Origin of the sequence: Haladaptatus sp. SPP-AMP-3, from assembly GCF_049568665.1 — an archaeon.
GTDB classification, from domain to species: Archaea; Halobacteriota; Halobacteria; order Halobacteriales; family Haladaptataceae; genus Haladaptatus; species Haladaptatus paucihalophilus.
Window position 1 is genome coordinate 115,344 of record NZ_CP145902.1, and the last position, 57,671, is coordinate 173,014.

49 protein-coding genes and 1 pseudogene (1 of these 50 only partly in view) are annotated in these 57,671 nt (G+C 59.7%); 25 read left to right on the forward strand and 25 right to left on the reverse strand.

Annotated elements, in window-relative coordinates; genetic code table 11:
* The 8 genes from V5735_RS23430 to V5735_RS23465 all read left to right on the forward strand — a co-directional run.
* Positions 1-1,263, forward strand: partial view of a glycoside hydrolase family 28 protein gene (locus V5735_RS23430; RefSeq protein ID WP_423747500.1) — the 3' portion only. The gene continues 294 nt to the left of window position 1, outside the view; the window shows 1,263 of its 1,557 coding nt (coding positions 295-1,557); its start codon lies beyond the left edge, outside the window; its stop codon occupies positions 1,261-1,263.
* Positions 1,264-1,448: 185 nt separating this feature from the next.
* A complete protein-coding gene (locus tag V5735_RS23435) occupies positions 1,449-2,498 on the forward strand; it encodes a Gfo/Idh/MocA family protein (RefSeq protein ID WP_423747501.1) in 1,050 nt (349 codons plus the stop codon).
* A gap of 96 nt (positions 2,499-2,594) precedes the next feature.
* Entirely contained in the window at positions 2,595-4,445 is a 1,851-nt protein-coding gene (locus V5735_RS23440) for an ABC transporter substrate-binding protein (RefSeq protein WP_423747502.1), read from the forward strand.
* A 123-nt stretch (positions 4,446-4,568) separates the two neighbouring features.
* Positions 4,569-4,766 (forward strand): hypothetical protein, encoded by a 198-nt coding sequence (locus V5735_RS23445; RefSeq protein WP_423747503.1) that lies wholly within the window; start codon positions 4,569-4,571, stop codon positions 4,764-4,766.
* 129 nt (positions 4,767-4,895) lie between these two features.
* Positions 4,896-5,900, forward strand: a complete 1,005-nt coding sequence (locus tag V5735_RS23450) for an ABC transporter permease (protein ID WP_423747504.1) — start codon at positions 4,896-4,898, stop codon at positions 5,898-5,900.
* Between the two features lie 72 nt (positions 5,901-5,972).
* On the forward strand, positions 5,973-7,064 hold the full coding sequence (locus V5735_RS23455) for an ABC transporter permease (protein ID WP_423747505.1): 1,092 nt from the start codon (positions 5,973-5,975) through the stop codon (positions 7,062-7,064).
* A gap of 3 nt (positions 7,065-7,067) precedes the next feature.
* Positions 7,068-9,248: an ABC transporter ATP-binding protein gene (locus tag V5735_RS23460; RefSeq protein WP_423747506.1), complete on the forward strand. Its 2,181-nt coding sequence runs from the start codon at positions 7,068-7,070 to the stop codon at positions 9,246-9,248.
* 281 nt (positions 9,249-9,529) lie between these two features.
* Entirely contained in the window at positions 9,530-9,961 is a 432-nt protein-coding gene (locus tag V5735_RS23465; RefSeq protein WP_423747507.1) for a PPC domain-containing DNA-binding protein, read from the forward strand.
* A gap of 120 nt (positions 9,962-10,081) precedes the next feature.
* Here V5735_RS23465 and V5735_RS23470 read toward each other — a convergent pair whose 3' ends face one another.
* Positions 10,082-10,318, reverse strand: a complete 237-nt coding sequence (locus tag V5735_RS23470; RefSeq protein ID WP_423747508.1) for a hypothetical protein — start codon at positions 10,316-10,318, stop codon at positions 10,082-10,084.
* Between the two features lie 140 nt (positions 10,319-10,458).
* Between V5735_RS23470 and V5735_RS23475 the strand changes: the two genes are divergently transcribed.
* Positions 10,459-11,910, forward strand: coding sequence for an aldehyde dehydrogenase family protein (locus V5735_RS23475; RefSeq protein ID WP_423747509.1), 1,452 nt, complete (start codon positions 10,459-10,461; stop codon positions 11,908-11,910).
* 34 nt (positions 11,911-11,944) lie between these two features.
* On the opposite strand, the gene V5735_RS23480 is transcribed toward V5735_RS23475, so the two are convergent.
* The 4 genes from V5735_RS23480 to V5735_RS23495 form a co-directional block, all read right to left on the reverse strand.
* On the reverse strand, positions 11,945-12,784 hold the full coding sequence (locus V5735_RS23480) for an NAD-dependent epimerase/dehydratase family protein (protein ID WP_423747510.1): 840 nt from the start codon (positions 12,782-12,784) through the stop codon (positions 11,945-11,947).
* Between the two features lie 89 nt (positions 12,785-12,873).
* Complete coding sequence (locus tag V5735_RS23485) at positions 12,874-13,338, reverse strand: universal stress protein (protein WP_423747511.1); 465 nt, start codon at positions 13,336-13,338, stop codon at positions 12,874-12,876.
* Positions 13,339-13,396: 58 nt separating this feature from the next.
* Entirely contained in the window at positions 13,397-14,530 is a 1,134-nt protein-coding gene (locus tag V5735_RS23490) for a mandelate racemase/muconate lactonizing enzyme family protein (RefSeq protein ID WP_423747512.1), read from the reverse strand.
* A 90-nt stretch (positions 14,531-14,620) separates the two neighbouring features.
* Complete coding sequence (locus tag V5735_RS23495; protein WP_423747513.1) at positions 14,621-15,865, reverse strand: mandelate racemase/muconate lactonizing enzyme family protein; 1,245 nt, start codon at positions 15,863-15,865, stop codon at positions 14,621-14,623.
* 164 nt (positions 15,866-16,029) lie between these two features.
* Between V5735_RS23495 and V5735_RS23500 the strand changes: the two genes are divergently transcribed.
* Entirely contained in the window at positions 16,030-16,971 is a 942-nt protein-coding gene (locus V5735_RS23500) for a dihydrodipicolinate synthase family protein (RefSeq protein WP_423747514.1), read from the forward strand.
* A 188-nt stretch (positions 16,972-17,159) separates the two neighbouring features.
* Here V5735_RS23500 and V5735_RS23505 read toward each other — a convergent pair whose 3' ends face one another.
* The gene (locus V5735_RS23505; RefSeq protein WP_423747515.1) at positions 17,160-17,933 is read right to left on the reverse strand and encodes an IclR family transcriptional regulator; all 774 of its coding nucleotides are present in this window, start codon (positions 17,931-17,933) and stop codon (positions 17,160-17,162) included.
* Positions 17,934-18,485: 552 nt separating this feature from the next.
* Here V5735_RS23505 and V5735_RS23510 point away from each other — a divergent pair.
* The 5 genes from V5735_RS23510 (at position 18,486) to V5735_RS23530 (ending at position 24,703) form a co-directional block, all read left to right on the forward strand.
* The gene (locus tag V5735_RS23510) at positions 18,486-19,211 is read left to right on the forward strand and encodes a ThuA domain-containing protein (RefSeq protein ID WP_423747516.1); all 726 of its coding nucleotides are present in this window, start codon (positions 18,486-18,488) and stop codon (positions 19,209-19,211) included.
* An 82-nt stretch (positions 19,212-19,293) separates the two neighbouring features.
* Positions 19,294-21,195 (forward strand): hypothetical protein, encoded by a 1,902-nt coding sequence (locus V5735_RS23515; protein ID WP_423747517.1) that lies wholly within the window; start codon positions 19,294-19,296, stop codon positions 21,193-21,195.
* Between the two features lie 64 nt (positions 21,196-21,259).
* Positions 21,260-22,300 carry a Gfo/Idh/MocA family protein gene (locus V5735_RS23520; protein WP_423747518.1) on the forward strand — a complete coding sequence of 347 codons (1,041 nt, stop codon included), beginning with the start codon at positions 21,260-21,262 and terminating at the stop codon, positions 22,298-22,300.
* Between the two features lie 151 nt (positions 22,301-22,451).
* Positions 22,452-23,480, forward strand: a complete 1,029-nt coding sequence (locus V5735_RS23525; protein WP_423747519.1) for an SGNH/GDSL hydrolase family protein — start codon at positions 22,452-22,454, stop codon at positions 23,478-23,480.
* Positions 23,481-23,638: 158 nt separating this feature from the next.
* A complete protein-coding gene (locus tag V5735_RS23530; protein ID WP_423747520.1) occupies positions 23,639-24,703 on the forward strand; it encodes a mannonate dehydratase in 1,065 nt (354 codons plus the stop codon).
* Between the two features lie 135 nt (positions 24,704-24,838).
* Here V5735_RS23530 and V5735_RS23535 read toward each other — a convergent pair whose 3' ends face one another.
* Entirely contained in the window at positions 24,839-25,681 is an 843-nt protein-coding gene (locus V5735_RS23535) for a fumarylacetoacetate hydrolase family protein (protein ID WP_423747521.1), read from the reverse strand.
* A gap of 129 nt (positions 25,682-25,810) precedes the next feature.
* Here V5735_RS23535 and V5735_RS23540 point away from each other — a divergent pair, with 129 nt between their 5' ends.
* Positions 25,811-27,187, forward strand: coding sequence for a DUF362 domain-containing protein (locus V5735_RS23540; protein ID WP_423747522.1), 1,377 nt, complete (start codon positions 25,811-25,813; stop codon positions 27,185-27,187).
* 81 nt (positions 27,188-27,268) lie between these two features.
* Here the strand turns inward: V5735_RS23540 and V5735_RS23545 are convergent, their stop codons facing one another.
* A complete protein-coding gene (locus V5735_RS23545) occupies positions 27,269-28,417 on the reverse strand; it encodes a Gfo/Idh/MocA family protein (RefSeq protein WP_423747523.1) in 1,149 nt (382 codons plus the stop codon).
* Between the two features lie 189 nt (positions 28,418-28,606).
* Between V5735_RS23545 and V5735_RS23550 the strand changes: the two genes are divergently transcribed.
* From V5735_RS23550 to V5735_RS23565, 4 genes are all read left to right on the forward strand, one after another.
* A complete protein-coding gene (locus V5735_RS23550) occupies positions 28,607-29,713 on the forward strand; it encodes a Gfo/Idh/MocA family protein (protein WP_423747524.1) in 1,107 nt (368 codons plus the stop codon).
* Positions 29,714-29,765: 52 nt separating this feature from the next.
* Complete coding sequence (locus V5735_RS23555; RefSeq protein WP_423747525.1) at positions 29,766-30,038, forward strand: hypothetical protein; 273 nt, start codon at positions 29,766-29,768, stop codon at positions 30,036-30,038.
* Between the two features lie 183 nt (positions 30,039-30,221).
* Entirely contained in the window at positions 30,222-30,572 is a 351-nt protein-coding gene (locus tag V5735_RS23560) for an MOFRL family protein (protein ID WP_423747580.1), read from the forward strand.
* Entirely contained in the window at positions 30,527-30,679 is a 153-nt protein-coding gene (locus tag V5735_RS23565) for a multicopper oxidase domain-containing protein (RefSeq protein ID WP_423747526.1), read from the forward strand. Before V5735_RS23560 ends, V5735_RS23565 begins: the two co-directional genes overlap by 46 nt.
* 730 nt (positions 30,680-31,409) lie before the next feature.
* Here the strand turns inward: V5735_RS23565 and gfo6 are convergent.
* The 5 genes from gfo6 to V5735_RS23590 all read right to left on the reverse strand — a co-directional run bounded on the left by gfo6 (position 31,410) and on the right by V5735_RS23590 (position 37,426).
* Positions 31,410-32,480, reverse strand: a complete 1,071-nt coding sequence (gene gfo6, locus V5735_RS23570) for a D-xylose 1-dehydrogenase Gfo6 (RefSeq protein WP_423747527.1) — start codon at positions 32,478-32,480, stop codon at positions 31,410-31,412.
* A gap of 691 nt (positions 32,481-33,171) precedes the next feature.
* Complete coding sequence (locus V5735_RS23575) at positions 33,172-34,266, reverse strand: ABC transporter ATP-binding protein (RefSeq protein ID WP_423747528.1); 1,095 nt, start codon at positions 34,264-34,266, stop codon at positions 33,172-33,174.
* A gap of 35 nt (positions 34,267-34,301) precedes the next feature.
* Positions 34,302-35,132: a carbohydrate ABC transporter permease gene (locus V5735_RS23580; protein WP_423747529.1), complete on the reverse strand. Its 831-nt coding sequence runs from the start codon at positions 35,130-35,132 to the stop codon at positions 34,302-34,304.
* Position 35,133: 1 nt separating this feature from the next.
* Entirely contained in the window at positions 35,134-36,054 is a 921-nt protein-coding gene (locus tag V5735_RS23585) for a carbohydrate ABC transporter permease (protein ID WP_423747530.1), read from the reverse strand.
* Between the two features lie 10 nt (positions 36,055-36,064).
* Complete coding sequence (locus V5735_RS23590) at positions 36,065-37,426, reverse strand: ABC transporter substrate-binding protein (RefSeq protein WP_423747531.1); 1,362 nt, start codon at positions 37,424-37,426, stop codon at positions 36,065-36,067.
* Positions 37,427-37,722: 296 nt separating this feature from the next.
* On the opposite strand from V5735_RS23590, the gene V5735_RS23595 reads away from it, so the two are divergent.
* Complete coding sequence (locus V5735_RS23595) at positions 37,723-38,493, forward strand: HpcH/HpaI aldolase family protein (RefSeq protein ID WP_423747532.1); 771 nt, start codon at positions 37,723-37,725, stop codon at positions 38,491-38,493.
* A 121-nt stretch (positions 38,494-38,614) separates the two neighbouring features.
* Here the strand turns inward: V5735_RS23595 and dgoD are convergent, their stop codons facing one another.
* Positions 38,615-39,793, reverse strand: a complete 1,179-nt coding sequence (dgoD, locus tag V5735_RS23600; protein ID WP_423747533.1) for a galactonate dehydratase — start codon at positions 39,791-39,793, stop codon at positions 38,615-38,617.
* Positions 39,794-39,943: 150 nt separating this feature from the next.
* On the opposite strand from dgoD, the gene V5735_RS23605 reads away from it, so the two are divergent.
* Entirely contained in the window at positions 39,944-40,708 is a 765-nt protein-coding gene (locus V5735_RS23605; protein ID WP_423747534.1) for an IclR family transcriptional regulator, read from the forward strand.
* Positions 40,709-40,722: 14 nt separating this feature from the next.
* Here the strand turns inward: V5735_RS23605 and V5735_RS23610 are convergent, their stop codons facing one another.
* The 7 genes from V5735_RS23610 to V5735_RS23640 form a co-directional block, all read right to left on the reverse strand.
* Positions 40,723-42,444, reverse strand: coding sequence for a glycoside hydrolase family 2 protein (locus V5735_RS23610; protein ID WP_423747535.1), 1,722 nt, complete (start codon positions 42,442-42,444; stop codon positions 40,723-40,725).
* A 25-nt stretch (positions 42,445-42,469) separates the two neighbouring features.
* Positions 42,470-43,141, reverse strand: coding sequence for a hypothetical protein (locus V5735_RS23615; protein ID WP_423747536.1), 672 nt, complete (start codon positions 43,139-43,141; stop codon positions 42,470-42,472).
* Entirely contained in the window at positions 43,138-43,998 is an 861-nt protein-coding gene (locus V5735_RS23620; protein ID WP_423747537.1) for a carbohydrate ABC transporter permease, read from the reverse strand. The genes V5735_RS23615 and V5735_RS23620 overlap by 4 nt, the downstream gene beginning before the upstream one ends.
* Positions 43,995-44,918: a carbohydrate ABC transporter permease gene (locus V5735_RS23625; RefSeq protein WP_423747538.1), complete on the reverse strand. Its 924-nt coding sequence runs from the start codon at positions 44,916-44,918 to the stop codon at positions 43,995-43,997. Before V5735_RS23625 ends, V5735_RS23620 begins: the two co-directional genes overlap by 4 nt.
* A complete protein-coding gene (locus V5735_RS23630) occupies positions 44,908-46,236 on the reverse strand; it encodes an extracellular solute-binding protein (RefSeq protein ID WP_423747539.1) in 1,329 nt (442 codons plus the stop codon). Before V5735_RS23630 ends, V5735_RS23625 begins: the two co-directional genes overlap by 11 nt.
* Positions 46,237-46,372: 136 nt before the next feature.
* Positions 46,373-47,512 carry an ABC transporter ATP-binding protein gene (locus tag V5735_RS23635; RefSeq protein ID WP_423747540.1) on the reverse strand — a complete coding sequence of 380 codons (1,140 nt, stop codon included), beginning with the start codon at positions 47,510-47,512 and terminating at the stop codon, positions 46,373-46,375.
* A 145-nt stretch (positions 47,513-47,657) separates the two neighbouring features.
* The gene (locus V5735_RS23640; RefSeq protein WP_423747541.1) at positions 47,658-49,151 is read right to left on the reverse strand and encodes an alpha-N-arabinofuranosidase; all 1,494 of its coding nucleotides are present in this window, start codon (positions 49,149-49,151) and stop codon (positions 47,658-47,660) included.
* Between the two features lie 523 nt (positions 49,152-49,674).
* Here V5735_RS23640 and V5735_RS23645 point away from each other — a divergent pair.
* The gene (locus tag V5735_RS23645; RefSeq protein WP_423747542.1) at positions 49,675-50,556 is read left to right on the forward strand and encodes a fumarylacetoacetate hydrolase family protein; all 882 of its coding nucleotides are present in this window, start codon (positions 49,675-49,677) and stop codon (positions 50,554-50,556) included.
* 1,029 nt (positions 50,557-51,585) lie between these two features.
* Here the strand turns inward: V5735_RS23645 and V5735_RS23650 are convergent.
* Positions 51,586-52,089 carry an SRPBCC domain-containing protein gene (locus tag V5735_RS23650; protein ID WP_423747543.1) on the reverse strand — a complete coding sequence of 168 codons (504 nt, stop codon included), beginning with the start codon at positions 52,087-52,089 and terminating at the stop codon, positions 51,586-51,588.
* Positions 52,086-52,424, reverse strand: a complete 339-nt coding sequence (locus tag V5735_RS23655) for an ArsR/SmtB family transcription factor (protein ID WP_423747544.1) — start codon at positions 52,422-52,424, stop codon at positions 52,086-52,088. Before V5735_RS23655 ends, V5735_RS23650 begins: the two co-directional genes overlap by 4 nt.
* A 562-nt stretch (positions 52,425-52,986) precedes the next feature.
* Here V5735_RS23655 and V5735_RS23660 point away from each other — a divergent pair.
* A pseudogene (locus V5735_RS23660) lies at positions 52,987-53,268 on the forward strand (IS5/IS1182 family transposase); the annotation flags it as partial.
* 25 nt (positions 53,269-53,293) lie between these two features.
* On the opposite strand, the gene V5735_RS23665 reads toward V5735_RS23660, so the two are convergent.
* Positions 53,294-54,685 carry a phenylacetate--CoA ligase family protein gene (locus V5735_RS23665; RefSeq protein WP_423747546.1) on the reverse strand — a complete coding sequence of 464 codons (1,392 nt, stop codon included), beginning with the start codon at positions 54,683-54,685 and terminating at the stop codon, positions 53,294-53,296.
* Between the two features lie 360 nt (positions 54,686-55,045).
* The gene (locus tag V5735_RS23670; protein WP_423747547.1) at positions 55,046-55,213 is read right to left on the reverse strand and encodes a hypothetical protein; all 168 of its coding nucleotides are present in this window, start codon (positions 55,211-55,213) and stop codon (positions 55,046-55,048) included.
* 631 nt (positions 55,214-55,844) lie between these two features.
* Between V5735_RS23670 and V5735_RS23675 the strand changes: the two genes are divergently transcribed.
* Complete coding sequence (locus tag V5735_RS23675; protein WP_423747548.1) at positions 55,845-56,066, forward strand: hypothetical protein; 222 nt, start codon at positions 55,845-55,847, stop codon at positions 56,064-56,066.
* Positions 56,067-57,671 lie beyond the last annotated feature (1,605 nt).

Here is a 57,671-nt window from a genome sequence, read left to right on the forward strand (position 1 = left end):
CTCGTCCGGGACGCGAGGAACGTAGAAATCACGGGAAGAGGAACCATCGACGGGCAGGGTGACTATTGGTGGTCGTTCTACGACACCCCGGAATCGGAGTATCCGGAGGGTCTACGGACGCGACTCGACGAATTCGACGAGCGGAACGACAAGAAAGACGACGTCAGCAGTTTCACTTTACGTCCGCCGCTGTTCCAAGTCTCCGAATCCGAGAACGTCTCCGTCTCCGGAGTTACCCTTCGGAATTCGCCGTTCTGGAACACCCACATCGTCTACTCGGAAAACGTCTCCGTCCACGACGTGAACATCGAGAACCCCGCCGATGCTCCGAACGGCGACGGTATCGATATCGACTCCTCGCGGCACGTGAGAATAAGCGACACCTACGTCAATGCCGGGGACGACGCCATCTGCATCAAGTCCGGCAAGGACGAGGAGGGGCGGACGGTCGGCGAACCGGCGTCACGGATCACGATCACCAACTGCACCGTCGAGGCTGGCCACGGCGGCGTCGTCATCGGAAGCGAGATGTCGGGTGACGTGCGCGACGTCACGGTCTCGAACTGCACGTTCACGGGAACCGACCGTGGCATCCGGATCAAGACCCAGCGCGGTCGCGGCGGCGTCGTGGAAGACCTGCGCTTCGACACCATCGTCATGCGCCGCGTCGTCTGCCCGTTCGTCATCAACGGCTACTACTTTACCGACATCGACAGCGACCCGATTGCGGTGGACGAATCGACGCCGATGGTCAGAAACGTCCATTTCCACAACGTGACCGCGCGTGACGTCTCCTTTGCCGGGTTCTTCGCAGGGATTCCCGAGCGACCCTTCGAAGGGATTTCGTTCTCGAACGTCCGCATCGACGCTACCCGTCCCCTCGACGCCACCGACATCTCCCCCGCGATGGCCGAGAATTACGAGGCCTCTCACACGTTCTTCTGCAAGTCGCTCGCGGACGTCTCCTTCTCCGACGTGGAAATCCGTACGGTCGGGGTCCCGGCGATGGAGTTCGAGGAAACCGACCTCGTCTCGATAGACGGACTCCGATTCCGGGGGGACGTACCGTCTCCGGCGGTTGCCGTTACGGACGTCGGCCGGACCCGAATCAGCGATTGTGCCGCCCACCCGTCCGAACGGCCGTTCTTGGAAGTGAGCGGACCTGGAACACGAACCGTCTCGCTTCGCGGAAATCACGGCCCGCTATCCGATCGCGTCGATATCGACGAAACGGCGACGAACGTGACGATCGATTCGTCGTAACCTCACGGTATCGGTCGGTGCCGCAACGGTGGCCGCCGCGAGTCGTTCCTCGTAGGGGAACACGCTCCGGAACCCACGGCGTGTCGAGGTGTGCGGAACCGGTAGAAACTCGTCGTCCGGACGTGGTTTTGGACGTCGGTGGACAACACTCTTATACTCGTTTCGCAAACGTCCACCAGTAGACGATGGTTGAATCAATGAATTCTGGAGATGTACTCCGTGTGGGGCTCGTCGGCCTCGGTAGTCTCGGCATTCGTCTCGGTCGTGAGTTTCACTCGCATCCGGACGCAGAACTCGTCGCCCTCGCGGACGTGAACGAGGAGAACCTCGCCGCTTCGGGCCGCGAGCTCGACGTTCCGGCGGAGGCACAGTACGCACGCTACCGGTCGATGGTAACCGAGGAACCCCTCGACGCGGTCGGAATCGCGACGCCGAACGGCCTTCACTTCGATCAGGCGACGACCGCCCTCGACCACGACCTGCACGTCCTCTGTGAAAAGCCGCTCGCGACGACGATCGACGACGCACGCGAGCTGTTGGAACGAGTCGAGGAGAGCGACCGAGTGACGATGCTCGGCTACCAACGTCACCTCAATCCGGCCTTCATCGCCGGACGGGAACGGTGGGCGAACGGCGACCTCGAACCCACGTTCATCACGGGTGAGATAACCCATGACTGGCGGGACTACTACGAGGAGATGACCGACTGGCGAATGGATCCCGAACTGAGCGGCGGTGGCCACCTGCTGAACGTCGGGACCCACATCATCGATGCCATCCTCTGGACGACGGGTTTGACCCCCACGCACGTGACGGCGACCGTCGAGTTCCACGACGACGAACAGCTATTCGACAAGCAGTCGTCCATCATCGTCGAGTTCGAGGGCGGAGCGGTGGCAAACATCGCGGACACGGGGATCGTCCCCCGAACACGCGAACATATCCACATCTGGGACGACGAGGGCGCGGTGTACTTCGAAGGGCGTGAATGGGACGAACGGACGTCGTACACTATCGACGCGGAGGGTGTCGAGCACGACCCGTACCCCAGCGACGGAACGGGCAAAGCCGACGCATTCATCGAATCGATCGCCGACGACACCGAACCCCCTTCGACCGCCCGTGATGCGTTCTGGGCGACAATCGTCACGTTGGCGGCCTACGAGTCCGGCCGTCGAAACGAACGACTGGAGCTCACTGACCTGTATCCGTTTCTCGCCGATATGCCACGCTAGCGAGGACGGAATTTCCCTCTCGCTCGACAGAGGAGAAGTATAAAGGACATTTTCGTGAGGAATAAATATATATAGGTTGCTTCATATGGTATTGCCATGCCAGATTCTAACAACTGGCGAAGAGGCATCAGTACGAGGCGAAACTTCATTAAATCGGGTGCGGTCGGCGGAGCGGCGTTGCTCGCCGGTTGTTCCGGTGGTGGAGACGAACCGACGCCGGGAACCGATGATGGAAGCGGTGGCAACACGAACGGAAAGAGATTCCGGGTGTTCGATCCCCTGACCAGCGGCGCCACGCCGTCCGAACGTCACTTCAATCCATGGAATCCGACGCAAACAGGCTGCTGGCACCCGGGAGCATGTATCTTCGACCGGCTCGCGGTGTATAGTCCGACTCAGAACGAAGCGTACCCGTTGATGGCCGAATCGTGGAAAATGCCGGATGACAAGACCCTCGAAGCCACTTTCAGCGACAAGTGGACGTGGCACAACGGCGATAAGTTCGTCGCCCAGGATTGGGTCATGCAACAGGAGATCGAACTGGCGCTTCAGAAAGCTTCGGACGAAGGTGGTAAACCGCTCATCAAGTCGGTCGAAGCGGTTGACGACCATCACGTGCGGATTAATCTGAACGACGCGCTATCCGAGATCTTCGCCGTCCAAAATACGATCGGAATCTACAACGGTAACTTGGCGCGTGGCGTCTTCACCAAACACGACGACCCGAAATGGAGCGAATGGCACAAGAAGCTCACCACCGGCTCTGGAAGTGAGAAGAAAGCAGCCATCGAAGATATCACGACGGCGAAATATCCGATGATTACCGACGACCCGATCGGTCACGGACCGTTCAAGATCAAAGACGTCGGTGACGATATCATCGTCATGGAGAAGTACGAGGATCATCCCAACGCCGACAGCATCAACTTCGACGAGTTCGCGCTCAAACTGTTCTCGACCAACCAACCCATCCAGCCGTACTCGGCGGGAAAGATAGATGCGACACACAAGGGGTTCCCGGTTCAGAACGACCTCAAAAGCAAGCTTCCGAAGGGTAACACCCTGTTTCGGGAAGGTCGGTCCAGCAACAAACTGTTCTCGTTCAACTGCGGACACGGCGTCGACTACGAGTCGCCGGTCAACAACGTCAACGTCCGCAAAGCGATTTGCCACGTCTACAGTCGCAAACAGACCGAATCGCTGCTCCAAGGCGTGAACCGGACGTTCGATTGGGCACCGTGCCGCGTCCCGGGAAAGGTGTTGAGCAGGGGCAAAGACGAGACCGCCGAGTGGGTCAAGGACTTCACGAAGTACGGCGAGAACAATACGAAGCGTGCTGCTGAACTCCTTCGCCGTGAGGGGTACGAAAAGAGCAACGATAAATGGATGACTCCGGATGGAAAGCGGTTCAAACTCTCCATCATGAACGGTGCCGACCGACAGGACATTCAGGTGCTCAAGCAGAACCTGAAAGACTTCGGCATCGACACGAAACAGGAGCAGGTCGACGACGCGACGTTCGACGACCGCCGCAACAAAGGGAAGTACGATATCATGCCCGACGGGTCGTCCTCGAACGGGATCACCGCGATGTGGGCGACCGATCTGGTCATCGATTGGCTCCAATCGATCCTCCATTTCGCACCCGAGAGCGAGATTCCGATGCCGATCGGCGACCCCAAAGGTTCGAGCGGGACGAAGACCATCAACATCGAACAACACATTCGGAAGTGGCAGTCGACGGGCGACTCGAAATACCATCACGAACTGATGTGGTGGTGGAACCAAACGCTCCCCGAAGCGGAGATGCTGTACCAACCCGACGCCGGTGCGTACAACGGTGCACACTGGGGGCTCGACGTCAAACCCGGCATCAAAAACGGTGTCGACGACGCGCTCTATATCGCACCCAAGATGGCCGACGGTACGCTGAAGTACAAAGGATAGCGGTGAAAGTTGGGTACCAACCAACCCGTTCCCATATCATCCCGGGTCCCAACCCGACGGACGTTTTCACATTCGTAGTGGTGAGAGCTGAATATTTAATACGACGGATTCATACATACTGCTATGGGACTGCTTCAAACGGCATCGAGAACTGTACTCGGCATCGACATCCTCTTTCTCCTGTTGTTGGGTTTCTCGTTTCTCTACCTCGAACCGGGGACCGGATCGTACGTAACTGCGACGGTGACGCTTATCCCCATCGTTTTCACGTTCGTCATGAGCGTGGTGGTACTCTACACCGGGTGGGAGCCCTTCGAGTGAGCGAGATGTGGTTGTTCGTCAGTGGATTGTGCACGGAGCAACGATCATATATTAATATATACATAAATATAGTAACAACATGGGATAAATTGATTATGAAGCTCTCGAAACGGCTTGCATACGTGTAACATGGTAAAGATAGACTGGCGTGTACGAAGAGTAGCACAAGCGCTGTTCACGGCGTGGGCGGTCACTACCCTATCGTTCGTTCTCGTACGGCTGTTGCCGGGGAACCCGATGGGAGCGATGGTGCGAAAGTTGCAGCGGCAAGGCGTCAACCCGGCTCGGGCTCGGGAAATCGTCAACCTTCGAATGAGCGTCAATCCGAGCGAACCGATACCGATCGCGTACGTCCACTACATGGCGAACATGATACAGGGCAATCTCGGCGTGTCAACATATTATGCCGACCCCGTTGCCCAGATCATCGCGAACACGCTACCGTGGACGCTGTTCGTCTTGAGTTGGTCGCTGTTCATCAGCTTCTTCATCGGCGTCATGGTGGGTGCGCTGATGGCGTACTGGGAAGGCGGAAAGCTGGACGTCGGACTGACCTCGTGGGCGATTCTCATGGGTTCGGTTCCGTTCTACGTGTTGGCGTTTCTGCTCTTGATGGCGTTCTCGTATCGGCTGGGGTGGTTCCCGACCGGCGGCAAGCAACCGACGGGTGTCCCGCCCGGGTTCAACTGGCCGTACATCAAGGGGATAATACGCCACGCCGCGTTGCCGGTCATGTCCATGCTCGTTGCCTCGGGCGTCGCTTCGTTGGGGATGCGCGGGAACTCCATTCGCGTTCTCGGGTCCGACTACCTCCGTGTGGCCCGCCTCCGCGGACTCTCCGATATAACCATCTCGACGCAATACGTCGCGCGCAACGCGGTCCTCCCGATGTACACGACGTTGATGATCAGCATCGGGGAGATGTTCGGCGGCTCCGTCGTTCTGGAGAAGGTGTTCCAATACCGGGGCATCGGCTACTACACGCTGTCGGCGTTCTATCAGCGCGACTATCCGCTGATGATGGGTGGGTTCGTTCTCATCACGGTGGCGGTCGTACTCGCATTGCTGTTCGCCGATCTGACGTATTCGTTGATCGATCCACGCGCAGGAGGGCAGAACAGTGAATCGTACTGAAGATGACATACAAACGAACGATGAGAATCTACAAACGAAATTACCGACTGTACCGACAGAGGAGGGTCAACGATGACTGACCCGCTGAGAGAGGCAGTGTCGTCTAGTGACGACCAACGAAACGAGAGCGCCGTTCGCACGGACGGTGGGAACGTTAATTCGCCGTTCGATGTGGTCTCACAGTACGAGGAGACCCGACGCGAACGCTACCGGAAGTTGTACGATGCCTACATTCACGCACCGTTCGCAATCATCAAGCGTGACCGCAGGGCACAGATCGGATTTACCATCCTGGCCATTTACATCTTGATGGGAACCGTCGGGACGGTCCTCATCGAGCCGACAAAGGTGGCGGAAGGTCCGGCGTTCGTTAAACCCTTCCAGAACTGGCAGTATCCGTTAGGAACGGACAAAATGGGGCGCGACCTGTTCTCGCAAGTGGTTCACGCAACCCAGACGATGCTCAAGATGATCACTTCCGGAGCCTTGTTCACCGTCGTGGTCGGAACCGTCGTCGGCGGCATCGCGGGGTACAAGGGTGGCATGGCGGATACCGTTCTAAGTTCGATCACCGACATCTGTATCAATATCCCCGCGTTCCCGCTCGTGATGGCGCTGGCTCTGTTGCTTCCCATCCCCGGCAATCCGTACGCGATCGGAATTCTGCTGTGTATCGCGTCTTGGGGCGGTCTCGCGCGTGCCATCAGGTCGCAGGTACTCACACTCCGAGGGGAATCGTTCGTCGAGGCGGCGCGGGCGATGGGGATTTCGACGCCAACTATCGTCTTCAAGGAGATCATTCCCCACCTGATGCCGTACGTCGTGATCAACCTGACCAACGCGGCGCGACGGGTCATCTTCGAGGCGGCAGCGCTGTACTATCTCGGCATCCTCCCGTTCGAGGACCTGAACTGGGGGAGTACCCTGAAACAGGCGTACGCCGCGAACGCCCACATCAGACCCGAGCTGCTGCACTGGTTCCTCGTCCCGATGGCGGCGATCGTGTTCATCTCCATCGGGTTGATTCTCCTGGGACAGTCGCTCGACAGGGTGTTCAACCCACGCGTCCGGGCACGCCACGAGAAGACGACCGCGGAAGTGAAAAGCAGCGATGACGACGAATCGAACGTTCCTGACTACGTACGCGGTGGAGGGCAACTATAAACGATGACTGTATCACAAACGAGCTATGAATTCGACACGGCGGAAGAATCGATCCTGGAGGTACGAAACGCGTCCGTCACGTTCGACATGGAACGTGGCGATTCGAACGTCCTGGACTCGGTGGATCTCGACGTACAGCGAAACGAAGTGCTCGGCGTCGTCGGGGAGAGCGGAAGCGGGAAGTCGATGCTCGCCTCGGCGCTCCTCGATGCCGTCGTCGATCCCGGAGTACTCACGGGCGATATCACGTACCACCCGAAACGCGGCCAACCGATAGACGTCCTCGATCTCGAGGGTCGTGATCTGAAGGAGTTCCGTTGGGAACAGGTGTCCATGGTGTTTCAGGGGGCGATGAGTTCGTTCAACCCCGTTCGTTCCATTCGAACCCACTTCGTCGAGACGTTGAACGCTCACGATTACGACATCGACGAGGGAATGCAACGCGCACACCAACTCCTCGAAGACCTCTATCTCGACCCAGACCGCGTGTTGGATTCGTATCCGCACGAACTGTCCGGCGGGATGAAACAGCGGGCGCTCATCGCGCTGTCGCTCATCCTCGAACCGGAAGTGTTGGTGATGGACGAACCGACCGCGGCGCTCGACCTGCTCATGCAGCGGTCGATCATTTCGCTGCTCCAGAGCCTCAAGGACCAGTACGACCTCACTATCGTCTTCATCACACACGACCTTCCGTTGATCGCGGACTTAGTCGATCGTATTGCGGTGATGTACGCGTTCGAAATCGCCGAACTGGGACCGATGAAGGAGGTACTCGAGGACCCGGCCCACCCGTACACGCGACTCCTGTTGAAATCGACACCAAACCTCGAATCGTCTATCGACGAGATGCGACCGGTCGAAGGAAGCGCTCCCGACCCCGTGAACGTTCCCTCCGGGTGTTCCTTCCACCCTCGCTGCCCGCTCGCGGACGAGTTCTGTGAGAGAGACGACCCGGAAGCGTATCAGGTCGACGATGACCACCACGTCCACTGCCACCACTGGGAAGAATCCGCCGAAACCATCCCGATGACCGAGGATTCGTCGTCGCTCGACGGTTTCGGCGAAAGCTCCGTCAGCACGAGCGCCGGAACGGTCAGTTCCGACGGCGAACCGATGGTGTCGATGCGAGACGTCGAGGTTCACTTCGAGAAGGAAAAGGGATTCTTCGATATCTTCTCCGATGCGGACCTCGTCAAGGCGGTCGACGGCATCTCGCTCGACATCTACGAGAACGACGCCATCGTTCTCGTCGGCGAGTCCGGGTGCGGAAAGACGACGCTCGGGAAGGCGGCCGTCGGACTGCAACGACCGACCGGCGGGAGCATCGAATACCGCGGACACAATGTCTGGGACGTACGGGACTCGGGCGGGAGCGCCACCATCGCCTGGGAGGACATTCGACGCTCGCTTCAGATCGTCCACCAAGACCCCGGTAGCTCGCTGAACCCACACCGGCGAGTCAAAGCGGCCCTCGAAATGCCTCTCAAGCGGTGGAACGATGATTTAGACGGAAACGACCGGAAACAGCGCATCTTGGGACTGTTAGAACACGTCGGAATGTCCCCCGCCGAGGACTACTTCGAACGCTATCCCCACCAACTGTCCGGCGGCGAACAGCAACGCGTCGCCATCATCCGGTCGATGCTGATGAACCCCGACCTCATTCTCGCCGACGAACCGGTGAGCGCGCTCGACGTCTCGCTGCGCGTCGAGATGATGGACCTGATGATACAGCTTCAAGACATGTTCGATACGTCGTATCTGTTCGTCTCACACGACCTCTCGAACGCGCGATACATCGCGGAAAAAACGGGCGGTCGCATCGGGGTCGTCTACCTCGGCGAACTCGTCGAGATCGGTCCGCCGGAGCAGATCATCCACAACCCGCAACACCCCTACACACAGGCCCTCCGATGGGCGACGCCCGAACTCACCCACAACGAGGAGGAGACGGCCATCGAGGAGTCACCGATCAGGGAGATCGACATCCCGGACCCCACGAATCCACCAAGCGGTTGTCACTACCACACGCGATGCCCCGAGGCGCGCGAAGTGTGCCGGAAGACGGCTCCGGACTCGTACGACTCGGCGGACGGCGAACGCCACCAAACGGCGTGTTTCCGCGTACAAGACGATCACGAGTACTGGCACAGCGACTCCATCGTCGAAGGAGAGGACTGACGACTGATCGATGGTGGAGTAACGACGACCGTTCGGCTTTCGTTCTCGATATACCAGTTGGATCACTCGGTGGCTTCCTCGACATCCGTGTTGCGCCGCGCCGGTTCCCTTCCGACCGCTCCGACTTCACCATCGACGGGTCGGTAACGAAATCGGGGATTTCACCCCCGAAAATTCGTACTCCCGGTTCACCCGACTGGTCGATACCTGTGTGTTCGTTTCGTTCCAGTTCGAGGGTGAAGACTTATCCGACCGCTACTCGCAGTCTGCACTGTAGGTCCATGGAAACGTTCGAATCCGACGGACACGTCATCGTCCGTCTCGACCGCGGTGACTTGGCACTCGAATCGATCATCGACGCCTGTGAAGCGCACGACGTAGACACGGGCGTCCTCGTCTCGGGGATCGGAACGTTCAGCAATCTGAACATCCACTACGTGAACCGGACCGACCTTCCGGAGGACCAGACCGACCGGAACGTACACCTCTCGCTCGACGGTTCGTGGGAGGTGACGAACGTCGGTGGCCTTATCGCAGACGGGGAACCTCACCTGCACGTTACGGCGTTCGACGGCGAGCGAACGGTCGGCGGACACCTCGAATCGGGGTGCGAAGTGAACGTCCTCGGCGAATTTACCATCAGAAAAGTAGCCGATATCTCGTTACAGAGACGGTCGGGGGAGAACGCCGTCTCTCAACTGAAGCGCCGATGACCACGATTTCGAGTTAGTGGGAAATCTCCCGAGAGCATGCGCGTAGCCGTATCGTGACGAGAAGTAGTTCGGGACGCCCAGGGAGCGTCTCCACGCGTGGACGGACCATTCGTTGTCCACTTACCGACGTTGCCACCAAATGAACGTGTACCCGGTGACGCCGCCGAGGAAAAGCGCCGCCCCCCAGGTGGCGAACATCGCCGCCCAAATTCCGGTGTTGATGAGAAACCCGACGACGAAGATGACGATTCCGAGCGTCGCAAGGGAGAGCGTGACCGAGTTTCTGATAGTCGAAAACAACTCCATGGGACGGCTAGTGCCGTCGTTGGTCTCACCAGTTTTCTGAACTGAACTCATTGATATCGTGGTACGTAGTAACAGTATAAATCTATTGGGGTGTGGTTTCCTCCACCTTTTATCTCGGTGCACATCACACCTCATTTCGTTTGTCATCACCAAAACCTTAGTATAGTGGCCGTCCGTTGCTCTCTCTGAGGATGACGACAGACTACGGTAATTATATCGACGGTGACTGGACGGAATCGTCGTCGGGTGACACGTTTGCGGTACGCAACCCGGCGAACGAAAACGAAATCGTGGCGACGTACCAACAATCGACCGGCGACGATGCAAATCACGCGGTCGAAGCAGCGGTCGCGACACAGGACGAATGGGCCGCGACGCCCGCACCGGAGCGCGGCCGTATCCTGAAACGGACGGCTGGCGTACTCGATGCGCGAAAAGACGAACTGACCGAGACGCTCACCACGGAAGAAGGAAAGACCCTCGCGGAGGCCGGTGGTGAGGTACAACGCGCCATCGATATTTTCGACTACTACGCGGAGAAGACCCGCGACCTCGGTGGAACGATGAAAGGAACGAGCGCCGAGAACAAGCAACTGTACACGAAACGCGAGTCGCTCGGAACCGTCTCGCTCATCACGCCGTGGAACTATCCCATCGCCATCCCGGCGTGGAAACTCGCTCCGGCACTCGCGACCGGCAACACGGTCGTCCTCAAACCCGCGTCCGCCGCACCCGGCGTCTCGCTAAAACTCGTCGAATGTCTCGAGGAGGCCGGATTGCCCGCTGGAGTGGTCAACTACGTGACCGGATCGGGGAGCGACGTCGGGACGCCCCTTACGGAACACGGTGCGGTCGACGCCGTGTCGTTCACCGGGAGTACGGCCATCGGGACGATGGTCGCTCAGACCGCGACCGAGGACCTGAAACGCGTGCAGTGTGAGATGGGCGGCAAGAACCCAACCGTCGTGATGCCGAGCGCCGACCTCGATGAAGCCGTCGACATCGTCGGCTCGGGTGCGTTCGGGGTCACCGGACAGGCGTGTACCGCCTGTTCCCGCGCCATCGTCCACGAGGACGTGTACGACGAATTCGTCGCGGGTATCGTAGACTACGCTGAATCGCTCGAAATCGGGGACGGAACCACGGACGTCGATATGGGTCCACACGTGACCGAGAGCGAACTCGAAGGCACGCTCGAATACGTCGATATCGGTCTCGAAGACGGTGCGACCCTCGAAACCGGCGGCGACCGTCTCACCGGTGACGAGTACGACGACGGCTACTTCGTCGAACCCACCGTCTTCTCCGATGTCCACGCCGACATGCGAATTGCGCAGGAGGAAGTGTTCGGCCCGGTGCTCGCGGTCCTTTCGGTGTCGGACTTCGAGGAAGCGGTGGCCGTCGCGAACGACGTGGATTTTGGCTTATCGGCCAGCATCGTCACGGACAACCTCTCGGAGGGGCATCAGTTCATCGAGAACGTCGAGTCGGGCGTCGCGAAGGTGAACGAGAAGACGACCGGCTTGGAGCTTCACGTTCCGTTCGGCGGTTACAAAGGGTCGTCGACGAACACGTATCGAGAACAGGGCGACGCCGGTCTCGACTTCTTCAGTTCCATCAAGACGGCGTATCTGAACTACTGAGATTCGAACGAGTACGGACGGCGAATACGGAATCCTATTCCGGAGGAGCGTCCCACTCCTCGCCGTCGTCTTGTGGGTTGTAGCCGATTTTCGCGCGCGCGTGTTCGAGGTCGTACCACCGTCGCCGGTTGTCGCTCACGCCGCTGAAGATATCGAATTCGACGGACTCGTCCTGCAGACAGCAGTCGATCTGGTGGGCGAAATCCCGCCGCGACTGCCACGTCGCTTTCATTCGCGCCACCTGCTCGTCGTATTCGGCGCTATTTCGTTCCCACTCGCCCTCCTCGACGCCGATTTCCGCGTCACCGTAGGGGTGGTCGTACTCCGGCATCCGCACGCTACAGATGCGAAGCGCGTAGAATCGCTTCGGGTACTCGTAGTTCTCGACGTAGTAGCGCCCGAGGTCCTCGCCGAAACTCTTGGATGCTCCGTAGTACGAATCGGGACGGACGGGGTCGGTGTCGTCGATGACGAGGTCGTACGTGGGCGAGTACAACTCCGGTTTGTGGGCCTGTTCGTACATCCCCATGACGTGATTCGTCGACCCGAAGACGAACGATTCTACCTCCGCTTCTCTGGCGGCCTCGAGCGCGTTGTACATGCCGATGATGTTCGGTTCGAGGATCTCTCCCCAGTCGCCGTCGGTGTACGGATAGGCGGCGAGGTGGACGACGGCATCCTGTCCCTCGAAGGCGTCTCTAACTTTCCCGTACTCGGCGACGTCGCCGACGACAGTGTCGTAATCGCCGTACGGGTGGTCGTCCGGTCTATCGGACCGGTTGAAGTACGTGAAGTCGTATTCCGGTCGGTCGTGAAGATTGTCGATGATGGCGGTTCCACAGCGTCCGTAGACACCGGTCACTACAACGTCCATGCTGGTACGATTGCGTGTTTGGCTATTAAATCAACTGGAACCGGCGGTCGTTCCAGTGACCGCCGAGGGGCTTTGATTGCCGTCGGTGTTCATTCCATCGCGGTCGTCACGAACCCGTCGAAGTTGAGAATAACCCGCTGTGTGACGTCGCCGAACAGGGCTTTCCCCGTGGGCGACCGTTTCTGTCCGGTGATGAACGCGTGATCACACCCGTGTTTCTCCGCCACTTCGAGTACCGTGCCCCCGAGTTCATCTTTCTCGGTCACTTCGCCGACGACATCGTACGTCACGTCGTCGACTAACGTTCCGAGCGTTTCCTCGGCGAACCGACGGCCGAAGCGCACGGCGGCCTCCTGTGCCGTGAACTCGCGGTAGTTCGTCCGCTCGGTCTCCTCCACCGATTCGAGCGCATCGAGTTGCTCTTCGAACTGCTCCGGCGTTATCCAGGAAAACAGTATCAACTCGGCGTCGGAGTTGGCCGCGAACCGACCGGCCTCTTCGAGCAAGCGTCTGTGCATCGCGGTGTCGTCTATAACGACGAATCCTCGTTGCATGCTCACTGATGGAGTGGCATCGCAAATAAAACTATGTAGCGCCGAAAAATGGCTGTCTTCACTCCGCTCGATACCGCTCGACCGCATCTCGGTCGACCGAGATACCCAGTCCGGGTTCTTGCGGAACGTCGAGGACTCCGCCGGACGGATCGAACGGCGTTTCGAGAATCTCGCTTCGAAGCGGATTCTCGCTTCTGTCGAACTCCACCATCATCGGTTCCGGGATGTTCCGGGTGTGTGGATAGGACGACACGCTCGCGGCGAACTGCACCGCCGCGGCCATTCCGACGCCGCTGTTCCAGATGTGCGGTCGAACGGCGACGTTCTCCGTCGTGGCCATATCCGCGATCAGTCGCGCCTCCGAAAACCCACCACATCGTCCGAGGTTCGGTTGAACGATATCGACGGCCCGGTCATCGATGAGGCGCTTGAACGCGAACCGCCCGTAGTGGGCTTCACCCGCCGCTATCGGCGTGTCGATCCGGGATTTCACCTCGCGGTATCCCGACTCGTTCTCCGGCGGGACGGGCTCCTCGATCCACGTGATATCGTACTCCCCGATGGCCTTCGCCGTCTTCACGGCCTGTCGCGGGCGATAGTTCCCGTTCATATCGACCATCAAGCGCGCATCGTCGCCGAGAGTTTGTCGTGCGACGCGGACCCGTTCAACGTCATCTTCGACGCCGCTTCCGATCTTTATCTTCGCGGCAGTGAACCCTTCATCGACGGCTTCCTCGATGGGTCGTTCGAGCGGTCGTTCCGCTTCGGTGAAGTACATCGTCGACGCGTACGGCGTCAGTGTCCGGCACTCCGTGCCGCCGAGAAGCCGATGAACGGGTCGCCCGACCGTTTTCCCGATGATGTCCCAGAGGGCTACGTCGATGGCGCTGACACAACTCTGCACGAACACGCTTCCGCTGAAGTGGTACGGGTCCGTGTACGACTCGTCGGCGAGCGACTCGACGTCGAACGGATCCATCCCGACGATGCGGTCTCGAAACAGTTCGTCAATCGTCACTGCCACAATGGGTCCCGGAGCGAACGCTTCGCCCCATCCGACCGTTCCTCCGCCCGTTTCGATTCGAAGTAGCGTCGTCGCACGCGTTCGTCCGAATCCGCGAGCATCGCCCACTCCTTCCCCCTCGGGGAGGTTCATCGAGATGGGTATCGCCTCAATTTTCGCAACTTCCATGTGCTACCCTCCGAGTCGGATAAGTTATAATTTATGTCGATCAGCGGTCGACGGAGAAACCGATGGCAGGAACATCCCGTATCGAGAAAATCAGGGATTTTCGTCGTACCGGAACTCGGTCCACGGACCGTCGATGAACGGGTACTCCTCGATGATATCGAGATCGACCTCGACGCCGAGGCCGGGGCCGTCGGGAACCGTCAGAACGCCGTCGGTAATCGATGGCGACCCCTCCATGATGTCGAATGCGAGGTCGAACGGGTACATCCCGGGGTCGAAGTCCCCCTCCAGCAACGGGTCGTGCTGGAAGACGGGGTATTCGAGCAGATCGACCTCCGGGGCGGCGGCGACGAGGTGTGCGTTGGCGATGAGACCGAGCCAGGTGCCGAAGTTGTGTGGGACGAATTCGACCTCGCGCCCGCGGCAGAACTCGACGGCTGACGCACAACCGGTGTACCCCTCGTGATGCCGAACGTCCCCTTGGAGGAAATCGACCGCCCCGGTTCGGCCGAGTTCGACGAGTCCGGCCGATGTCTCCTCGCTTTCACCACCCGCGAGCGGTGCACCGGTGCCCGAGAGCGAGATGTATCCTTCCCTGTCGTCCGGTTCGACCGGTTCCTCTATCCAGTACGCCCCCCGCTCGCTCGCGTACTCGACTAATTCGGAAACCGCCGTTTCTCCGTACGCGTCACGGAGCTTCCACCACGTATGCGTGTCGAGCATGAACTTCATGTCATCGACCGTCTCGGCGAGGAGGTCGACCGTCTCCCGATCACCGTCGATTCCGATTCCCGGTCGGTATTTGTACCCCATGAACCCCGACGCTTCGAGGGCCCGCGCCTGTTCGGCATATCCGGCCGGGTCCATGTACATGCCCGCGCTCGCGTACAACGGTATCTTCGTCGTGGGGTCGCTTTCGAACTCGTCGGCCAGGAGTTCGTAGATCGGTGCCCCGAGTTCCTTTCCACGAAGGTCGTGCAGTGCCACATCGATAGCGGAGATGGCCTCGTATCGGAGCCGGTCCGGGAGTCCGGTTCCGTGCAACGACTCATGCGCATCGTCGATTACTTCGATGGATTCGCCGACGAGTGACTCCGCCACGGCGCCGTTAACGACGTCGGCGAACGTCGCTTGTGAATCTCCCTCGAAGTACTCCCGCATCGCGGAACTGCTCGCACCGGCGGTCGCGACGCCCCGTTCTCCGGTCTCGGTTTCGAGAACGACGAGAACGACATCGCGTTTGCGCAACCGTCTGACGCCGCCGAAGAAACGACGGTCTTGAGGTGGGTCTATCGGGGACGAGAGTGCGTAGCCGCTAACATTCGTGAGCCGCATGCACACTACTGCCAACCGCAGGACGATAAACTTCCGGGAACTAGCCGTTCGCGATTGTTTGTGGATGACGGGAGGACTTCTATTTCCAACGCTCCGTCAGTTAAAATGTCAGGTTTGTTTTTAATAGACGAAGATTTTATGCTGACGCGCTTAGATTCTCGAGTATGCCACTTTCCAACGATGAGGTGCGTCAGCACCTGCGTGGTGTCGCCGCTGGACTCCTCACACCGTTCGACGACGATCTCGAGGTGGAACACGAAAAACTCCAAGAGAATGCGAGGACGCTCTACGATCGCGGAATTCGGACGTTTTTGGCGTCCGCCAACATCAGCGAGTATCATTCCCTCTCACGGGATGAGCGGGTCGAAGTAACACGGTCGAGCGTGGACGCGCTCCCTTCGGACGCCTGCATTCTCGCCGGTGTCGGCGGGAGTACGCAGGAAGCAACGGATATCATCCGTAGCTATGACCGCGTTGGCGTCGACGCGATGATGATCATGCCCCCGGATCACTCGTACATCCACGAACAGGGGCTTATCCGATATTACGAGAAACTCGATGCCGTCGCCGATGCCCCTCTGGTCCCATACGTGAAGGGATTCGACCCGTCGGTCGAATATTTGCGGAATTTGACGAACGTCGACGGAGTGGTCGGCATCAAGTACGCCCTCGAAGATGCGGTCAAACTTGGCATGAGTGTCGAAGCGGGTGCCGACGACGTCGTCTGGGTGGATGGTCTCGCTGAACCGTTCGCCCTGTCGTTCTGGAACGAGGGTATCGAAGGGTTCTCGGCGGGAGTCAGCAACTTCCGCCCGGAGATCGGGCTCGCGTTGTTCGATGCGCTTACCGCGGGCGACTGGGAACGCGCGAGACGCATCCGCAATATCTGTGTGCCCTACCAAAACTTCCGCGAAGAGACCGGGGAGAACAACACGATCGACGGAGCGATCAGCGTTTCAGCGGTGAAGAAGGGACTCGACCTCGCCGGATTACACGGCGGCAAAGTTCGCGAACCGATCGAACCGCTGTCTCCCGCGGACGAGCGAAAGGCGGAGGAGCTGTACGGTCAACTCGGGGACGACGTAGAACGCCTCATCGCGGAATGACGGTCCGATCGCTGTCGGCGAGAGCCATCTCTAGGACGACGAGCGACTTCGATGCACAAATTTCCCCGTCGGCGGGACATCCAACCAATCCTGATAATGAACACGATGGCGTGGACACCCACGTTTGGATCCTTGGAACCTCGGGTGCCTCACCACGGAGTTCCATCCTCCAACGGAGAGTAGGGCGACTAGGAGTATCTCGTATTCAGCTCGATGACGTTTGCCGCGCGAAGGACGTGGTCCGCGAGTTCGTTGTGTAGTCGGTCGTCCGTAAATCGACTCGTTGGACCCGAAATGCTGATGGCACCGAGTACCGCATCTCCGCTCCGTACGGGCGCAGAAACACATCGAAGCCCGTGGATGTTCTCTTCGTTATCGATCCCGTATCCACGTTCGACTATCGTCTCCAATTCGTCACGAAGCTCCCCTGGGTTCGTAATAGTTTTCTCCGTCTGCCGTTCGAAACTGCAGTCCGCGATTATCCGATCCTGTCGTTCGGCAGGCAAGTGAGCGAGGATCGTCTTTCCCAACGAAGTCGCGTACATCGGCTGTTGGGTTCCGACCCTCGACGCCGTTTCGACCGCCTTCGGCCCTCTAGATTTACAGAGGTAGGATACTCGACCGTACTCCTCGATTCCGAACTGCGCGATTTCGTTCGTGTCCATCGCCAACTCTTCGACTTCCTTCTCGATCACTTCGTAGTTTCCTACCTGATCCTGAACGTGGCTTGCCATGTCCAGAATACGGAGACTCAGACGATATCTATCCTCTTCAGGGACCACGATTTCCCGATCGACGAGCGTCTGCAGATGACTGTGAATGGTACTCTTCGAATGTCCCAGTTCGTTGGATAGCTCGGTCACACCGACGTTCTGACGCTCTTGGATGACATCGATGATGTTGAACGCGATCTTCACCGATTGGATCGTTCGTCCGGTGTTCCCCTCGACTTGGTTTGTCATACCACCCTAACGGTACTCCCCTAATATAAAATTTGTTCCCCTGTAGGGAACCAGTAATCTCACCATCCCCAACGATTTCTGATGATTCAATCGTCTGGTCACCGATGAGCGACGAAACGACGGATAACGGAACCGGACCGTCACTAGTATTCGACCCCCTCGCAGTGAACGCCAACCGAGCGATACCCGTTCGTCTCTCGGGAATCCGTGACCTCACCCGCGAACGTCCTCTCGTATTCGCTCGTCGGTATCATCGATGATTCCTGTATCAGTTCTCCCTTCGTCGAATCCGCCCTACGTTCGCTCTCGGTGGGGCTGATCGACGGTTTTTCGCCCGTTACTGGGAATGTATGCCGTCGTGCCACACTTTCTATTACACAACTATATTTGTAATGGACTCGTTCGCCAGAAGGGAACACGGTAAATCATTCCCCTCCAATCACCTGTCCGGATGTCACGGTTCGCCACGATTATCGACCTGCTGACTCATTGGCTTCAAACGCCGTCGAGTCGAACCGAACACTTATGGTTCGTTTTCGAGAGACACGACGTATGTCCGTTCGAGTAACCGTTTGGAACGAGAACGTCCACGAACGTGAAGAGCCGTCAGTCGCGAAACGCTATCCGGAGGGTATCCACGGTGCCATCGCGTCGAGTCTGGAAGCCGACGGCCACTCCGTCGTGACGGCGACGTTACAGGACTCGGAGCACGGTCTCACCGAATCCGTCCTCGCCGAAACGGACGTCCTCGTCTGGTGGTCACACTGCGCGAACGATGCAGTACGCGACGATGTTGCCACTCGCGTCGTCGATGCAGTTCACGATGGAATGGGATTCGTCCCGTTGCACTCGGGAAAGAACTCGAAGCCGTTTACGCGCCTCATGGGGACGACCTGCAACATCAAATATCGGCACGGCGGCGAAACCGAACGCGTCTGGGTGGCGGACCCCGGCCACCCCATCGCCGACGGTCTCGACGAGTACTTCGAGATTCCAGCGACCGAGATGTACGGCGAACCGTACGACGTACCCGAACCCGACCGAACCGTGTTCATCTCGTGGTTCGAGGGGGGCGAGGTGTTCCGCTCCGGCGTCTGCTATCGCCGCGGACGGGGGCGAATCTTCGCGTTTCGTCCCGGTCACGAGGAGTATCCGATCTTCCATCAACCCGAGGTCCAGCGGGTCATCGATAATGCCGTCGTATGGGCGGCACCGAACGAGGGGGGGACCGTCAACTGGGGGAATACCGAACCCGTCGAACCGCTTGGGGAGCGATAAGACGCGATATCGAACGATCTTTATATATTTCCGAGTTTCCCCGACCCAAATATTGATTACGCGAGCGCTTCCGGTAGAAGCTATGGCCTCGTTCGAAGCGACGAAATCGTATACGAAGCCGCCCGCTTGGGCGACGAACCAACGACGACTGTTCGACGTAACCCGCGATGCGGTCGATTCGTTCACCGATCGATACCTCGATGACGAGGGCCGTCCGCTGTGGCCACCGGACGGCCACGTCGGTATCGATGGTTCCGACGACCTCGTCGAGGGATTCTACAACTGGCCGCTCGTGTACGCGATGGGCGGCGACCGTTCGTTCCTCGACGCGGCGACGGAGACGTACCGGGCCGTCATCGACCGTCTCTCCGAAGTGGAAACGCCCTACGGTCACCCGATGTACGTGGACGAGTTCGACCAGGGCCGCGACTGGTTTCACCTCGGCGAGGGGAACCTGTACACCTACAATATGGGCCTCGCGGACCCGACAGACGACGCGGTTGTCGACCGCGCGGAACGATTCGCCGGGTTGTATCTCGGCGACTCTGAGACCGGCAACTACGACGCAGAAAAGCGACTCGTCCGAAGCTCGCAGACGGGGAGTATGGGTCCCGACTACGCGGACTTTTCGGAGTACGTCTCCCACGGCTACGGAGCGGATTATCGTTGGTGGCGTCACGGACTCCCGTGGCGCGACGTCCCCGAATTCGACGAAGCCGCCGACCTTCACGACCCCGAAAACGAGGAGCGACTGTTCGAAGTGCTCAACGAACGATGTACGAAGGGCGACATCCCGCTGAACCTCAACGTCACGAGCCTGATGACGAACGCGTACCTCCATACGGGCGACGACCGATACCGCGAATGGGTGTTCGACTATCTCGATGCCTGGCGTGAACGGACGGCGGAGAACGGCGGCATCATCCCCGATAACGTGGGACGCTCGGGCGAGATCGGCGAGTACACGAACGGAAAGTGGTACGGCGGCTACTACGGGTGGTCGTGGGGCGGGTGGCACTACGTCGGTATCGGCCCGACCGTCGCCGCCGAGAACGCAGTCCTCCTCGACGGTACCCGCGAACACCTGGACTTCCCTCGGTCGCAACTCGACCACCTGATGGAACGCGGCATCGAAGTGAGCGCCGACGCCGTCAACGATACCCTCTATATCCCCCACAAGTTCGGTGAACCGGGGGATTATCACTACAACGCCTCGGGCGTCCTTCAGGAGAACGACGGCGAAGTTCGCTACGAGGACGGCTGGTTCGAGTTCAGACCGCACAAGGACGACCCGTACGCCGTCCACCTCTGGTACATGTCGATGCGGGAGGACGACCGACAGCGCGTCCGTGATCTGCGCAACTACCACAAACGAGATTGGCGGCGCGTCGATCCCCGCGCCAAGACGAAACACGCCGACGGCCACGAATACGCGTGGCTCTCCTACCTCGACGGCGAATTTCCCGACTACCCGAAGCGCATCATGGAGGCCAACCACGCACACGTTCGGGAACGGACGAAACTCATGCGGGAAGAAGGGTACTACCCCGACGAGATCGACGAAGATTACCTTCGAAACCGAAATCCCGTTTCGGAGAAGGGGTTGCTTCAGCTCACGATGGGCGCGCCGCAACCCATCTACTACGGCGGCCTCGTCATGGCCCAAGTGCGTCACTTCGACCTCGGACGGGGACGTCCGGGACTTCCCGACGGTGTCGCGGCGCTCGTCGAAGAGATCACCGCGGACGGCATCGTCCTGACGCTCGTCAACGTCGGCGGTCGGGACCGTGAGATGCTCGTCCAGGCCGGTGCGTACGGCGAACACGAGTTCACGACCGTCAGCGCCGACGGACGGGAGCGGGCCGCGGAATCGAACCGCGTTCGGATGTCGCTCCCCGGCGGCACGTCCCTTTCCATCGAAGCCGGGATGAACCGGTTCGTCAACGACCCGACGTACGATCTTCCGGCGGAACTGGGCCGGTAAGGTCGCTCGGAACTGGAGACGGACCGACGAAAAGTTTTTGCGGTGGGTACACGGCGGTAGGACCGTGACGTTTCGTATCGGAATCGTCGGCATCGGCTCCGTCGCCGACACGCATGCGCGGGGAATCGAGGAGATAGCTACCGCCGAACTGGTCGCCGGGTCGTGTCGCACCCGCAGCAAAGGGGAGGCGTTCGCCACGAAGTACGGGTGTACGTGGTACGGCGACTACGAAGCGATGTTCGCGGAGGCGGACCTCGACGTCGCCCTCGTTTGCACCCCAAGCGGGAACCACCTCGAACCGGCGACGGCCGCTTCGGAGTACGGCGTTCACGTCCTCTGTGAGAAACCGCTCGAAATAACGACCGAACGGATAGACGAGATGATTACGACCTGCGAGCACGCCGGTGTTCGTCTCGGCGGTATCTTCCAGAATCGCTACCTTCCGGCGGCCAGGACGGTTCACGAGGCCGCCGTCTCGGGTCGTTTCGGCGACCTCGCAGCGGTAAGCGTATCGGTACCGTGGTGGCGACCGGATGAGTATTACGAGGACGCCTGGCAGGGAACGCGAGCCCTCGACGGCGGCGGTGCGCTGATCAACCAATCCATCCACGGCGTCGATATGGCACAGTGGCTCGCCGGAGCGGCGCTTGATGTCGGTCCCGAGGAGAATCCGGTCGCCGAAGTGTTCGCGTACACCGATACGCTGGCACACGACGGCCCCGAAATCGAGGTCGAGGATACGGCCGTTCTCTCTCTGCGATACCAAGATGGCACGCTCGGGCAGGTCCTCGCTACGACGTCGATGTATCCCGGCCTCGAAAAGCGAATTCAGATCGGTGGTCGGGACGGGTCGGCGGAAATCGTCGCCGACGAGCGCGGCGAGTGGCAGTTCCGCCATGACCGAGGGAACGCGACCGAGATACCAGCCTCTTCTCCGCCCGCCGACGACCGTTCGGAGTACGGTCGGAACGTCGAGACGTTCCTCGACGCCGTGGAGTCCGACGAACCGTACGAACTCGACGGCTACGAGGCACGTAAGGCGGTTGCCATCGTTCGGGCGGCGTACGAGTCCGCCGAAGTCGGCCGACCCATCGTGCCGAACTAGCGAGTCGGTCGCTTCCCCACGTCCGTGTCCGAAATCGTTCGGTTCTAGGGAACGGCTTCCCATCGATCTCCATCCGATAGCGACGCTCTTTCCGGCCCGTATGGTGAAAACGTGAGGAACGTATTTGATGGGTGCTCGCGAAGAAGTCCCCGTGCAACGCGACTCGCTTCACTTCCACAACGTCGCAGCGACTCGATCGATCGACGACCACGACGGGGTACTCCTCCAACGCGTCCCCGAAGACGTCCGCCTCGGTTTGAACGAGGGAGCGCAAAATCGGATGTGTCATCCGGCGGGGGCGGAGATACGGTTCGTTCCGGACGGACCGGTGCGCGTGACCCTCTCGACGCGCGTGCGCGAAAGCGTCGTTCGGCCGTTCTGGGGACCGTTCCAAGGAACCGAGGAGTTCGTCGTCGGGGCCGAACCACGGACCATCGAGGTGACGTTTCCCGAGAAACTGGGTCGAATCGAACCCGACCGGGTCGAGGAACTCGATTTCCACCCTCAGGTGTGCCGCTTACGGCTACCGGGCGAACACCGCGGCGGACACGTCTTCTACCACGGCGTCGAGGGGAGCGTTCGACCGCCACGGGCGGACGAACTGCCCTCCCTGCGCTATCTCGCCTACGGGACGTCCATCACGGAAGGCGAGGCACCCCTCGGGGAGCACCTGACCTACGCGTCACGGACGGCCACGGGACTGGGCGCGGACCTGATCAACCTCGGTTCCTGCGGCACGGCGTTCTGCGACGAGGCCATCGCCGACCACATCGCCGAACGGGACGACTGGGACGTCGCGACGCTCGCCGTCTCGGTCAACATGGTCGATCGATTTTCGGTATCGGAGTTCCACGAACGCGCACGGAATCTCGTGGAGACCGTCGCCGACGCCCATCCGGAGAAACCGGTGGTTCCCATCACCATCTACCCGAACGCCCGCGACGTCTGTGAGGGAACGGACACGGAGGGACGGTGTGAGCGATTCCGCGACGCGCTTCGCGACGTCGTTCGGGAGACGGCACGCGATAACGTCTTCCTCGTGGAGGGCCCCGACGTTCTCGACTCCCTCGGCGGCCTCACCACCGACCTCGTTCATCCGGGGGACGATGCCATGATCCGGATGGGCGAAAACTTGGCGGCGAGGCTCGAAACCGCTCTTGCCGAGACGGATTCGCCGTAGATGGTGGCAAAAGCGCATCGGCCCACGTTGTAGCTCCGGGTTGGTGAGTCGGGGGAACCGTCGTGAATGGCCGTCGAACGGAAGGTCGATGTGTACGAATCGAACCGTAACCGTTCGAATGTCGGTTGATTTTTCACGATTCGACCCGGTGAACCGATATGAACGATACTCGAACGAACGCCGGAGTGGATCGGGCCGCCGACGTTCGAGTCGGCGTTCGAACGCGTACCCTCTCGGAGGAGCGTCTTCGATACGTTCGCCAGTTGGGCGCGACCGACGTGTTCCTCGATCACGCGGATACGGAGGAGGAACCGGACGATTTCAACGACCGCGACGGGTCGGAGACCGTCGCCGTCGGCCGCGATTCGATCCCGTCGGTCGCGGAACTCGAAGCGGCCCGCGAACGGGTGGAATCCGCGGGACTGTCGCTCGCGGGGATACAATCGCTTCCGTACTCGCTGTATGGGGACATCATGTTCGACCGGGACGGGAGCGATACAGCGCTCGAACAGATCACGACGCTCGTCCGTAACCTCGGCGAAGCCGATATCCCCATTCTGGGATACCAGTGGAACCCCCGCGGCGTCGTGCCGATGCGAACGTCGCCGGTGAGAACGCGCGGTCAGGCCAGCGCCACCGCGTTCGACCTCTCCGAACTCGACGATCCGGATGCGCTCGCTCCCGGACTAGAGCGCGAATACACGGAGTCCGAATTCTGGGATAATTACCGCGAGTTTCTGCGGACCGTTCTCCCCGTCGCGGAGGAGGCAGGGGTCACGCTCGCACTGCATCCGGTCGACCCGCCCGTGTTGGAGTCGCTCGGGGGAATCCCCCGGTTGTTCAGGAACGTCGAGAACTTCGAGCGGGCGATGTCGGAACCCCCGAGCGATAATCACGGCCTAAAGCTCTGTCTCGGCTGTTTTTCGCAGATGGGCGAGGACGTCTCGGAAGTCCTCCGTCGGTTCGGCGACCGCGACCAGATCGTCTTCGTCCACTTTCGGGACGTGGTAGGGACCGTTCCGACGTTCCACGAAACGTTCGTGGACGCGGGGAATTTCGATACGGTCGATGTCGTTCGAACCCTCCACGACATCGGGTACGACGGGGTCGTCATCCCCGACCACGTTCCGAAGATGGCCGGGGACGACGATTGGCGTCATCGGTCCCGGGGATTCACCGTCGGCTACCTTCGCGGGGTCATCGACACCGTGGGGTCGGAGTAGTTCCGGTCGTAGAATGGCGACGGATCACGTCGAACGACGACGCCGGGACTTCGAGTGCAACCCCGTACTCCCCTTTTGGGTCCGTGGAATTGAAAAAGACGCTGTCGTGGGAATCCGTGATCGGATTCTATGGTGTCACGGTTCGACGACGGGATTCGTGAGCGTCCCGATCCCCTCGATTTCGGCCTCGCAGACCTGCCCCGGTTCGAGCAGATCGACGGGGTCGCGGAAGATACCGACGCCGCCGGGCGTCCCGGTCGATATCACGTCGCCGGGCCGCAGCGTCATGTTCTCGCTGATGAACGACACCAGTTCCGGGACGTCGAAGATGAACTGGCGCGTGTTCGACGACTGCTTCGTTTCCCCGTCGACCCGCAATTCGACGTCGACGGCGTTCGGGTCGTAGTCGCTTCCGGCGACGAGCGTCGGCCCCATCGGCGAAAAGGTATCGTAGCTCTTCCCGCGGAAGAACTGCCCGTCCGAGAACTGCGCGTCGCGTCCGCTCACGTCGTTGAGAACCGTGTATCCAGCGATGTACTCGCTCACCTCGTCTTCGTCGATGTTCTTGGCGAAGCGGCCGATAACGGCGGCGAGTTCGACCTCGTAATCGACTTTCTCGCCGTCGGGATGGACGATCGGACTGTTCGGGTTCGTCACGGTCGTCGGGGCTTTCGAGAAGAGGATCGGACGTTCGGGAATCTCCTCGTTCTGTTCCTCGGCGTGGTCTCGGTAGTTGAGTCCGCCACAGACGATCTTCCCGGGACGCGGCACCGGTGCGAGTAGATTCACGTCGTCCTCGTTCCTGTGGGAGAGCGCCCCGTTTCGAACTTCTTCGCGCAAACGGTCGAGATACCGCCGATTGGTGAGGTCTTCGAACGAAGGCTCTCCCGCCGGAAGATCGGCGACGGAGTAAATCTTCGACCCTTCCTTGATACCCATGGTGGGACCTGAACCACCGTTGTAGCGAACGAATTGCATCGACCGGCTATCTTCCTTTCTCCCACTTAAATGTTGAGTTGAATACGACCGTTCGGTCCGGTTTGTCCCGATTCGAGTCGGTCGGTGGCGTGGGTTATACTTATCAAAAGACCGGCCTAGCGTTACGGTATGGATTCGAATCGAACGCGAAGTTCACTCGCCGTCCCGGAACAGTCGATCCTCGAAGCGTGCGGCGAGACACCGCTCCCGGAGATGGGAGTTATAGAGCAAGCGTGGGAAACAGATCCCATCCCGGAGGAGGACATCCCAGTACGCGCATCACGCGCCTTCGCTTCGCTTCCGATCGGTGACCTACCGGACGGAAGTGAGATCGCACTCGGCGTCGGAAGTCGCGGTATCGCGAACCTTCCCGATATCGTCACCGGCGTCGTCGCCGAAGCGAAGGATCGCGGGTACGAGCCGTTCGTTTTCCCGGCGATGGGGAGCCACGGCGGCGCGACCGGGGCGGGTCAACGCGAGATGCTGGCCGAACTCGGCGTGACGGAGCCCGTAATCGGCTGTGAGATTCGGTCGAGCATGGAGGTCATCGAGGTGGGTCGCACCGACGAACGAGACGTCCCGGTCGTCGCCGACGCCAACGCGGCGAACGCCGATGCCATCGTCCCCATCAATCGGATCAAACCGCACACGGACTTCAGCGGGGACGTCGAAAGCGGCCTGTCGAAGATGCTCGTCATCGGAATGGGGAAACAACGCGGTGCGAAAATCGCTCACGATTGGGCCGTCAACTGGTCGTTGCGAGACATGATTCCCGAAATCACCGCCCAGTTGCTCGCGGAACTCCCCGTCGTCGGGGGAGTCGCAATACTCGAAGACCAGCACGACGATACGACCGAAATCGAAGGGATTCCGCCGGAAGGGTTCCTCGACCGCGAAGCCGAACTCCTCGAAACGGCCTACGATATCATGCCCAAGGTTCCGTTCCCGGAACTCGACGTTCTAATCTTGGATCAGCAGGGAAAGGACATCAGCGGACAGGGGATGGACACGAACGTCATCGGTCGTCGTCCCTTCGCGATCCAGGAACCGGAGCCGGAAACCCCCGATATCAAGCGGATATACACGCGTTCACTGACGGAAACGACCCACGGTAATGCCATGGGTGTAGGTTCGGCCGACTTCGTACACGAGAATCTCCTCGCGGACATCGAGATGCCGACGACGCTCATCAACGCGTTAACCGCGAGCACCACCCGCGGCGTCCGCCTTCCGCCGTCCGTCGAAACCGACCGGGCCGGACTCGTCGCCGCACTATCGACCATCGGCGTCGTTGACCCGACGAGCGTTCGCGTTCTTCGTGCAACCGATACGATGCGCCTCCATCGTCTCTACGCTTCGACGGCCCTGGTCGAGGAAGCGAGGGACCGGGACGACCTCCGCGTCGTCGAAGAACCCGCCCCGATCCGGTTCGAGTCGGGTGAGTTCGCCGGACCGTCGCCACACGAAACATCTGCCCACGGCACGTCGAATCGGGACGAAAAATAGCGGGAGACCGCATCGGTGACCGCGGATGACGTTCGCGACGTCGGAACGACGTTCGGTGACCGATCGGCCGCGCTGCGTTCGTCAGATAGTCAGCTCATCGACGGAGATCCGCCGACCCTCCGTCCAGGACTGATGGCTCGCTTCGGTCAGCTGGACGCCCTTCGCACCCGCGCGGAAGTCCCACGGAAACGGTTCGTCCTCGACGACGTGTCGAATGAACATCTCCCACTGCCGTTTGAACGCGTTCTCGAACGTTTGGTTGTTGGGAACGGACGTCCAGTCGTCGTAGAAGTCGTGTTCGGTCGGTGTATCGGGATTCCACTCCGGTTTGGGCGTGTTGGCGTGGTGCTGTGTCTTACAGTCCCGAAGCCCCGCCACGGCGCTTCCGTCCGTTCCGTCGACCTGTATTTCGAGTAAATCGTCCCGATTGACCCGTACCGTCCACGAGGAGTTGAGCTGTGCGACGATGTCGTCCTCCAGTTCCATGATGGCGTACGCCGCGTCCTCGGCCGTCGCTTCGTACTCGTCGCCCGAACCGTCCACACGGCGAGGAACGTGAGTCTTCCCGAGACACATGACCGATTCGACTCGGCCAAAGAGGTTTTCGAGTACGTAGCTCCAGTGGGAGAACATATCGTCGATGATTCCGCCACCGTCTTCCGCACGATAGTTCCAGGATGGACGCTGTGCCTCCTGGATGTGTCCGGTAAACACCCAGTAGCCGAATTCGACGCGCACGGAGAGTATCTCGCCGAAAAATCCTTGGTCGATCAGCCGTTTCAGTTTCATCAACCCGGGGAGCCAGAGTTTGTCCTGTACGATCCCGTGTTTGCTGTCGCTTTGCTCCGCGGCGCGAGTGACTTCGAGTGCGCTGTCCAAGTCCATCGCGAGCGGTTTCTCACAATACACGTCCTTTCCGGCGTCGATGGCCTTGAGGATGGACTCAGGTCGCCGCGGCGTAACCTGCGAATCGAAGTAGATCGCATCGTCCCCGTCCAGACACGTTTCGAGGTCCGGATCGGCGACCCATCGGTCGACATCGTGTTCCTCGCTCAACTCCCGCAACTTGCGTTCGTTTCGTCCGACGAGTAGGGGGTCGGGAACCACTCGCTCACCGTTCGACAACTCGACACCGCCTTCATCGCGGAGTGCCAGAATCGACCTGATGAGGTGTTGATTGGTTCCCATTCTACCCGTCACGCCGTTCATCACGATACCAATTTCTTCCATAGCTGTCTCACGTCGTCCAAATCTCGATAGTTGAACTATAATAGTTTATCGATTGGAACATCTGGTAAATAATCTTTTACTTACGGTCGTAGGTTGCGACGTTTGCTGCCCTGAACTGACCCGGACGGACGAGAATACCGTCGTCGTGACCGGTACTTTCATAAGCGATTCCTCAGTTGATTTCAGCGTATGACCGAACGTATTGGCTACGTCGGAGTGGATCACCACCATCGGGACCCGTACTTCGCCATCGCGAGCGGACTCGATCTCGACATCACAGCCGTCTGCGAACCGGGCCGAGAGATCGATCTCGCCAACCTCGCGGCGATGGACGAACGCCCCGACGAAATCACGACTGAAGGACAGGAAGTCGCGGACCTCGTGGAAGGGGCGACGGTCTACGCCGACCCCGAACGGCTCATCGCCGAGGCCGACATCGACGTCGTTTGGATCACCTACCGAAACGACAGGGTTCCGTCTATCGTCGAAATCGCGGTGGATCACGGCGTTCACGTGATCAGCGAGAAACCGATCGGTCGGACGGCGGCGGATTTGGAGCCGATCGTCTCGAAGGCGAACGAGAGGGGCGTAACCGTCTCGCCGACGACGTTCTATCGAAGAAACCCCGTCATGCTGGACCTCCGTGAGCGGATCCGCGACGGGTTTTTCGGCGACGTGTGGACCGTCGAGGGACGGTTCAACGCGAGCCAACTCTCGTACCGGAACACCGATCACTACATCTACGACCGGGAGACGAGTCGCGGCGGTGCGCTCCAGTGGATCGGTCCACACTGGGTCGATATGATGCCGTGGGTCCTCGACGATCCGATAACGAGAGTGAACGCGCGGTTTCACGACGCTGCGGAGGTGGACGTGGAAGCGGGAAGCGTCCTCCAGTTTGAGACGCGGAGGGGGACGCTGGGGACGTATCACACCGGCTACTATCTGAGTGATCGAGGGAAGGACACGCACCTCGGCATCTACGGAACCGATGCGCAGGCTCGGACGCCCGTCCATCACGATTCGCTCCAGCACGAACCGACCGTCCCGCTCGAACTCACCGCCGAACGTCCCGACTGGTCCGGTGCTCCGAAGCGAACCATCGAGTACGAGTTCACGTACGACCGATTCCCGGCATGGGGTGACTATGTTCAGGACTACTTCGAGGCTTTCTTCGAGGGCTACGAGACCGGGGACGTTCCCGCCACGATAGACGACGCAGTACAATTGCTCCGTGTCCTCGACGCGGCCTACGAATCGGGAGAGACCGGCGAATGGGTTTCGGTGTCGAAATGACGTCGCCAGTTCGGACCGAACGCAAAACGAATCCGACACACCCAATCCAGCAATGAAGAAGACGGAGACGCTGTTCTCCGACATCGATTCCGTCGACGATTCCGACCTGACAGCGGCGCTCGATTGTATCGCCGCCGGTATCCGCGCATCGGGACCATCGGCCGTTATCGACCAAGCCACCACGTTGGACGGTACGGTGCTGAGCGCCGACGACGATCGATGCGACCTGTCGAGGTACGGCAACGTACTTCTCGTCGGCGGTGGAAATGCGGCGGACGTTACGATGAGACCCCATCACCCGGTGATTCATCCTTCGATTCCGTAAGCCAGACGTGCTCGCGGACGGCAATACCGCGCTCCGGACAGCCGCCGCGGTGGCTCGTAATTCCGGATACGAACCGCTGATACTGAGCTCACTGATCCGGGGAGAATCTCGGAGGTCGCGAAAACACTGACTGGCATCGCGGAAGAGTGTGCCGACACGGGGGTTCCAGTGGAACCACCCGCGGTGTTGCTCTCCGGTGGTGAGACCACGGTTACCCTCCGTGGAGATGGTATCGGAGGTCCAAATCAAGAATTCGTACTCGGTGAAGCCCTCGAACTCACGGAACCGAATATTACCGTCGCCAGCGTCGATACTGACGGAACCGATGGCATCTCCACCGCTTCGGGTGGTATCGCGACTTCCGAAACGATCCCATCGAAGACCGAAGCACAGGGAGCACTCCAAGAAAACGACGCTGGCGGATTTCTGGATTGTTTCGACGGCCGTATCGTCACGGGAGCGACGGGAACGAACGTCAACGAGATGACGTGGAGACTTACCCGGTCATCGTGCCGAGTCACATGGGAACGGTGACGTTCGACTTCCTCGCGGACAACCCCGGCGACTGGCTGTTCCACTGTCACAATCTCTACCACTTGGGGGCGGGAATGTCCCGTGTCGTCACATACGGAACGGGATAAGGAGCCACTGAGAGTTGGTGTCTACACCCTGGAACGTATTCGATTGATGGTAGTCGCCCAAAGAGCGATTCCGTCCACCAACGAGTATGCTAGAGGATGCATCAGTTACCCATAACTATACTATACAGTGGAAAACGGAGGCGGGAAGTTATTTGGGCAAATTGGAGATTTCATATTGACACGGTCGCTCACGGGTGGTATGTTCCCGGAAAGACGGACATCGACGACAGGAAACAAATGTAGTTTACGAACGTACTGAGGCCTTGATTAGTCCGTACAGTGGGAGTCAGAATTTTGATTGGAACGATTGTGAATCGATAGTTCGGCCGAAATTGTGTATCTGGGGTGCGCTATTGCCAGTATAGTCTCATCGTCTGGGAAGGGATATTTGATATAGCCATATGCAATTCATAGGGCTACATGGAGCCGTCAATAGCTGATAGAACAGTTGTATAGGGGATTTAGACATAGGGCGGTGACGTCTATCCCACTTCCGCATATCTCTCTAAGCGGAAGTGGAATACCCCCGGTACCCACCTCTCAATCCGTGTGCAGTTGTCGGGCAACCAAAGCGACGCGGATGGCAGTGCTATCTAAGAGTCTATCGAGAAGAGGTTTGGTACTTTTTCGGGATCGCTATCATGGAACGGGGCTGTTCTCGAAAAGGACGGCGACTCCAGCGAAGAGTGATTCCGGCCAGCGAACTACCCGGAACTTCGAGGTCGCGCGGTTACAGCCGGATTGTCTCGCCGCGGTCGGCGGCGTCGTGAATCGCGGCGATGGCGCGCATATCGAGGAGTCCGTGGCGGCCGTCGGCGTAGACCTTCTCACCAGCGAGGAGCTGGTTAGCGAAGTAGTCGAACTCCTCTTCCATTTGGTCGGCCGATTCCGCCGTCGATTCATACGTCCCGTCGTCGGTAGTGACGGTGAGCGTGGTCTCCATATGGAACGCCGGTTTTAGGGTGAGGTTTCCGTTGGTGCCCACGATGTCGAGGCTGGTGGTGTCGAAGGCGTTCTGGCTCGTGCCGCACGCGGCGTAAGTACCGTCATCGTACCGGACGGCGAACGTCGCCCGCTCGTCGGGTACGTCCGCGAACGCCTCGTGTTTGGAGATCATCATCGATTGGACCGCAACGGGATCGGCGTCGAGGACGAACCGGGCGGTGTTGAGAGGATAGATGCCGAGATCCATTACGGAGGTACCGTACCCGGTCAGGTCCGGATCCAGACGCCACTGATCCAAATCGCCGTTCATCTCCAGCAGGGGTTGGGCGTTCATCCCCTGTACCAGTCGCGGATCGCCGATGTGGCCGTCCGCAACGACGCGGCGTGCTAACCTCACCATGGGTTCGGTGTGCATTCGGTAGGCGACCATGAGAGTCACGCCCGCGTCGTCACAGGCGTCGATCATGGCTTCCGCGTCCTCGACGGTCGCCTCCATCGGTTTCTCGCAGAGCACGGCCTTGCCGTGCCGAGCCGCGGCCTCGGCGTACTCCCGGTGGCGAGAATTGGGAGTGGCGATGTAGACGGCGTCGTAGGACTCCGTCGCCGCGCCGTCCACGAACTCGTCGTAGGTCATTGCCGCTTTGAGCGTATCGACATCGGACGCAACGTGCTCTGCCTTGTCGGCGCTTCCGCTAACGGCGACGGTGACGGTACAGAGGTCTGAGTCGGCCACCGCCGGGATGACGAAGTCGGTCGTCCACCAACCGAGACCTACCAGCGCGAATCGGACGGTTCCGTCGTTCATCGTCTGCCAGTCCCTCGATACGGGGGCGTCGAAGTATTTCTGCAGGTCCATATCGATTACTTTCACGCCAACCCCATAACAGTTCATGCTGATCCCGAACGAATACGTGCGATGACGAGCGGCCGAACCGCCGACTGGCGACGATGCGACACATTTTTCCAGTATGTGAAAATAGCCTCAATAGTGGGATAGTTACGCGGACGGTATCGAATTACCATGACGTACCAAAACGAGTCGGGGAGGGGTACCGACGCCGTACTCCCCAATATATTTTGGTAATGTCGGAATACCGCCGAGAGAAAAGACGTTCGCCGTTTCCGGAGACGCCGTTTCCAACCCGATATCCCGCGTCCCGTTACAGGCATATGACCGTAACGCGACCGTCGAATTGAGAAAACCTTCGTTCGGGTGTTTCAGGCGTGAGAATGCCATCGACCGTCGGACCGTGAATTCATCCGATAATGTCGAAAAAAGGGTCACCCGCGCCTCATCCTTCGGTCAACACCGTCCGTGATCGAATCCGTGACGACTACGTTCGATTCACCGATCGAAAGGAGTCGCTGCGCGTGTTTCGTCCAAACGGTCGAGCGGGTGCGTCGCCGTCAGCGGCCGTGCGGCGATGACATCTGACGAGACGAAAGCAACCGCAGACGGTCGGTGCCGTCGTCTATTCTCCGAAAGTGGTGTGATTTCGAAATCGCGCGCGAGGACGGACAACGTTTCGCGTCGCTTCGCGTGACGGTCAGCGCGTGGACTGGACGTTCTGTTCCGACGTGCGCTCGATGAGGTCGCCGCGTTCGTCGAAGAAATTTACGGCGTCGAAATCGAAGTCGAGCGCCAGCCTGTCGCCTTCCGCGCCGATATCGCTCGATTGCGTGAACGTCACCTCGCGGCCGTCGAAGTCGCAGATGAGGTAGGTGGTCGATCCGCGCATCTCGACGAGGTCCACCTCGACTGTGAGGTGGCGGTCGGCCGACGCGTCGACGGCGGGCACGAGGTCGGCGTCCTCCGGACGGGCTGCCATCGAAGCGGCCCCGTTCGGCACGGCACTCGGCGCGTCGGGATGCGGCACGCCCTCGAGACAGAGGGTCCCGTCGTCAGCCGTCACGTCGAAGAAGTTCATCACCGGGTTGCCGATGAAATCCGCCACGAAGCGGTTGGCTGGCTTGCGGTACACCGTCTCGGGCGTGTCGACCTGTTGGAGTCGCCCCTCGTTCATGATGGCGATACGGTCGGCTAACACCATCGCCTCCTCCTGATCGTGCGTGACGAACATCGTCGTCACGCCCGTCTGGTCCTGTAGGCGTTTGAGTTCCTTCTGAAGCCCGGTACGGAGTTTCTGGTCGAGCTTCGAGAACGGCTCGTCGAGCAGGAAGGCTCGCGGTTCCCGAACTAGCGCGCGGCCGATGGCGACCCGCTGTTGCTGACCGCCGGAGAGTTCGCCCGGCTTTCGGTCGAGAAGACCCTCGATGTCGAGCATGCGCGCCGTGCGTTCGACGCGGTCCTCGATGGTTCCGGAATCGACTCCGGCGGCGCGAAGCGGCGACGAAATGTTCTTTCTGACGGTCATGTGCGGGTAGAGGGCGACTTCCTGAAACACCATGGCGAAGTCGCGCTCGGCCGGTGCTCGGTCGTTCACCCGCTCGCCGTCCACGACGATGTCCCCGCTAGTGCTGTCTTCGAGTCCGGCGGTCATCCGGAGGGTCGTGCTCTTGCCGCACCCGGACGGGCCTAACAGCACGAGGAACTCCCCGTCGGCGAGCGTAAGCGAGAAATCGTTGACGGCGACTACGTCTTCGTACTCCTTTCTGAGATCGTCTAATTCGGTTTGGGTCATGTTGTGTCGTGTCGTTGTTTGATCGGTCGATCGTACTATTCGAGGCTGAATCCGGCCACGAGGCGGTCCTGCGCGATGAACGTCAGCACGAGCAGCGGCGTCATCGCCACCACGGTAGCGGCACCCATCCGTCCCCAGAGGATACCGCGAGTGGTGACGAATCCCGCCAGATAGATGGGCACCGTCTGTGCCTTGCTCGTGGTGGTGAGCACCAGCGCCAGCACGTACTCGTTCCACATCAGGATGGCCGTGAGGATGGCGGCGCTGGAGATGCCCGGTGCGGCCAGCGGCAGGACGACTCGCCGCCACGTCTGGATGCGCGACCAGCCGTCCACGCGACTCGCCTCCTCCAGTTCCTCGGGGATGTTCTGGAAGAAGATGAGCAGGATCCACGTCGAAATCGGGATGCCGACCGTGAGGTACGCCACGATGAGCGACTGCCACGTGTCGATCCAGTCGAAGCCGAGAAACAGGGTGTACATGGGGATCGCCACGGCGATGGGCGGTAGAAAGCGCATGCTGAGCGCGAAGAAGCTGACCTGCCCGTCGCCCGGGTCGTACCGGGTGAGCGAGTAGGCGGCCAGCGCACCGACCACGACCGAGACCGACGTGCTGACGCCGGTCACGATGACGCTGTTCCGGATGTACGTGAGCATGTCGCCGCTGGTGAAGATCCGACGGTAGTGTTCGAGCGTGATCTGTGCCGGTATCAGGCGCGGCGGGTCGGTCCGGGGAGTGACCGCGAGGCCGGTAAAGAGGTCCCACACGATGGGACCCCACACCCAGAGCAGCCAGAGCGCCACGAGCGTGTACGTACTGACGCGGACGAATCGGTCCGAGTAGTCGTGAAGCGTTGCGAGTTCCATCTCAGTTCTCCTCCGGACTGATCAACCCTTCCGCGACCGATTTGAACAGCACGAACGCCGTGAGGAACATCAACAGCCAGTAGAGTACGCCCGAGGCGCTGGCGACGCCGAGTTCGAAGAAGCGGAAGCCGTAGTTGTACGTCATCATGGCGATGGTCTCGGTGTAGGCTCCGGGACCGCCCTGCGTGAGCACCTGCACCTTGGGAAACACCTTGAACGCGCGTACGATCCGCAGGAGCAGGACGACCACGATGGCGGTCCGCATCTGGGGGAGCGTGATCCATTTGAACTGCTGCCACGTGCTCATCCCGTCCACCTCCGCGGCCTCGTAGTAGACGTCGGGGATGGACTGGAGAGCGGCGGTGAACACCAGCACGAACAGCGGCGTCCACATCCACACGTCGGCGACAATCAGCGCCACCCGTGACCACGGCCGGGAGGCGATCCAATCGATGTTGATCCCTAGCAGGTGGTTCACCATGCCGTAACTCGGGCTGAACAGCATCCGCCACGTCAGCCCCGTGATGATGGGGCTCATTATCATCGGCGGGATGCTGAGCGTCACGAGCAGTTGGCGTCGTTCGATGTACGCGCTGTAAAGCAGGAGCGACACGCCGAGGCCGAGGAGGAATTCGATGACGACGGAGACGACGACGAAGATGACAGTAAACCCGGTCGCGTTGAGGAATCGAGGGTCCGAAAGAACCGTGCCGTAGTTGGTGAGGCCGACGAACGCCGCGCGCTCCCCGGCCTGCGTGAACTCGAACAGGCTGTCGTAGATCATCTGCACGAACGGGTAGATGGCGACCATCGCCAACAGGACGATCGCTGGCGCGACGAACAGCCACGCGATGAGCCGCTCGTCGTCGCGGTTGCGGCGGAGATCTCCCCACCAGTTCGAGAGTGCATTCGATGTGCTCATGGCGACGTGATCACTCGCTCATGATATTCTGCCACTTCTTGTGGAGATTCTTCATCGTCTGTTCGGCCCCCGGGCCGCCCGAGAGCGACTGGCTGATCTGGACCTGCATCGCGTCGCCCAGCCGCTGGTACTTTGGGTTGCGCGGCCGGAGCGACGGGGTCCGGATTCCCTGATTCTCCTCGGGGTCGTAGTACCGGGCCTGCGGGAACTTCTTCTTTATCTGCTTGGTGTACGAGGACGCTCGGGTGGGCGTCACACCGTGTTGCTTGTATGCGTACTTGTCCATCTCTTTCGAGGTGGCCCACTGGGCGAACACGAACGCCGCGTTCTTTCGCTTCTGGTCCGAGAAGGAGTTAATGAGGATGCCCCACCCGCCGAGGTTGGGGTAGCCGCCGGGGGTGAGGGTGACCCGGACGCCGTCCTCCCAGCCGTACTTATCGACGAACTTCTTGGTGGCCGTCCCCCACTGTTCGACGGCCCACGTCTTCCCGGAGAGGAACTGGTCACGGCTCTGGGTGTAGCCGGTCGAGAGGGGATTCAACGCCCACTCCTTCTGCTTCAACATCTGTTCGAGTCCCTTGACGGCACCGTCCTCGTCCAGCCGGGACTTTCCGTCCTCGGTGAGCATGCGCTGCTGGCCCGTTTCGGCCGCGAATCGGTTGGGATAGTAGTAGACGAGGTTCCACCCGCGTTTGCCTTCCAGTCCCATCGGCCACCCCTTGTCGTGCATGAACTTGGCGACGCGATTGAAGTGGGCGTAGTTCTCGTACCCCTTCGGGAACGGCGGAAGGATTTCCTCGTCGTGTTTCCGCTTGTACTCCTTCGCGTGCTTTTCGAGAACGTCCTTGCGGACGGTCAGGTCCATGATGTCGCCGTACCACGGGAGTCCGTACTTCGTTCCGTTCCACTGGCCGTACGACTGAGCGAAGATGTCGAGGTGGTCGTCGTACGCGTAGTTCGATGTTCCGAGGTTCGAGTTGTTCAGGTAGTCGCCGAGGGGTTCGACGAATTCGGGGTCCATCAGGGACCCCGTCCAGATAACGTCGGAAATGAACGCGTCGAACGACGCCTGTCGGGAACGAAGCTGATTCTGGAGCTTCGACAGCATCTCGCTCTGGGCGTACGACGTGACTTCGATCGTCACGTCGTGGTCCCGCTCGAACTTCTTGGCGAGATCCTGCCACGCCTCCGTGTAGAGCGAGCTGGTGGCGAACGTTATCTTCGCCCCCTTGTACTCGTCGGTATCGCTACCGCCACCGTCCCCGCCGCCGAGACCGAGACACCCGGCCAGTCCGGCGACACCGACGGCACCGGCCGTTTTCAAATACGTTCGTCTGCTGTTCGCTGTAGACGCTGGCTTTCCGCCGACCATGACATAAGTTATATTAGCACGCACTAATATTTGTTACGGATTTTGGGTGTAACGACAACTCCTCCTCGATCAGACGCTATCGAACCACCCCTCTGCGACCTGATCTGCCTCGTTGACCGCTTCGAGGCCGGTCCAACGGAAGGGGTCGATAGAATGCAAGCGAAAGGAAGCCAGACGGATTCGAGAGCCGTCCGACGATATCGAAACAACGGCGCCAACCCTCCACCTTCCGAAAAGATGGCGATTGGACCGGACTCTACGCAATATTTATTGCAGTTCGGGAAGTCTCTAGCAATATGCCAGCGCTTTCGTTACGGCAGCGACTGCTCGCCGGGGAGTCGGCCGTCGGTACGTTCCAGTTGCTCGATTCGACGATGGTTTCAGAGATGATCGGCGTCGCGGGGATGGACTTCGTGATCTACGATCAGGAACACGGGCCGTTAACGGCCGAGACGACGCTCGAGCTCTCGACCGCCGCACAGAACGAGGACGTCGCCCCCATCGTCCGCGTCCGAGAGAACGACGAAGCCGAGATACAGCGCGCGCTTGACATCGGGGCCGTCGGCGTCCAAGTGCCGCAGGTCGAGACGCGTGCCGACGCCGAGGCCGCGGTCGAAGCGGCCCGTTTCGACCCGATCGGAAGCCGCGGCCTCTCGCAGTACGTCCGCGCGGGGGGGTACGTCGGGAGCGAGACGTACACGGACGATCAGAACGACGAGACGCTCCTTGTCGTCCAAGTTGAGGGGGAACGCGGCGTCGAAAACATCGACGAGATAGTTGCCGTCGATGGCATCGACGTCGTGTTTCTCGGGCCGTACGACCTCTCGCAATCGCTGGGGATTCCGGGACAGGTGACACACGATCGCGTCGAAGATCTCATGCTGCGCGTCTGCGAGCGCGCCGCCGAAACCGGAACGGTCGTCGGTGCGTTCGCGGACGACGCCGAGATAGCGACCAAGTGGCTCGAAGCCGGCGTCCAATATCTCACCCTCGGCGTCGATGTCGCGCTCTTTACCGAACGGCTCGGCGATCTGGTGGACGATATCGACGCTCCGCAGATCGACTGACGGCCGCGTCGCTGGAGAGAGCGACTGCTTTGCGATACGCGTCGAACGGTGAACGAGCGAGTTGAGGACGGTATCGTCTCGACCGGTTCGGTGAGGGTTCGAAAAAACGGGCGGAAATCGGTTAATCGACGAGGGAACGAGTTTCCCAGTCTTTTTCGAAGAGATTGATGGTGTGCACCTCGTCTTTCGCTCCCGAGTAGGCGTGTTCCTCGACGACGCTCATGTCGAGTTCGACGCCCAGCCCGGGGCGTTGCGGGATTTCGATGCGCCCGTCTTCGATGACGACGGAATCGACGAGCAGGTCGTCCACCCACTCGACGTCATAGGTCTGGAAGACCTCCTGAATCATGAAGTTCGGCACCGCAGCGTCCACGTGGGCCGAAATCGCCGTCGCGACCGGGCCCTGCGGGTTATGCGGCGCGAAGCTGACGTGTTCCGCCTCGGCTTGCGCGGCGATCTTCTTCGCTTCGGTGATGCCGCCGGTGTTCATGATATCCGGTTGGATGATATCCACGTCCGTGTTCGCGAGGAGGTCGCGGAACTCGTACTTCGTCATCAGCCGCTCGCCGGTCGCGATGGGGATCGGCGATTTATCAGCCACCTTCCCGAGACTGTTGATCGAGTCCGGCGGGCACGGCTCTTCGAACCACGTGGGTTGAAACTCCGAGAGGGCGTCGGCGATTTCGAGGGCCTGCCCGGCCGTGAACCGACCGTGGCCTTCGATCAGGAGGTCCACGTCCGGTCCGACTGCCTCCCGAACCGCGCGGACGACATCGACGGAGTGGTTGAACGTCTCGCGGTCCATCCGCTGCCACGATTTGCCGAACGGGTCGAACTTCATGGCGTCGTAGCCGTCCTCGACGACCTGCTTCGCCGCTTCCCGCCACGTGTCGGTGTCGTCGGTCGTCTCGGTGTACCAGCCGTTCGCGTACGCCCTGATGGTGTCGCCGTGGACGTTGCCGCCGATGAGTTCGTACACCGGACGGCCCAGCTGTTTGCCCTTGATGTCCCAGCACGCCATGTCGATGGCCGAGCAGACGGTCGTGTTGACGACGTTCTTCGAGAACCACTCGTCGCGGTACATCTCCAGCCAGAGCCGCTCGGTGTCGAAGGGATCCTCGCCGATGAAGAAGTCGCTCATCTCCTCGATGGCGGCCGCGACCGTCTCGGGTTTGCTATGCGTCGTCGCCTCGGAAAGCCCTTGAATTCCTTTGTTCGTGTCCAGCTTGACGAACACCCACGGTTTCCACGGATTGGCAACGACATACGTTTCCACGTCGGTAATGCGCAAGTCCGACATACTTGTTCGTTTTACCAAGACCGTAATAATACTTATCCTCTAGTCATCCTCTAAAATGCCGGTGCGCCGTCCCTTCCGATTCCTCCCGGCCCGTTCTATCCGTCCGACATTAGCGGAAAAATTATTAACGTTCGAAAAACAGTGTAGGATATGGGCATCGAATCGAACGCGAAGATCAAATCGACGGCGACGGCGTTCGGCATCGTCGAATACCTCAAGGAGTCCGGAGGGGCGACGCTGAGCGAGGTGGTCGAACGCTTCGACATGCCGACGAGCACGGTACACGATCACCTCCAGACGCTGACTGGACTCGGATACGTCCTGAACGACGACGGCATCTATAGGATCGGAACCAGATTCCTCGAACTGGGCGGCTACGCGCGGATCAACTCCCGTATCTTTCAGGTCTCCGAATCCGAGTTGCAGAATCTGGCCGTCGAGACGGGAGAACACGCCAATCTGATGATCGAGGAGAACGGGATGGGCGTCTTCCTGATGAAACAGAAGGGGAACGAGGCCATCAAGATAGACACGTACGAGGGAATGCGCGTGTACCTCCACACGACCGCGATGGGAAAGGCGATACTGGCGTTCATGGAAGAAGCGCGGCTCGAAGAGATCCTTTCGCAGCACGGGCTGCCGCGGGTGACCGAGAACTCCATCGGGAATCGGGAGGCGCTGGAAACCGAACTCGCCGAGATCCGCGAACGGGGGTACGCGACGGACGACGAGGAACGGCTCAACGGGATCCGATGCGTCGCCGCGCCGGTGACGACCGATTCGGGAACGGTCGCGGGGGCGGTCAGCATCTCGGCACCGAAAAACAGGATGCAAGGGGAGCTGTTCAAGGAGACGATTCCGCGGAAGATCCTCGGCACGGCGAACATCATCGAGGTGAACATGCGGCACATGTGAGGCCGCAGGTACAGTTACGACGTTCGTTCGAAGGCCGCGACCTGCTCGTTGATGGCGCGGAGCCGTTCGGGATCGAACTTGGGTTCGCGGTCGTAGGTGTACAGCCCGTTGGTCTCCTGTTCCACGTCGTAGAGCTGCGTGTAACAGAACGCCCACATGTCCTCGTTTTCCAGCAGCGCCTCGGTCATACCTCGGTAGCGGTCGAAAAACTCCGCCTCGTCCGCGGGGCGGTCGCCGTATCCCCACCCGTCTTCCGCGTCGGGGTTCCACCAGATGCCGCCGTACTCGCTGACGTAGCTCAGGTCGTCCCCCCACGCGGCGTGGTCGTGACCGGTGGGTTCGACCGCCCCGTCGATTTCGCCGTAGGTTTCGCGGAAAACCTCGGGGTCCTGCTCGTAATCGTGGGCGTCCACGAGGTCGGTCTCGACGTGGTGCCAACCGCTCGCGTCGATGACCGGCCGCGTCGGATCCAACCGCTTCGTGGTTCGGTACACGGTCCGCAGGAGGTCGTCGTCCTGCTGGGGTTGGGTCTCGTTGAACGGGGTCCACCCGACGAGCGCGGGGTGGTTGTAGTCGCGTCGAACGACGTCCAGCCACTCCTGCAGGAACGGTCCCAGCGTCTCGGGTCGCCCGTGGTCCATCCCCCAGTTCGCGTGCTCGTCCCAGACGAGGTATCCTAGTCGGTCGGCGTGATAGAGGAACCGCGGTTCGAACACCTTCTCGTGGAGGCGTGCGCCGTCGAACCCGAGTTCGAGCGCGCGTTCGACATCCGCTCGGAGCGCTTCGTCGGAAGGCGCGGTGTAGATCCCGTCGGGATAGTAGCCTTGGTCCAGCACCAGTCGCTGGAACACCGGCTCGCCGTTGAGGTACACGTGGTCGTCCCCGAGCGTCACCGACCTGAGACCGAAGTAGCTCTCGACGGCGTCGAGGAGGTCGCCGTCCGTGGCGAGTTCGACCCGCAAGTCGTAGAGGTTCGGATCATCGGGCGTCCAGACGTGCGTCTCGTCGAGCGACAGCGAGAACGCGGCGTAAGTGCCGTCGGTCCTCACGGTCGCCTCGCCGACGACGCGCCCCTCGAACTCGGCGGTGGCGGTGAGCGTTCCCTCCCGAACCGCTCCGGCGAGTTCGACTTCGGCGTGGAGCGCGTCGTTCGCGGGGTCGGGTTCGAACAGCAGGGTCTCCACGAACGTCTCCGAAACCGGTTCCATCCATACCGTCTGCCAGATACCAGTCACCCGCGTGTACTTCACGCCCTGTGAGGCGTACTCCTGACTCTGCTTCCCGGCGGGCTGGAGCGTCGAACGAACGTCGTCCTCCGCACAGACGGTTACGACGTTTGCCCCCGGTTCAACGGCGTCGGTCACGTCGAACCCGAAGGGCGTGTAGCCGCCGCGATGGGTCCCGACGGACGTCCCGTTGACCCACACCTCCGCCTCGTAATCGACCGCGCCGAACCGCAGGAGCAGTCGCCCGTCGAGAAATCGCTCGGGGACCTCGATCTCGCGTCGGTACCACACGGCGTCCATGAAGTCGGTGTGCTCGACCCCGGACAGTTCGCTCTCGGGGGCGAACGGGACCATGATCGTCCGCGCCAGCGAGTCGGCGTTCGGGAGTCCGCGGGCGCGACCGCTCGCCCCGTCGTCGATCTCGAACTCCCATTCGCCGTTCAGATTGCGCCACCGTTCCCGTCGCAGCTGCGGCCGCGGGTACTCCGGGCGCGGCGGTGAGTCGTTCATGGGTTTCATTTCGAAGACCGTTGTATTAATCGTTGTTCCGGACGGTGAGCAACGCGCCGTCGTCCACACGACCGTCGTCACGGACCGGCGGCGTCGCATCGTCGTCGGTGATTTCCAAGTGCAGACTGAAAATCACTCCGGGGACGATGATGACCAGTCCGACGACCGAGACGATACCGGCGAGGACGATACCCGCCATCGTCAGCATGCTCATCGCGGAGAGTAGCGGGTTGCGTATCAGCCACCTGTAGCCCGCGCCGACGGCCTCGACGAACCCGTCCCCGTCGGAGAGGCGAGCGACGGTCGTCAGCGATACGAGCAGGAGGAACGAAACCAGATACACCCCGGCGATCGAGAGGAGGAGGTACCGGATCGACCCAGTCACGGCGTATCGCCCGGCATACAGCGCCGTACTCGTGAGGAGCAGCAAGGGGACGAAACTCAGCAACGTCGCGTTGAGACCGTGACGGCGCAGCGATGCCGCGATCACCCGCCACCGCGGACGGTCGCCGTCGCGCAGCGATCGGATCGCCGAGAACGCGCCGAGCGTGGCGACTCCCGAGGTGACCACCGGCAGCGACGCGACGACCCAACAGACGCTCACGACCACGAGCCACGCGCTGTGTCGGTAGACGAACGCCGCCGTCCACCGGAGCGAGCGCCGATATCGCGCCGAACTTCCGGTGGGAGCTCTCATCCGGTCGCCCCCTGAAACTGCACCGCCTCGATGATCCGGTCCTGCAACAGCAGGAACAGAATGAACAGCGGGAGCGCGGCGATGACGCCGGAGGCCATGGTGAGGCCGGGTTGGAACGTGAACGTGTCCCGGAGCACGACCAGTCCGAGGGGAAGCGTGAACGAACTCTGGCTCTGGAGCACCACCACCGGCCAGACGAACTGGTTCCAGTTGAATACGAAGACGAAGATGGCCAGCGCGGACAGTATCGGCTTCGAGATCGGGAGGATGATATGGAGGTAGATTTGGAAGTTGGAGAAGCCGTCCAGCCTGGCGGCTTCATCGTACTCGTCGGGGATGTCGCGGAAGAACTGGTAGAGCAGGAAGACCCCGAGCGGATTCGCCACCGCCGGGAGGATCACACCCCACAGACTGCTGACGAGGCCGAGATCAGCCACGATGGTAAACAGCGGAACCAGATTCACGTAGAACGGGACGAGGAAGCTGGCGACGATGACGCTCAACAGCAGCGACTGTCCCGGCCAGTCCAGCCGCGTGAGCGAGAAGGCGATCATCGAGTCTACGATGAGAACGAGCACCGTGGCGACCGTCGCGACGATGAACGTGTTGACGACCCACGGTATTATCAGCGACCCGTTGAGCAGTTCCGTGTAGTTGGCGAACGTGATCTCCGGCGGAATGAGGTGTGGAGTCGAACTGATGGCGATGCTCTCCGGTTGGAGCGACAGCGAGATCATGTAGAGGTACGGGAGCAGGAACAGGAACGCGACGCCGTACAACCCGGCGTGAACCGCGACCGTCCGCAACGTGACGTTGGACCCGATGCGACTCGTGTGACTGATGGTGGTATCGCTCATGCGGAATCACTTCCGATGTACCGATAGTTGACGTACGAGACGCCGACGAGGATGGCGAACAGGAGGTAGCCGACCGCCGCGGCGTATCCGAACCGCTGCTGGCTGAACGCGGCGTTATAGAGGTAGAACACCAGTGTCGTCGTCGTTTCGTTTGGACCGCCGTTGGTCATCACGTACGGTTGCCCGAACACCTGAAACTGCTGGATGAACTGGATGATGACGACGAACGCGATGGCGTTGCGCATCTGCGGGAGGGTGATATCCCGGAAGGCCCGCCACGTCCCCGCGCCGTCGAGCTTGGCGGCCTCGTACAGCCGTTTCGGGACGTTCTGCCGCGCGGCGAGTAGGATGACGAAGTTGAATCCGAGGAGCCACCAGTCGGTGACCAACGCGAGGATCGGCATCGCCAGCTCCGAGGAGCCGAGCCAATCGGGCGGGCTGTCCATGACGAACCCGAGGTAATAGTTGACCGGGCCGAACCCGGTCGCCAGAAACAGCGACCAAACGATGCCGACGATGGAGACAGTGAGGATGTACGGGCTGAAGTAGATCGTCCGAAGGTAGCGCCGTCCGAACACCTTCCTGTTCACCCCGAGCGCCAACGCCAGACTCAGGACGACCATGGTCGGGACGGTGAGGACGACGAAGTACACCGTGTTCCACAGCGCGTTCCAGAACGCCGGGTCGTTACCCATCGAGACGTAGTTCCCGAGACCGACGAACCGGGACTGGGCGGGAAAGAGCGGATCCCACTCGAACAGGCTCATGTACAGCCCTTCGAGGAGGGGGTACAGGAGGAACACGCAAAAGAAGACGAGGTAGGGCAGCGAGAACAGGATTCCGTCCACTGTATCCCGCCGTCCGAGTCTCTCTCTCACGCTGTTCGATCTCCGGCGTCCGAATCTGTCCTTAATCGACATCGTTGATCAGTCGTTGAATCGAGGTCGCTCCGCGTTGCATCCCCGCCCTCGGGGAGACGTTGTGCGCGTAGATGTCCGGGAAGAAGCCCCACGTCGAGGAGTTGTTGACGTTAAACGGCGTCCGCGGCAGATAGGCCAGCTGGTCGTCGCTCGCCATCTCGAAGAACTTCGAGAGCGATTTCGGCCACAGCGACGAATCACGCAACGCTTTCGAGTTCAGCGCGTCCTTCGCGGCCGGGAGGTGTCCGGCCCGAGTTCCCCAGACGGGGTTTTTCTGCGTTATCCACTCGGCGGCGCGCACCGCTGTCTGCGTTTTCTCCCGGTCCCGGTAGGGATTTCGGGGCAGTATGACCGTGTGACTCCCCGATTGGGTGATGTCTCGTTTCTTCCCGGGGGCGACGAACGGCTTGAACATACTCCAATCGAACCCGTCAAGTGACTCCAAGACCGCCGCGTACCACGTTCCGTTCATGGTCATCGCCAGATTGTCGTCCTGAAACGCGATGTCGGCCCTGTTCTCCGAGGTATTCGGGATGTCCCACCCGTACTTCCCGGTGATCTCGCCGAACAGCTGCGCGGTCCCCATCCCGGCTTGATCGTCGAATGTCACCCTCGTCATGTCGTCCGTGAACAGCTCGCCGCCGCGTTGCTCGTCGAAGGCGATGAACGTTCGGAGCATCCCGATGGGGTCCAGATACGGGGTGGGAGCGAACGCGTGCGCGTCGGTTTTCTCCGTGACCGCATCGCAGGCGCGCTTGAACTCGCGGAAGTTCGACGGCGGCGAGTCCGGGTCGAGACCGGCCTCCTCGAACAGCGACCGGTTGTAGTACATCCCGATGGGATGGGCGTCGAGCGGGAGCGACAACTGGTCGCCGTCGAAGCGCATCCGATCCCACAGCGTCGCGACGTACTTGTCGGCCGCTGAGTCGCTCAGGTACGGGTTGTACGGGACGAGCATCCGTCGAAATCGCCCCATCAACGCCTGATGCATGATGGCGATATCCGGCCCCTTGTCCGCGACCAGTGCGGTGTAGAGCTTCGTGTAGTAGTCGTCCCACGGAATTCGCTGGCGGTCTATCCGCACGTCCCCCAGCGGTCGTTCCTCGTTGAACCGGGACACGATGGATTTCATCGTGGCCCCGTCGCCGCCGCTGAACAGCGTCCAGAACTGGATCGTCGTCCCAGACGCGTCGGCGGCGTTTCCCAGAATGACGTTCCGCGAACTGCAACCGGACAATCCGAGACTCCCTGCCGCGCCGATGGTTCCGAGGAGTCGCCGCCGCGTCATCGGGCTGTTCACTCCCTCCGTGAATGCCATGGTATGAATTAGCGTGGCTAACTGATTTAAGCATTTTGTTTAGATGTATATTATATAGATTTGTTAACGGAATTCGGGAGAGAAACACGGGGTCCAGAACGGCATCCGACCAACCCCTATCGAGAACGACGACGTTCTACGCGTCCTGTCTCGTGGTTTCGGCGCGGGCGGCGCTGACGGCGTTCCGGGTGACCAAAACGTTCTCCCCCGTCGCTCGGTCGAAGACGTGGACGTCCGATTCGTCGAAGGAAACCTGCAACTCGTCGCCCTCCTCGTAATCGACCTGTCCCAGAACGCGCATCGTGAACTCGGTCTCCCGGCTTCGCAGGTAGAGGTAGTTGTCGTCCCCGACCGGTTCCCGCACTTCGAGGACGGCGTCGATGTCGTTGCGGTCGTCGGTTCCGGCGAACGTCATGTGTTCGGGTCGAATACCGAGAATCAGGTCCTCGTTCGCGCTCCGGTCCGCGATTCGATCGGCGAACTCCCGCGACAGGGAGTACGCGATGTCGTGACCGACGAGGGTCGAATCCCGCAACCGAACGTCGAAGAAGTTCATCGACGGACTGCCGATGAACTCGGCGACGAACGTGTTTCGCGGCTCGGTGAACACCTCCCTCGGCGTGCCGACTTGCTGTACTTCCCCGTGATTCAGGATGACCACCCTGTCGCTCATGGTCATCGCTTCCTCCTGATCGTGGGTGACGTACACCGTCGTCGTCTCCAACTCCTCCTGAATCCGTTGCAGTTCAGTGCGCATGTGCGCCCGGAGTTTCGCGTCGAGGTTCGACAGCGGCTCGTCCATGAGGAACGCCGCCGGGTCGCGAACGATGGCGCGCCCGGTGGCAACGCGCTGTTGTTGCCCTCCCGAGAGCTCGCTCGGTTTCTTATCCAACTGGTCCTCGATACCCATCATTTCGGCGGCTTCCCGCACCCGCTCTTCGATCTCCTCGTCGGACCTGCCCGAGTTCAACTTCAATCCGTAGGACATGTTGTCCTCGACGCTCATGTGCGGGTACAGCGCGTAGTTCTGGAACACCATGGCGATGTCGCGATCCTGCGGCTGCACGTCGTTGATCCGTCGGTCGCCGATGGAGATGGTGCCGTCCGTGATGGTTTCCAGCCCGGCGATCATCCGGAGGACGGTCGATTTACCTGACCCCGACGGCCCGACGACCGTAACGAACTCCCCATTCTCGATGGTGAGGTCGAAGTCGTCCACCGCGACGATGCTGTCCCCGTACCGTTTCCGTACGCCTTCGAGACGGATCCCGCTCATGGCTATCAACATCGTCGTCGATTATGTATATAGTTTTCCGAAGCTATCATCTTCGGTAGTATTTGGGGTCTCGCTCGTGCAAAATATGGACGGACGGCCGACGGCGCGGCCGTGGTTGAAGCGGAAACGTACGAAAACCGGAAGCTTATCTGACGGCGATCCCGGCCACCGTCGATGCTGCTAACTCCGCGGTGAGGACGCCGTCCTCGACAGATACGTCGAGTTCCTCGGCGGCGAATTCGTCCGCGTTATCGACGGTCGCGGCCGTATTCACCTCGTGGTCGGCGAACAGAACCTCCGCATCGGCCCGGCTCGGCGTCTTTCCTTCGAGGGCGATTTCGACGACGTGAGCCTCGCGGCAGTCGAGGTTCGTGACGGTGACGTAGGTTCCGTCGTTACCCGTCGATGCGGACGCCCCGACCAGCGGGAGTTCGGTGCCGTCGTCGAGCGCGCGGGTCGGCGAGTCCACGGAGGTCCGAACGGCGTCGTTCCCCTTGTGGGGGGCGTAGAGGTCGAAGACGCGGTAGGTCGGGCGCGGCCACGCGTCGTCGCCGTCGGTCTCGACGAGACAGTGGAGGACGTTCACCGTCTGGGCGATGTTCGCCATCGTCATCACGTCGCTGTGGTCGTTGAACACGTCGAGAACCGCGGCGGCCGAGAGCGCGTCGAGGACGGTTCCCGGTTGTTCGAGACCGCTTTCGGCGACCGATTCGGGGTGCCACGCCCCCCACTCGTCGATGATGACACCGATGTCGCGGGTCGTCGCTACCGCGTCGATGGCCGCGGCGATGCGGTCGATATGGTCCTCGATTTCGAGCGCTTCCGCGAGGAACCGGTCGTATCGGTCCTCGTCGGCCTCCGCGACGGAGAACGACCGCCCGTAGTAGTGATGCAGCGTGAGGTGGTCGAGGGGGAACTCGACGCCCCAGCTACTGCTCCCGATTTCGTCCATGAACCGACGGTTCCATTCGTGATTCTCGAACCCACAGGCGATGAGTTCGAGGTCGTGGTCGAGCATCAGTTTGTCCATACTCCCGACGTAGGTCGCATATCGACGATACTCCCGGGCGTACTGCTCGGGGGTCATCTGCCCGCCGCAACCCCAATTCTCGTTGCCGATTCCCCAGTATCGCACGCTGTACGGTTCTTCGTGCCCATTCTCGCGGCGGCGGTCCGCGAGTTCGGTGTCGCCGTCGTAGTTACAGTACTCGACCCAATCCGCGGCCTCCCGCGGGTCGCCCGAGCCTACGTTCACCGCGAGATACGGTTCCGTTCCGATGTGTTCACAGAGTTCGAGGAACTCGTCGGTCCCGAACGCGTTGGATTCCTCCGGGAGGTTTCGGGCATCTTGCGCCCAGAAGAGGTTTCGTCGCCGGGGACGCTCTTCCCGCGGACCGATCCCGTCTTCCCAGTGGTAGTCGTCGGCGAAACAGCCGCCCGGCCAGCGGAGGACCGGGATGTCCAGTTCGGAGAGCAGATCCACTACGTCCTCGCGGAATCCGACTTCCTCGTCCGCCTCGCCGTGCCAGATACCGTCGTAGATACACCGACCGAGATGTTCCGAGAAATGACCGTGGACCTCGGGAGCGATCCGGTCGATAACCGCCGCACTGTGAACCGTAACGTGAGCATTTGTCATGCATTTCGATGATATTATTTGGTCACATCATAAATGAACCGGTTAATAATAGAATATATGACATTCAGAGGGAGCAGGTGTAACGATACGCGTACCGTCCGACTACGGACGGCGATAGTGGCGGTGCGACGCGGAGAAATTCCGGCGAATCCGGACAGGTGAGGAGACTGCCTTCGCGGCACATGGAACGAATCGTAATCTGATATCGGAACGATACGTTGCTCCGCCGCTCCTGACGGCGGCGATGCGGCGGGCATCTTCACTCCGTTCTCGCAAACCGGGGCGCAAACTCGGCTGAGACACGCGGACAGTGTGTTCGATATTATCGGAACAGTGCACCCTCGGTTGACAGGGACAGACGTACACGGGGGACGAAAAAGACGGCATCCATTACATAACTACTATCGTAATTCAAATGCGCGGACGCGGAACGAAACGCGTCCGACGTTATCGGATTTCGACCGGTGATATCCGCCCATATTTCCGGCGAAATAGTTTTAATACTATCTGCTCATCCACTTGTATGCGCTATTACCGACTCTCCCGCGGAGCGCGTACAGCCACGGATACCCTCGTCGCAACGGACGACGACGGAAGCGCCTACGACCTCAGTTCGGTCTCGTCCGACCTCGGGTCGTTTAGGGACCTCGCCCGCGCGGCGAACGCAACCGACGACTCCATCGACGCCGTCGCCCGCAAGCGCCTCACCGACGCCGCCCGCATCGACTTCGACACGAACGACCGGGACGTCCTCCAACCCGTGATCGCCGACGAAGTGTGGGCGGCGGGCGTCACATACCGCATCAGCGAGGAAGCCCGCAAAGCCGAGAGCGGCAAACCCGAGGTGTACATGGACGTGTACGACAGCGAGCGCCCCGAACTGTTCTTCAAAGCCACGCCGAGTCGAACGGTCGGCCCGTGGGAAGACATCGGCGTTCGCGGGGACTCTAACTGGGATGTCCCCGAACCCGAACTCGGAGTGGTGCTGCACCGCGGGGAGATCGTCGGCTACACCATCGGCAACGACGTCTCCAGCCGCGACATCGAAGGCGACAATCCCCTCTACCTCCCGCAGGCGAAGATGTACAATCGGTGTTGCTCGCTCGGACCGTGCGTCGCGTCGCCCGAGACCGTCGAGAACCCCCACGACCTCTCGATGAGCCTCTCGATCCGTCGCGATGGGGAGATCGTGTACGAGGATTCCACCTCGACGAGCGAGATGGCGACCACCTGCGAGGAATTGGTTTCCTATCTCGACCGCCACAACAGCCTCCCCGAAACGCTGGTACTGCTCACCGGAACCGCGCTCGTCCCGCCCGAGTCGTTCACCCTCTCGGAGGACGACGAGGTCCGCATCGACATCGACTGCATCGGCCGACTCGTCAACGGCACCGCCACCGTCTGAATCGATGCGTCCGGTCCGATCGGTGTTAGGACCGCCAAGCGACCGTCACTGGAATCCCTCGGATGACACGATGCGGGTCGATAACCGGTTCCCGTGCCGTTACTGTTACGATACGAACCTCGGTGTCGGTCCGGTATCGTCTCCTCTGCCCGTTCCATTGTATATAAGGTGAAATAAAGAGCACATTTATAACATAATGGGAAAATAGCGCTGTCTAAATAAGGAGCAAGCAAATCGAAGAATTAGTAATCGACGTTACTCTCAGACCTATTCAAAGAGAGTTTGGACACGGATACGCTTGAATGGTGGGAGCGTGAGCGGACGGCGAACTGTCTTGTGTATACACCACAAGGTACGCAGAAACAAAGCAGCTACTCGATATCGAAGTGTTCGATCGTAATGGCACTGATCCGACGGCTTCGTTTCTGGAGGAATTGGCCGAGAAACACGATATCTCGGACGTCACCAGAAATCATTGATTTCTGGTTGGCGGACGAGACGTGGAGCGTCTCGTCAACGCCGTGTTTTTCGCCGATGGTTACGGGTAGCGGACCTCCCTCTTTCTAATTAGGGTGAGCGGTCTGCTCGACTACACAGAGCGAAACCTGATCGAAAAGTGGTTCCACACGCCCAAACAGCGGACCGACCGCTTCCATACGTTCCAGGTGGCCAGTCGGCCGAACGTCCAGCTGTGTATTGAATGTTTTTTACATTACTATGACCGCCAGAGACCGCATCAATCGCTCAACAACTGAACGACTCTCGGGAGGAGCTAAACTAGACAGTGCCTGCTCGGGAATACTAGTTATCCAGCTATCATACCCGATGTCATCCGTCATGGACGGCCAGACACTGGACAATCCTTGATAACCCACACGTCCCAGAAGCAGCGCGTCGAACCAAGTGATACGGTCTTCCGAGTAGCGCACCAGTTCATCAGGGACCTCCCAAATTTGCCATCGCCATCCGTTTTGGTTATCGAAGACGACATCGAATGTGACCTTACTGTCTACACGAATTTTCTCATAATCACGCCTCCTCAACGACATCCGCGAGGTTTCCGAGGGAGTCATTCCATCCTTCGTTGGCGTCCTGGGGCGGGATGTTTTCGGGGATTCCCACCTGGTGAGCAGTGACTTCGGTCCCGTCGGAGACCTCTTCGAAGGTGACCGTGGTCGTCATCTCGCCAGCCATTCCCGGGTCGTCGGACTCGAATTCCTCGGTGTAGACGATCCGCTTGCCGGGGGACAGTTCCTCGTACGTCCCTTGGAACGTGTGGGCGTATGGCTCCAACTCCTCGACGTCGGCAGTGAACGACATGCGGAAGGTGCCGCCCTCCGTGGCGTTGAACTCGTGAACTTCGCAGGAGAAGCCCTCTGGCGGGAGCCACGCGGCGAGTTCGTCGGGATCGACGAAGGCTTCATAGACTCTCTCCGGTGTGGCTTCGATCACGCGGTTGACGGTAATACTTCGATCGTCATCTGTGGTGACCTCTGTGCTCGATTCTCTCCCGTTATCGGTGTTGTTTGTCATCGGTCTTCTTGCTCCAGATGGTCGGCCAACGCGCCGAAGCGATCCTCCCAGAGTACGCGGTACCGGGTTAGCCATCCGAAGGCTTCACTCAGCGGCGCGGCATCAAGGTAACATCGTCGAACCCGGCCGTCCTTCTCGATATCGAGTAAGCCCGCATCTTCCAACACATGCAAGTGCTTGGAGACCGCCGCCAACGAGACGTCATGAGGTTCGGCGAGATCGCCGACGCTTTCGGGGCCGTCGGCGAGTTGTTCGAGGATCTCCCGACGAATCGGATGGGCCAATGCTTTAAAAATCGCATTGAGATCCAAGTCGTTCGGCTGTTGTTCAACCATCCAGTTGAACGTACAGCGCACTCGATATTAAATCTATAGGTTAAACAAAATGCCTCCGCCGATTCAGGCGGAGAGAGCAGCTCTCGTTAAAAATAAACGCAATTACGATCTTTTTACGCGGTATGGAGCGTATCCGCTGACGCCCAAAACCGCAAGCAATAGTAGAGTCCCTTCAGATACTCTCGAGTCGATCACTGTGCATTTCGTGGTACATATTTCGCCTGCCAAGTGGCGGTGATTCCAGTGATCAAATTCGGTAGCTCTGAATAATCGGGGGAAATAGTCTGTCTCCTGGGATTTCGGCGCGTTTTGAGATCTATAACCGAAGTAGAACGTACGACGGCAGCGAGGTCGATTTCTTGAATTTGACCGGTTTAGCGGATTTACTGCCGTTGGGCAGTATAAGCGGTGGTAACCGGGACACCACTACCCCCAGAGTAAATCCTCGATAGAATCTCTTTACCGGCCAATAACGGCATTTAGGATATTAATAAACCATCTGGAGCGATGCGGCTCTGTTGAAATCCTCAGAGAGTTACAGATCGACCGGTAGTCTGACCGGATGCAAGTCCTCCTAAAATCGCGGATACTCCAGTTCGTTGAGCAGGCACTTCACTTGGTCCGACGAGCTGTCGTTCGCTACTCTTCGAAGTACTCGAAACGACGGTACACACTCCACCAGCGCATCATCCTGCATTGTCTCAAGGTTCGGAAGAATACGACGTACCGGACGCTTCTCGACGAACTTATCGAGATGCCTCGGATTCGGAAAGCAATTGAACTCGAGGGACCCCCTTCTCCATCGACGTTGTGTAAGGCGTTCGATCGACTCGATATGGCAGTATGACGTGTCATGCTCAACCTCTCGGTTACCCTTTTTCTGACCAGACGTGTCGGAACTTGCTACTCCGTGAATCGCGTGTGGGAGCTTCTGTGGCCTGTTCTATGGAGATATCACTGAGCCCCTGAGTGGCGAAAAAGTCGGACAAATCATTCTCGACTGTCCTCCATACTGCTTCTTTATCGAACTTCTCCTCGAAGTCAAGTCGGATACGTAGTCTCTTACTGCCAGTCTTCACGATCTGGGACCGATGGACGCCGGGGGTTTCCTCCACAACGCTTGTGAGTGCGAGTGGAAAGATCGGAATCTCCTTCCCCTCGTCCGTTTCGAAGTGCAGGACTTCGCCTTGTCGTCCTTCGACTTCGATCACTGGGAATGCACTTCCGCAGGGACAGCGTTCCTCGTACATCGTGACGCTATCCCCGAGATCGTATCTGACGAGCGGCTGGATGCGATTTGCCAGATTCGTCAAGAGAACAGTCTCGGACGGCTCACCAGGGTCGACGGGTTGATAATCAGCGTCGACAGGCTCCAAGATGACCCAATCCGAATTTACGTGGACGTTTCCGCGCTCGCACTCGACTCCGATTCCGTAGAACTCTGTGGCACCATAGATCTCTCTGACACTGGCTCCGAAGGTCGTTCGAAGTCGGTCTTTTTCTTCGGAAGTAATTGGTTCACCAGTCGGAGCGATGTAGGCGGGGCTCAACTTCAGTTGGCCCGACCGTTGCTTTCGTTCGAGCTCCAAGAGGACAGTGGGGTACCCAATCAGGATCGCTGGCTGGTATTCGTTGAGTTCTGCAATAACCTCCGAGAGGGGCCGGTCTGGAGAGACCAAGCGCATCCCGTCGCGGAGAAGCCGGTGTTCCTTCCGAAACATTTCGACGCCTGAGGCCCCAGCAAAGTGTCCGCCTCCGACGGCGATCTCGGCAATCTTCCCGTTGTGACGAATCAGTCGCTTGATCGTCTGCAAATCGAACAGGACCGATAGAGCCCATCTAACCCTGACAGCATCTGTAGCAGTCTTTGACCAGTCATCCTGAAGAAAGATGCCCGGTTCACCGGTTGTTCCAGAGGTCATCCAAACTGGGTAACGCCCCAGAAAGCGCTCGCCGAGAGTCGCCGGGGATGCAGTGAAATCCGCAACGTTATCGAGTTCCACTGCTGTGTCTGTAACGACTGAATCGAAGTGTTCAATCAACTGGGACTTGGTAACAGGTGGGAGTGAGTCCAGAGTCGTGATCGGCCGATCAATATCGTCGTATAGTCGCTTGTAAAACCGAGATCTGCGGAGCACGAAATCGAGCAGTTCTTGGAGCCGCCGCTGTTGGCGCTCTCGTATCTCGGCCTCCGAAGCGTTCTTCATACGGAACGCATCGAACCGGGTGCGAAGTTTGGCGAGCGAGGAGGGTTGGTTCATGTGCTGAAGCTTTGACGCAGGACGCCAAATATGTATGCCCACGAATCTATTTGCCTTTCCTCGATGGATATGCGCTGTGTATCCATCACGGCTGAGTAGAACATCACCGATTACGGGTTTCAACAGAGCCTGAGATCCATCTGTCTCACCCCCGCTTGTAGTCTTGGGAAGTGGTTGGACTTCCACCACTTTCCATGGAGTCACCCGATAGAACCCTGTTATCGAACAATATCAGCAATTTGGAGTACGATAAATCACATGTCGTCACATCGAATTCGCTGATACAGAAGATCCGCAGTTTCGGAGGATACGCTAATCCTTACTCAATTCTCGACTTGACTGGGATCTTCTTCCACGATATCAGCCCACGTACTCGCGCAGGATCGCCCGGTGGACGTAGCCGGGTGCCGTAGCGAACGCCCCCTCGTACTCCCGCACCTGCTCGTAGAACGGTGACCCCCACGGCCGGAACGCGACCGCGTCGGGGGTGCCGATTCGTCGGAAACGAACATTATTGGGGAGGTACATTCACAACTCCGCCGCGCCGCCGATATCGTGGCAGACGACGTTCGGCGAGTCGACCCCCAGTGGTCGACCAGATCGACGAGCACGCCGTGCTGAATCCCGAGAGAGACATCCTGCTCGTCGAAATACTCTGATCTCCCGAAGCCGGGCATGCCGTACCAGTAGACCCGATTCATCTCGCCAGCTCCGGAACGATGTCACGCCAGACGTACGCCGACCTTGGCGTACCGTGGACCATCACCAGCGGCTCGCCGTCGCCTGCGACATCGTATTGGACGACACCATAGGACGATTCGAGTTCTCGATCGAGCGACCATCTCGTATCCGTGCGACCGCGGACATATCGCGCACCCATATTAACTTGCCTTACATTTTCGGCGCTATTCGCATGCAGAAGTAGCGCGTCCATGTCACCAACGGATGTCAAGCAGAGATACTGAGAGAGCCCCGGCGAACCGGACGGAGACGAACTCACAGATTTCTGGCCAGTCAATCGTTGCCGCGCTAGTCGACTGCTTTGACCGTACCGCGCGATTCGAGGGAATCCCCGAATCTGACGGTGCTAGTCGGGTCACTGCTAGGTGGGTGGTTGCCCTCGAAGAATCCACCGATCAGGTGGAGGGGTAACCGTCGCATGGCAGTCCACTTCTTCCTGCGCCGCGCCCACCGCGTCATCGCGGTCCTGTTCTTACTCTCCATCCCCCCTGCTGGCTATTTTTCGTTCTCTGCCGCAGGCGGTGAGGTGTCTCCCGTAGTCTACCTCCCCCTCCTCCCCCTCCTTGGCCTTATCCTCACAGGTGGGTACCTCCTTATCGACCCGTGGGTCAAACGGTTCCAAGCGCGTTGGATAACATAAACAGGACCCGAATTATCGGCGCTATTATTACCCGGTTACCTTGGTCACTATTCCCTGTGAGGTACTACTCCAGGTCTGAAATTTTATGATTCCCCTCTCCACGTTTGTTATTCGGGCGCCTATAGCAGAACAGGCACGCAGAAAACGAAAATCGCCACAGTGTCAATTCTCGGCATTATAGATGTGGCAGAGAGATATGAACTCTGTCGGTATTGTCTTCTGTCGCGACTATGGAGGCGGGTTATCGGATTCTCGTGCCTGTGGTTGACAACTTCTATTCGCCGAGGGACCTCAACAGCGAGGGAGAACTAATCTCACTGTGAATATGAGGTTTGAAATCACCACTCGCCATAGTGAATCATCCCCCTACGGTACTCTCCCGACTGTTGGGGAGCTCTTCATCCCCCTCCGGCTGTAATACAGTCACGGATCCATCGAACCTGTGAGTAATCGATTGGTTACGGCTGCGTGCAATGAGACGACGAATGGGGGATTGCCGTCGCTCAACGACGAAGAGGTGTCCGCAATGATACCGCTGAGCGGCAATGATCAGGCAGTCGGTCTTCCGCCCTACCATTCCAACAGCGGTATAGTCGATACCGAGCGCGTTGAGTGGCCGTCGCCCAACCTGGAGAGCGTGCTGTCGGCCAGATTCCTCGGCCTGAAGTATATGGTAGGTTGGTAGATATCCGGTTGAAGCGTACGCTCGCTGTCGACCAGAAAATTCGTCCGGGGTCATAATGCTCACCAGTACAAGTGTGCCACCCGTCTCCGCGACGTACCTTCCTGCTTCGCAGACGAGCCGGTGGTCGATTGTAGCTCCTGTGAGGTGAACTAACGCATTTTGCGAATGCTCGTCTGTCTTGGGACTTTCGTCAGTATTGTTTACTGATTGATCGCTGTTGATACTGTGCGGCCCATTTTGGTCGGGGGGCGTGAACTTCCCCCAGTAGTCATTCGCGAGCCTCCAATCGAGGTCTGCAACGAGGTCTCCCCTGGATTCAAAATTGATTATCGAATGATGATTAGTGCTAATTCTCATTGGTACTCTAACACCGGAGAGAAACTTGCCAGCACTGCCGAACAGTTCTGGTAGCAGTGCGTGAAACTAGAAGCGGACCTCCTCCGAACTCCCGAATACAGTGAATTCAAACCAATTCGCCAACATGACGCGATCTGCGACGAAATGATTCTCACCTCGTCAGTAGGTCGTTCAGCAAGCTGGATATCAACAGGTGAATCGATGAAAGAAGAACTTTTGCAGCTCTCGGTGGAGCTCCGGCATCCCAAATGTTGGACGTCAGAACTCGCGGTGGAGACAGGCGCAGTAGTGCTTGGTCACGGTGGCGTCACAGTCGGCCAAACCGCGTATGAACACTGTACAGTACACGGTGACGACACGAAACAAGTCGCCATCGCTGTCGAAACCGCAAGCGTCGGATCGAATCGACTCCGTTCGTAAGGAGACGGTCGCGACTCGCCGGGCTTCGTCCGGTATCCACGCGATTGGAACTACCCGCAAGACATGTTTTTCGAGTATGACGTTCCCTGTTGTATCGAACCAACGTTCCGCTCGTGGGGATTCGTTCTCGATGACGATGCCCG

Bases quoted from the DNA above. Each gene is read 5' to 3' on its own strand.
- V5735_RS23435 (WP_423747501.1), top strand. From the start codon at position 1,449: ATGGTTGAATCAATGAATTCTGGAGATGTACTCCGTGTGGGGCTCGTC.
- V5735_RS23440 (WP_423747502.1), top strand. From the start codon at position 2,595: ATGCCAGATTCTAACAACTGGCGAAGAGGCATCAGTACGAGGCGAAAC.
- V5735_RS23445 (WP_423747503.1), top strand. From the start codon at position 4,569: ATGGGACTGCTTCAAACGGCATCGAGAACTGTACTCGGCATCGACATC.
- V5735_RS23450 (WP_423747504.1), top strand. From the start codon at position 4,896: ATGGTAAAGATAGACTGGCGTGTACGAAGAGTAGCACAAGCGCTGTTC.
- V5735_RS23455 (WP_423747505.1), top strand. From the start codon at position 5,973: ATGACTGACCCGCTGAGAGAGGCAGTGTCGTCTAGTGACGACCAACGA.
- V5735_RS23460 (WP_423747506.1), top strand. From the start codon at position 7,068: ATGACTGTATCACAAACGAGCTATGAATTCGACACGGCGGAAGAATCG.
- V5735_RS23465 (WP_423747507.1), top strand. From the start codon at position 9,530: ATGGAAACGTTCGAATCCGACGGACACGTCATCGTCCGTCTCGACCGC.
- V5735_RS23470 (WP_423747508.1), bottom strand. From the start codon at position 10,318: ATGAGTTCAGTTCAGAAAACTGGTGAGACCAACGACGGCACTAGCCGT.
- V5735_RS23475 (WP_423747509.1), top strand. From the start codon at position 10,459: ATGACGACAGACTACGGTAATTATATCGACGGTGACTGGACGGAATCG.
- V5735_RS23480 (WP_423747510.1), bottom strand. From the start codon at position 12,784: ATGGACGTTGTAGTGACCGGTGTCTACGGACGCTGTGGAACCGCCATC.
- V5735_RS23485 (WP_423747511.1), bottom strand. From the start codon at position 13,338: ATGCAACGAGGATTCGTCGTTATAGACGACACCGCGATGCACAGACGC.
- V5735_RS23490 (WP_423747512.1), bottom strand. From the start codon at position 14,530: ATGGAAGTTGCGAAAATTGAGGCGATACCCATCTCGATGAACCTCCCC.
- V5735_RS23495 (WP_423747513.1), bottom strand. From the start codon at position 15,865: ATGCGGCTCACGAATGTTAGCGGCTACGCACTCTCGTCCCCGATAGAC.
- V5735_RS23500 (WP_423747514.1), top strand. From the start codon at position 16,030: ATGCCACTTTCCAACGATGAGGTGCGTCAGCACCTGCGTGGTGTCGCC.
- V5735_RS23505 (WP_423747515.1), bottom strand. From the start codon at position 17,933: ATGACAAACCAAGTCGAGGGGAACACCGGACGAACGATCCAATCGGTG.
- V5735_RS23510 (WP_423747516.1), top strand. From the start codon at position 18,486: ATGTCCGTTCGAGTAACCGTTTGGAACGAGAACGTCCACGAACGTGAA.
- V5735_RS23515 (WP_423747517.1), top strand. From the start codon at position 19,294: ATGGCCTCGTTCGAAGCGACGAAATCGTATACGAAGCCGCCCGCTTGG.
- V5735_RS23530 (WP_423747520.1), top strand. From the start codon at position 23,639: ATGAACGATACTCGAACGAACGCCGGAGTGGATCGGGCCGCCGACGTT.
- V5735_RS23535 (WP_423747521.1), bottom strand. From the start codon at position 25,681: ATGCAATTCGTTCGCTACAACGGTGGTTCAGGTCCCACCATGGGTATC.
- V5735_RS23540 (WP_423747522.1), top strand. From the start codon at position 25,811: ATGGATTCGAATCGAACGCGAAGTTCACTCGCCGTCCCGGAACAGTCG.
- V5735_RS23545 (WP_423747523.1), bottom strand. From the start codon at position 28,417: ATGGAAGAAATTGGTATCGTGATGAACGGCGTGACGGGTAGAATGGGA.
- V5735_RS23550 (WP_423747524.1), top strand. From the start codon at position 28,607: ATGACCGAACGTATTGGCTACGTCGGAGTGGATCACCACCATCGGGAC.
- V5735_RS23555 (WP_423747525.1), top strand. From the start codon at position 29,766: ATGAAGAAGACGGAGACGCTGTTCTCCGACATCGATTCCGTCGACGAT.
- gfo6 (WP_423747527.1), bottom strand. From the start codon at position 32,480: ATGGACCTGCAGAAATACTTCGACGCCCCCGTATCGAGGGACTGGCAG.
- V5735_RS23575 (WP_423747528.1), bottom strand. From the start codon at position 34,266: ATGACCCAAACCGAATTAGACGATCTCAGAAAGGAGTACGAAGACGTA.
- V5735_RS23580 (WP_423747529.1), bottom strand. From the start codon at position 35,132: ATGGAACTCGCAACGCTTCACGACTACTCGGACCGATTCGTCCGCGTC.
- V5735_RS23585 (WP_423747530.1), bottom strand. From the start codon at position 36,054: ATGAGCACATCGAATGCACTCTCGAACTGGTGGGGAGATCTCCGCCGC.
- V5735_RS23590 (WP_423747531.1), bottom strand. From the start codon at position 37,426: ATGGTCGGCGGAAAGCCAGCGTCTACAGCGAACAGCAGACGAACGTAT.
- V5735_RS23595 (WP_423747532.1), top strand. From the start codon at position 37,723: ATGCCAGCGCTTTCGTTACGGCAGCGACTGCTCGCCGGGGAGTCGGCC.
- dgoD (WP_423747533.1), bottom strand. From the start codon at position 39,793: ATGTCGGACTTGCGCATTACCGACGTGGAAACGTATGTCGTTGCCAAT.
- V5735_RS23605 (WP_423747534.1), top strand. From the start codon at position 39,944: ATGGGCATCGAATCGAACGCGAAGATCAAATCGACGGCGACGGCGTTC.
- V5735_RS23610 (WP_423747535.1), bottom strand. From the start codon at position 42,444: ATGAACGACTCACCGCCGCGCCCGGAGTACCCGCGGCCGCAGCTGCGA.
- V5735_RS23615 (WP_423747536.1), bottom strand. From the start codon at position 43,141: ATGAGAGCTCCCACCGGAAGTTCGGCGCGATATCGGCGCTCGCTCCGG.
- V5735_RS23620 (WP_423747537.1), bottom strand. From the start codon at position 43,998: ATGAGCGATACCACCATCAGTCACACGAGTCGCATCGGGTCCAACGTC.
- V5735_RS23625 (WP_423747538.1), bottom strand. From the start codon at position 44,918: ATGTCGATTAAGGACAGATTCGGACGCCGGAGATCGAACAGCGTGAGA.
- V5735_RS23630 (WP_423747539.1), bottom strand. From the start codon at position 46,236: ATGGCATTCACGGAGGGAGTGAACAGCCCGATGACGCGGCGGCGACTC.
- V5735_RS23635 (WP_423747540.1), bottom strand. From the start codon at position 47,512: ATGAGCGGGATCCGTCTCGAAGGCGTACGGAAACGGTACGGGGACAGC.
- V5735_RS23640 (WP_423747541.1), bottom strand. From the start codon at position 49,151: ATGACAAATGCTCACGTTACGGTTCACAGTGCGGCGGTTATCGACCGG.
- V5735_RS23645 (WP_423747542.1), top strand. From the start codon at position 49,675: ATGCGCTATTACCGACTCTCCCGCGGAGCGCGTACAGCCACGGATACC.
- V5735_RS23650 (WP_423747543.1), bottom strand. From the start codon at position 52,089: ATGACAAACAACACCGATAACGGGAGAGAATCGAGCACAGAGGTCACC.
- V5735_RS23655 (WP_423747544.1), bottom strand. From the start codon at position 52,424: ATGGTTGAACAACAGCCGAACGACTTGGATCTCAATGCGATTTTTAAA.
- V5735_RS23665 (WP_423747546.1), bottom strand. From the start codon at position 54,685: ATGAACCAACCCTCCTCGCTCGCCAAACTTCGCACCCGGTTCGATGCG.
- V5735_RS23670 (WP_423747547.1), bottom strand. From the start codon at position 55,213: ATGTACCTCCCCAATAATGTTCGTTTCCGACGAATCGGCACCCCCGAC.
- V5735_RS23675 (WP_423747548.1), top strand. From the start codon at position 55,845: ATGGCAGTCCACTTCTTCCTGCGCCGCGCCCACCGCGTCATCGCGGTC.